This is a genomic window from Thioalkalivibrio sp. ALE19 (assembly GCF_000428605.1).
GTDB lineage: Bacteria > Pseudomonadota > Gammaproteobacteria > Ectothiorhodospirales > Ectothiorhodospiraceae > Thioalkalivibrio.
The window spans coordinates 1-57671 of the sequence record NZ_AUAG01000026.1; the positions used below are offsets into that span (position 1 = coordinate 1).

The window sequence follows — 57671 nt, forward strand, 5'->3', positions numbered from 1 at the left end:
GGCCGACCCACCGCCGACATCGGCCGGAGGGCCGGCCTCCTACCGAACGGGCACCCATCGACACCCCCCTTGTAGGAGGCGAGCCCCCTCGCCGACCAGGCCCAACCGGTGCCCCGACGGCCGGGGCCGGCCTACCGCCGACATCGGCCAGGGGGCTGGCCTCCTACGGGCGGGTTTCGCCGTCGACGTCCCGGACCTCCTCATCCAGGGACTGCAGCCGCCGCGTGGTGGCCAGCGGGGAGGTCGTGCCGCGGGCGATCAGGTAGTAGGTGGCCGGAATGACGAACAGGGTGAACACGGTGGCGAACAGCACGCCGGAGAACACCGCGACCCCGATCACGAAACGGGTCTCCTCGCCCGGGCCGGAGGCCAGGATCAGCGGGATGGAACCGGCCACGGTGGTCAGTGCGGTCATCAGCACCGGGCGCAAGCGCAGGCGTCCGGCCTCGATCACGGCATCGCGGAACTCACGCCCGCGATCGCGCAGCTGGTTGGCGAACTCCACGATCAGGATGCCGTTCTTCGCCGCCAGCCCGATCAGCATCACGATCCCGATCTGGCTGTAGATGTTCAGCGTCTGCCCGGTCAGGCTGAGCCCCAGCAAGGCGCCCACCACCGCCAGGGGCACCGTGAGCATGATCACGAACGGGTGCACGAAGCTCTCGAACTGGGCCGCCAGCACCAGGAACACCACCAGCAGCGCCAGCGCGAACACGAACAGGATCGCCTCCGAGCCCTCGCGCAGGTCCAGCGACTCGCCCTTGTAGTCGATGCGGGCCTCGTCCGGCAGCACCCGTTCCGCCGCCGCGTCGAGGATGTCCAGCGCCTCGCCCAGCGTCAGCTCGCCGCCCACGCCGCCCTGCAGGGTCACTGCCCGGCCGCGGTTGTAGCGCGACAGCGACGCCGGCCCGGCACGCTCCTCGTAGCGCACCACGCTGGACAGCGGCACCAGCTCGCCGGACTCGGCACGCAGATGGATGTTGTCGATGGCCTCGGTGGTGCGCCGCTGATCGGTCAGCCCCTCCAGAATCACGTCGTATTCCTCACCGCGGTCCTGCCAGCGGGTCACCGCCCGGCCACCCAGCAGGATGTCCAGCGTGCGGCCGATGTCGCGCATGGAGATGCCCAGGTCCCCGGCGCGGTCGCGGTCCACCGACACGCTCAGCTGCGGCTGGGTCGGCTCGTAGTCCAGACGCAGGTTGCGCAGGCCGTCCACGTCACGCACCTCGTCCAGCACCGCGTTGCCCCATTCTTCCAGGGTCTCGAAGTCGGGCCCGGAGATCACGAACTGTACGGGTGGCCCGGGCGCACCGGTGCTGAGTCCCTGGCGCATCACCGCGCGCGCCTGCACGCCCGGCATCTCGCCGATGCTGTCCTCGATCCAGTTCATCACCTCGCGCCCGGAAGGTTCGCGGTCCTCCCAGTGCTCGAGGATCGCGATGACGAAGCCGTCGTTGACCGTCTCCACCCCGCCGAACCCGCGCGGGGTACGCACCAGCGCGCGCCGGATCGGCCCGCCTTCCTCGCTCATCAGCGGCTGCAGACGCTCTTCCACCTCGGCCATCTGCCGGCTCATGTAGTCGAAGCTGGCGCCCTCGGGGCCGTCCACCATCACGAAGAACGCGCCGCGATCTTCCTCCGGCGCGAATTCTTCGGGGAGGCTGTCGAACAGGTACCAGGCCCCGGCCAGCACCCCGCCCAGCAGCGGGACCACCAGCCAGGACACGCGCAGCCCGCCGGAGAGCAGCTTCCCGTAGCCGGCCTCGATAGCGCCAAATACCCGGCCCACCATGCGCGCCGCGCCGGTCTCGTCGTCGCCCTTGTGCATCAGGCGCCCGGAGAGCACCGGCGCCAGGGTCAGCGCCACGATGCTGGAGAACACCACGGCGATCGCCATCGCGATCGCGAACTCGGCGAACAGCCGCCCGACCATGCCGTCGAGGAAGGCCAGCGGCACGAACACCGCCACCAGCACCGAGGTGGTGGCGACGATCGCGAAACCGACCTGACGTGCGCCGCGCCAGGCGGCCAGCAGCCCGGGCTCGCCGCGCTCGATGCGCCGATGGATGTTCTCCAGCATGACGATGGCATCGTCCACCACCAGGCCCACCGCCAGCACCAGCGCGAGCAGGGTCAGCAGGTTTACCGAGAAGCCGAACAGGTTGATGCCGATGAAGGCCGCGGTCAGGGCCACCGGCACGGTCACCGCCGGGATCAGCGTGGCGCGCCAGCTGCCGAGGAACAGGTAGATCACCGCGACCACCGCCAGGGTCGCGACGCCCAGGGTCACGTAGACCTCCTGCAACGCCCCCTCGATGAACACCGATTCGTCGTAGGTGGGGACCAGCGAGGTCCCCTCCGGCAGGCTGCCTTCCAGGTCGGCAGCCAGTGCCTTCACCGCACTGGCGACCTCCAGCACGTTGGCGTTGGACTGGCGGATAATCCCCAGCCCGATCATGTCCTCGCCGTTGCCGCGGAACTCGGTGCGCTCGGTGTCGGCGCCGATGTTCACCGCCGCCACGTCGCCCAGGCGTACCAGCTGACCGTCCGCGCCGCGGCGCAGGACCAGGTTCTCGAAGTCTTCCGGCGTGCGATAGCTGCGTTCCACGCGTATGCGGAATTCGCGCTCGTCGGAATCCAGCCGCCCGGCCGGCAGTTCCACGTTCTCGCGCTCCAGCGCGTCCTGGATCTCGAGCACGGTCAGGTCGCGCGCCGCCAGCGCCTCGCGGTCGATCCACACGCGCATGGCGTAGCTGCGTGCACCGCCCAGACGCACCAGTGCCACGCCGTCCACCACCGACAGGCGGTCGACCAGATTGCGCTCGGCATAGTCCGCCAGCTCCAGCGCGTTCATGCGATCGCTGGAGAGGTTGAGCCAGAGTATGGGGGAGGAATCCGAATCCGCCTTGGTGATGCGCGGCGGTTCGACCTCGTCGGGCAGGTTGCGCTGCGCCCGGCTGACCGCCTCGCGCACGTCGTTGGCGGCGGCGTCGATGTCGCGGTCCAGACCGAATTCGATGGTGATGCGCGAGCGCCCGTCGTCGCTGGAGGACTCCATGTAGCGGATACCCTCCACGCCGGCGATGCGGTCCTCCAGGCGCTGGGTCACCTCGCGCTCGATGATCTCCGCGCTGCCGCCGGGATAGTTGGTGTCCACCGTGACCACCGGCGGGTCGACGTCGGGGTATTCGCGCAGCGGCAGCTGATCCCAGGCAATCAGACCGAAGGTCACCAGCAGCAGGTTGAAGACGATCGCCAGGACCGGCCGGCGATTGGCGACATCGGAGATGATCATCCGTCGTCTCCGGAGTCCAGCACGCGCACGGTCATGCCGTCACGCACCCGCGAAACGCCCTCGGAAACCACCGTGTCGCCGGGTTCGACGCCGTCCAGCACCTCCACCCATCCGGGCGCGCGGCGACCGATGCGGATCCGGTCGCGACTGACCGTATCATCCTCCTGCAGGCGGAAGACGAAGTGCTGGTCGGCGGTCTGCACCACCGCGCCCTCGGGCACCGCCGGCGCCTGCTGCGGGTCCAGCGCCAGGCGCACCGTGGCCAACATGCCCGGGCGCAGGCGTTGTTCCGGGTTGTCGGCCACCGCGCGCACGTTCAGGGTGCGCGTGGCCGCGTCGATACGGTTGCTCAGTGCGGTCACGTCGGCCGCGAAATCGCCGACCGCGCTGTGCCCGGTGACCGGCATGCCCAGTTCGATGGCCCCGGCAAAGCGCTCCGGCACCGGGAAGTCCAGGCGCACCGTGCGGATGTCATCCAGTTCCACCAGCGCGGTGTCCGGCGTGACCATGGCCCCGGGGCTCACCTCGCGCAGGCCCAGGGTGCCGGTGAAGGGCGCGCGGATGGTGCGGTCCTCGACCTGCGCCGTGGCCGCGGCCAGCGCGGCCCGGGCCTCGGCCAGCCGCGAGGCCTGCTGGTCGACCTCCTGGCGGGTCACGATGCCGTCCTCCACCCGGTCGCGCACCCGCGCCAGCTCGCGGCTGGCCTCCTCGACCCTCACGCGAGCCTCGTCGCGGCGCGCGCGCTCCTCCTCCGCGCGCAGCTCCACCAGAACATCGCCCGCCTCGACGCGATCACCGTCCTCGAACTCCAGTGATTCCACCCGTGCGGTCACCGGCGCACGCACCGTGACCGACTCGCGCGCGGCGACCGTACCCAGCGCCTCGATCACGGTTTCGAACTCGCGCGGCGCCACTTCGCTGATGCGCACGGGCGTGCGCTCGTCACGCTCGCCGGAGGCCGGCAGGGTCGCGCGCGCGGCCCCGGCATCGTCCTGCTGCTGCAGCCACCACGCCCCGCCCGCCGCCAGGGCGAGGACCAGGATGCCGCCGATGATCCCGCTTGCCTTCACCAATGGACTCCTTTCATCACGCCACCCGCGGGGCAGGGCCGCCCGGCAGGCAGGTGCCTGTACATGACCAACCGACCCGGTTCATTCGCCCGGGTTCCGCAGGTCCCCGGGAAGTGCGCCCAGCGGCCGCCCGTGCGCGGCGTCGAGATCGATGACCGGCCCCTTCGGCACGATCCCCGACGGGTTCAGCATCGGATGCGAACCGTAATAGTGCGCCTTGATGTGGTCCATGCGCACGGTATCGGCCACGCCCGGGCGCTGGTAGAGCATGCGCAGATAGGCCGACAGCGCCGGGAAGTCGCTCAGACGCTGGCGGTTGCACTTGAAGTGGCTGTAGTACACCGGATCGAAACGCACCAGCGTGGTGAACAGTCGCCAGTCGGCCTCGGTGAGACGGTCACCGACCAGGAAGGGTTCACGCGCGAGGCGTTCCTCCAGCCAGTCGAGGGTCTCGAACAGGCGGTCGAAGGCGGCATCATAGGCCTGCTGGGTGGTCGCGAAGCCGCAGCGATAGACCCCGTTGTTCACGTTCTCGTACACCCGGTCGTTGACCGTGTGGATCTCCTCGCGCAGGTCTTCCGGATAGAAATCCAGGGTGTTGCCGGTGATGTGATCGAAGGCACTGTTGAACATGCGCACCAGATCCAGCGACTCGTTGTTCGCGATGCGGTCGCGCTCGGTGTCGAACAGCACCGGCACGGTCACGATGCCGGTGTAGTGCGGATCGGTGCGGGTGTAGAGCTCGTGCATGTAACGAGAGCCGTGCACCCGGTCCCCGGTGCAGCCGTCGCAGTCATCGAACGACCAGCCGGCATCGCCCATGTAGTGGTGCACCACCGACAGCCCGATATGCGGCTCCAGCCCCTTGAGCCGGCGCAGGATCAGCGCGCGATGGGCCCACGGGCAGGCATACGACACGTACAGGTGATAGCGCCCGGATTCGGCCGGGTAGCCGCCCTCGCCCAGCGGGCCGGGGCTGCCGTCGGCGGTCACGTAGTTGCGGTACTGCTGATCCTGGCGCACGAACTCGCCGTTCTCGTCGGATTCCTCCTCCAGCCAGCCTTCGCGCAGCTCGCCGTTGATCAGCAGACTCATGGCCATTCCTCCGGATGATTCGTCCGGATGATGATCCCATCGATGCAATCGAATGAAAATCGCGGATTTTCGCGAAAATCCGACGACAAAAACGAACGGTATCGACCCTCCTCGCCGGAATCACTCGCCACTCCGGCCGGCGGCCTCCAGCAGGGCGCCGGAGAAGTCCGGCATGCCGAGATCGGGCATCCATCCCAGCGCCTCCAGCAGGGTCCACAGGCCGATCAGCAGGAACAGCGCCGCGGCGAACCAGCGCAGCGTGCGCACCGGCATGCGCTCGGCAAAGCGCCGCCCCAGCAGCAGCCCGGGCACGGTGATCAGCAGGATCCCCAGGGTCGCACCCAGCACCACCGGCACCAGGCTGCCGGAGGCCCCGGCCAGGGCGACCACGGCCAGCTGGGTCTTGTCCGCCATCTCGAACAGGAAGAAGGTGGTCGCAGCGGTGAAGAACAGACTGCGGGCGCAGGGGTTCTCCGGCACCCCGTCCTCGTCGTCCTCCGGGATCAGCACCCAGACCGCCATGGCCAGGAACGCGATCGCGACCAGCCACAGGTGCCAGTCGGCGTCGATCACCGAGAACAGCCACACCCCGGCCACGGCCGACACCAGCTGATTGGCGAACAGCCCGGCAGCCATGCCCCAGAACACCGGCCACAGGCGGTTGCAGCGCAGGCCGAACAGCGCGGCGAGGAACATCGACCGGTCGCCGATCTCGGCCACGGCCACGGCGAAGACGGAAAGGAGAAAGAGTTCCATGACGGGCGATCCGGGCCGGGCGGGCGATGACCGGTGGCATCGACCCCCGCCGCCCGGCCACGAGCACGCCCGCCGCCGTTACGGCGGGCCGGAGATCCATGCCACAGGTCTCGTCGGGCCGGGATGCGGCTGACTGCGCCACGGCCCGTGCGGGCCAATGATGTTGACGCAGGCCCCCGTCACGCGAGGACGGGGTGACTACTCCCCTGAGCAGGTGCAGAGTCTATTCACGGCCTCGCGCCCTGTCCAGAAACCGCGCTGCCCGGTTCAACGGTAGAGGCGGACCTCCTGACGCCGGCCTTCCACGCCACGGTTGGCGCAGAACGCCTGCTCCTCGCCGTCAGCGTAGCGCACCTCCATGTTGAAGCCGGCCGCCGGGGGGTGATTGAGCGCCACGTCGCGGCGCTCGCCCGGCCGGATACGACCTTCGCGCATCTCCGTCAGGCTCTGACCGTGGCTGAAACTGAAATGGATCGCCTCGATCATCTCGTCAGTGTCGTTGTGGACCGTGACCAGCAGCATGCCCTCCGGGACCTCCGGCTCGGTGAACAGGTGCATCGCCAGCCCCCCGACGACCAGACCGACCAGGAACAGCAGGGTGGCCGGGGCGCGCAGGAAATCGATCACGCGGTCACTCAGCTCGCGCGGATCCTCCTCCTCCGGGTTCTTGCTCATGCCGGCCTCCCTCTCTAATATCAGCCACCTCTAATATACCGGCGGAGGCGAAAGAAGAGAACCGGCACCCCCCGGCCCGGTGACCGGAGCGGCACATTCCGGTATTTTTCGCCCCTTCATCCAGCAAGTTCGATCCAGCAAGGCGGTCCGCACGTGGGAAGCGACGAACGCAATCTGCAGGCTCTGGTGGTGCGACTGGCGGAACGGCTCCCCGCCGGCAGCCTGCATGGCCGCATCGGCCTGGAGAAGGAAACCCTGCGTGTCGGCGCGGACGGCGCGCCGGCGCGCACGCCGCATCCTCCGGCACTGGGTTCGGCCCTGACCCATCCGTACATCACCACCGACTACTCCGAGGCCCTGCTGGAGTTCGTGACCCCGCCGTTCGACGACGTGCGCGAGACCCTCGGCTTCCTCCACGACCTGCAGGCGTTCGCCGCGGCCAGCGTGGGCGACGAGATCCTGTGGTCCACCTCCATGCCCTGCGTAACCGCCGACGACTCGGCGATCCCCGTGGCCGACTACGGACCCTCCAATGCCGGGCGCATGAAGACCGTCTATCGCCTGGGGCTGGGTCATCGTTACGGGCGCAAGATGCAGGTGATCGCCGGGGTGCATTTCAACTACTCCCCGCGCGAGGAGTTCTGGCCGGCGCTGGCCGAGGTGCTGGGCGAGACCGACACCCGCGAGTTCCGCGACGCGCGCATGATGGGGATGATCCGCAACCTGCTGCGCTTTGGCTGGATGGTACCGTATCTGTTCGGCGCCTCGCCGGCGGTCTGCAACTCGTTTCTCGAGGGACACGGCACCACGCTGGAGGACTTCGACGACGACACCAGCTACCTGCCGCATGCCACCAGCCTGCGCATGGGCGACATCGGCTACACCAACCGCAAGGAGGCGGATACCGGCATCAAGGCGGACTACAACTCGCTGGCCGGGTACGTCGATTCGCTGCGCTGCGCGATCAACACCCCCAGCCCGGAATGGGAGGCGCTGGGGGTCAAGGTCGACGGCGAATACCGCCAGCTGAACGCCAACATCCTGCAGATCGAGAACGAGTACTACTCCACCGTACGCCCGAAGCAGCCGCTGGAGCGCTTCGAAAAGCCCACCGACGCGCTGGAGGCCCGCGGGATCGAGTACGTGGAACTGCGTTCAGTGGACATCAACGCCCAGCACCCGCTCGGCGTGGACGAGACCCAGCTGCGCTTTCTCGAGACCTTCGCCCTCGCCTGCCTGCTGCAGCCCAGCCCCGCGTTCGGCCCGGGCGAGCTGGACGCGATCGACAGCAATCTGCTGCAGGTCGCGCACTATGGCCGGCGCCCCGGACTGGAACTCCAGCGTCCGCAGGGCGATACCGCGCTGACAGACTGGGCGCGCGAACTCCTGGCGCTGATGCGCCCGGTGGCCGCCGTGCTCGACCAGGACCGTCCGGGCGACCCCTATCGCCGCGCCCTCAGCGAGCAGTGGGGCAAGGTCGAGCAGGCCGACCTGACCCCGTCGGCGCGCATGCTGGAGGACATGATGGCGCGCGAGGAGGGGTTCCACGTGCACGCCCGGCGCCTGTCGGCCCAGCACCGCGAGGCGTTCCGCTCCAACGGGCCGCTGCCGCGCGCCGACATGCTGGAGGCCCTCGCGCGCCAGAGCCTGGCCGAACAGGCCGAGATCGAGGCCGCCGACACCCTGGACTTCGATACCTTCCTGCAGCGCTATTTCGACGGCACCCTGCGCCACGCCTGACCGGCGGTTAGAATGCCCCGGCGCGGCCAGGCGTGCCTGAGCCGAACCACACCCCTCGCGACCGGGAGCCTGTCGATGGCCGAATCCGACGACCGCCGCCTGTCCACCCGCTGCGTCCACGCCGGCGAGATCGGCGATGCCCATGGCAGCGCACTGACGCCGATCTACCCGACGACCACCTTCAAGTACCGCTCCACCGCGGCCATTCTGGACGTGGTGGAGGGCCGCACCAGCGGGAGCCTGTACACCCGCTACGGCATGAATCCGACCATCCGCAGCGTGGAATCCAAGCTCGCCAGCCTCGAAGGAGCCGAGGCCGCGCTGGTATTCAGTTCGGGCATGGCGGCGGAGACCGCGCTGTTCCTGGCCCTGGGCCGCGAGGGGGTCGTCTGCATCGGCGATGCCTACGGCGGGACCATGGAACTGCTCTCGGAGCAGCTGCCGCAACTCGGCATCCGCACGCAGTTCCTGCTGGGCGACGAGCTCGACCGTCTGGACGCCTGCCTGGAACAGGGTGCCGGACTGGTGTTCCTGGAGACCCCGACCAATCCGGCGCTGGAGGTGTTTCCGATCGGCAAGATCGCCGAGCGGGCGCACGCCCATGGCGCGCTGCTCGCGGTCGACAACACCTTTGCCTCACCGGTGAACCAGAACCCGCTGGCACTGGGGGCGGACCTGGTCAGCCACAGCGCCACCAAGTACCTTGGCGGGCATTCCGACCTGACCGCCGGGGCCCTGATGGGCTCGGCGGAGCACATCGCGACCGTGGCCGGGTGGCGCAAGAACCTGGGTTCCACACCCGCCCCGGAGACCTGCGCGCAGCTGGCCCGCAGCCTGCACACGCTGGTGGTACGGGTCCGCCATCAGAACGCCGCGGCCCGGGCCATCGCCGAGGCAATGCAGAGCCACCCACGGGTCACCCGCGTGCGCTACCCCGGCCTGCCGGAGGATCCCGGGCATGCGCTCGCGCGCGAACAGATGTACGGCTTCGGCGGCATGCTCACCCTCGAACTGGACGCCGACACCGAGGGCACCAGCGCGGTGGTCGACCGCCTGCGCCTGTTCGCCATCGCCCCCAGTCTGGGCGGCACCGAAAGCTTGGTGACCCAGCCGGTCACCACCACCCATCACGGCGTGTCACCGGAGGAACGCGAACGCCGCGGGATCACCGGTTCGATGGTGCGCCTGTCGGTCGGCCTGGAAGACCCGCAGGACCTGATCGACGACCTCTGCCAGGCCCTGGGGTAACCGCAGGCCGAACCCCGCGCTTTCCCGTGCACTTCCCGGGGGGCGCTTTGCAGCGCGCGCGGGTTCTGGCAGTTTGGTCATTCATCCCTTCGGATCCGCATCCATCGTGAACCTGCCCCTGCCCCGACGCCTGGGAGACTGGCTGCGCAGCCTGGGCCGCCCGCCCCGGGCGGGCGACGGGCGGCGCGTGACCCTGGCGGACACCGAATGGACCGACCTGCGCCGACGGGTCCCGTTTATCCGCACCCTGAACTCGGCGGAGGCCGAACGCCTGCGTGAACGCATCGAGGGCCTGCTGGGCAGCAAGGAGTTCGTCGGGATCGACCACGAACCGGAACCCTGGCAATGCCACGTGATCGCCGCCTACGCCGCCCTGCCGGTGCTGGAACTGGGGCTCGAACCCTACCGCGACTGGCATACCGTGCTGATCTACCCCGACACCTTCGTGCCCGATCACGAATGGGTGGACGAGGACGGCATCGTGCACCGAGGGGCAATGCCCCAGGCCGGCGAGGCCTGGGAGCGGGGACCGGTGATCCTGTCGTGGAATGACGTCCTCGAGCACGGCGCGGTGGTGGTGCACGAGGTGACACATATCCTGGACGGCGGCAACGGCGACGTGAACGGCTTCCCGCCGCTGCCGCGCGACCGCGACCCGGCCGCCTGGACCGCCGCCTTCAGCGAGGCCTGGGAATGGTTCAACGCCCGGGTCGACGCCCCGGGCGTGTCCGAGGACGACCTGCCGCTGGATCCCTATGCCGCCACCGCGCCCGAGGAATTCCTCGCGGTGGCCGCCGAGGCCTTCTTCTTCGAGCCTGACCGCCTGCGGCGGGATCTGCCCGCGGTCTACGAGGAAATGGCGGGTTACTTCCGCCAGCAGCCCCATCGCCGCGCGGCGGCGGTCGCGACATCCATCCCCGAACCGAGACCGACATGATGCCCCGATCCATGAAACACCCCGTCCCCCGCACCGGACTCCCGGCCCTGATGCTGCTCGTATTGCTGGCGCTCGCGACCGGCCCGGCCACCGCGGAAGACGGCGATTCGCGCTACGTAACCCTGGACAGCCTGGTGGTCAACCTCGAGGACCCCGGCGCGGCCCGTTACCTGCAGACGAACATCCAGCTGGAGACCGCCTCACAGGAAGACGCGGACCGGGTGCGCGACCACATGCCCGCGGTCCGCGACCGGCTGATCCACGTCATGGGCGGACGCGGCCCTGCTGAGGTACGCCGCAGTGACGGCCGCGAGGCGCTGCGCGACGAAGCGGTGGAGGAGCTGCGCGAGCTCATGGAAGAGCTTGCCGGCGCCCCGCTGATCGACGCCCTGTACTTCTCCAACTTCATCATCCAGTAGGAGGCCAGCCCCCTGGCCGATTTCGGCGCCGGACCTCATCGGCCGGAGGGCCGGCCTCCTACCGAACGGGCACCCATCCACACCCCCGTAGGAGGCCAGCCCCCTGGCCGATCCGGCACCAGCCCCCAAGACCCCATCGGCCGGAGGGCCGGCCTCCTACGGCCATGATCCGGCCCACCGCGCAGGAGGCCAGCCCCCTGGCCGATCCGACGCCAGACCCCATCGGCCGGAGGGCCGGCCTCCTGCGGCCATGTCCCACCCCGCCATGTAGGAGGCCAGCCCCCTGGCCGATCCGGCGCCGGACAACCCCGGCCTCGTTCAATGCGGGCGATGCAGAAACGGCATGTCGCCGCGGTCGGTCATGTGCCGGATCAGCGACACGCGACCCGGCTCTTCCTTTTCCAGCTCGTCCGCGCATTCCGAGGGCTGGTGCGTGACCTCGGACAGCAGGACCTCGAGTTCGCGCAGATCCACCTTCGGCCGCTGCAGGTCCTCGGGCTTCGGGTTCTCGACCTGATTCGTCTCCCAGAACATCCGCGGATGCCACATGTGGTTCTGCGCGTCCGGGTGATGGAAGAGTTCGACACAACGACGATTCAGTTCCTGTGCGTTCATCGCATGACTCCTCGTTTCGTTGCACTCACCCGTTTATATAGACCCGAAAATTTCCGAGTTCAAGGGTCGGCCTTTTACTTCTCCGCCGGGGAGCCTCCGGCATCGGGGCGTGCCGCTTCCAGGGCCTCCATGGCCTCCATCCATTCCCCTTCGTGGTCCTCCAGCCGGCGACGCAGCTCGCCCTGCTCGCGCGTCAGCGCCGCCAGGCGGTCCGCGGCCTCGGCATCACCGGTGTACAGCTCGCCGTCAGCCAGTTCGGCCTCGATCGCGTCCAGCCGCTCCTGCAGGCGCGCGCACTCCGCCTCGGCGCGGTCGGCCCGCTGCTGCAGGGGCTTGAGGGCCTCGCGGGCCCGCGCCGCCTCGCGCCGGCGATCCTTCTGCGACACCACCGGGCCGGCCCCGGCATCCTCTCCGGAAGCCGCCGCCGCACCCCCCGGCCCGGCCGGTTCCGGTCCCGGTTCGTCCCCGCTCCGACGCTCCTGGAGTTCACGCGCATAGTCGTCGAGATCGCCGTCGAATTCGCTCAGATGACCGTCCTCCACCCGCCAGAAGCGGTCGCAGACCCGGGCCAGGAGCTCGCGGTCATGCGCCACCACCACCAGTCCCCCGGCGTAGGCCTCCAGCGCCTCGCCCAGCGCCTCGCGCATGTCCAGGTCCAGGTGGTTGGTGGGTTCGTCGAGCAGCAGCAGCGATGGCGCCTGCCACATCAGCTGTGCCAGCACCAGGCGTACGCGCTCGCCCCCGGAGCACTCGCCCACCGGACGGTCGGCCCGCTCGCCGGCGAACCCCAGCCCACCGAGGAAATTGCGCAGGTCCTGTTCCGCAGCGCGCGGATCCTGCCGCTGCAGATGCGCCAGCGGCGAGGCCGCCAGGTCCAGCTGCTCGCGCTGATGCTGGGCGAAATAGCCGATGCGCAGGTCCGGTGCCGGCTGCCGTTCGCCGGTATCCGGCTCCAGCTCGCCGGCCAGCAGGGCCAGCAGCGTCGATTTTCCGGCACCGTTGGGACCGAGGATCCCGACCCGGTCCTCCGGGCGCAACCGCAGGCTGGCCGGATGCAGACGCCGCGACTCGCCATGGCCCACGGTCGCGTGGTCCAGGGCCAGCAGGGGGTCGGGCAGCCGCTGCGGCGACGGGATATGCAGGTGCACCGGGCGCGCCGCCCGGATCACCGCGACGTCCTCCAGCGCCTCCAGCCGCTTGAGCCGGCTCTGGGCCTGACGCGCCTTGCTGGCCTTGGCACGGAAACGCCGCACAAACTGCTCCAGATGGGCGCGTTCCGCGGCCACCTTCGCCGCGGCCGCCTCGCTCTGCGCCATGGCCTCGGCGCGCCGGGCCTCGGCCTGGGTGTAACCGCCGCTGTACAGGGTCAGGGCGCCGCGTTCGATATGGGCGATATGCGTGACCACGGCGTCGAGGAAACGCCGGTCGTGGGCGATCACGATCACGGTGCCGGGGTAACGTGCCAGCCAGCCTTCCAGCCAGACGATGGTCTCCACGTCCAGGTGGTTGGTGGGTTCGTCCAGCAGCAGCAGGTCGGAGCGAGTCATCAGGGTCCGTGCCAGCCCCAGGCGCATGCGCCAGCCGCCGGAGAAATCCGACATCGGCCGGTCGCCGTCCGCGTCGGAAAACCCGAGCCCGGCCAGCAGGCGCCGGGCGCGGGCCTCGGCGGTCCAGCCGTCGATCGCATCCAGGCGCGCGTACAGCCGCGCCTGTTCCGCCCCGTCGTGTTCTTCCTCGAGGCGCCGCTGCAACTCGCGCAGTTCGGCGTCACCGTCCAGCACGTACTCCACCGCCGGGCGCGCGCTGCCCGGGACCTCCTGCGGCAGATGCGCGACCACCCAGTCGTCCGGCTGCTCGATGGACCCGGCATCCAGTGACAGTTCTCCCTGCAGCGCGGCCAGCAGACTGGACTTGCCGGAACCGTTCGCGCCGGTCAGGCCGACCCGCCAGCCGGGGTGCACGGTGAGTTCCGCCCCCTGCAGCAGGATCTGGCGTCCGCGTCGCAGTTCGACGTTGTGCATGCGGATCATGGCGGCGCTTCTCCCACGGTGGCCTGTACGGTGCGGCAGCATAGGGAAACGCCGATCGATGTGCACGTGGCGTGCCGCCACCCTGGGTGGCGTCGAAATCCTGCCGCTTTTTGCCGGTCGACCCGGCGGTTTTTTCCGGCCCGACCGACAAAAGTGCCTGCAACCCGACACCCCGCCCTTCTCGACTGGCAAAAAACACAAGGAAACAGAAACTTGCAAACCTGGCACGGTTCTCGCTTCTGCTTCGGCCAGGAATCATCGATCACCGCGAGGCAGCCATGAACAGCGACAACAACGCCACCAATCTGCGCCTGATCTCCAGTAACGGCGGGGGACCGCAGCGCAACGCGCCGCTGGACGCCCTGGGGTTCGTCCAGACGGTAACCGCCACGCTGGAGCTGGGCGCGGTGATCGACCGTATCAACGAGCATCTGGCCGGCCACCTGGAGCACAGCGGCTGGATCTATACCACCGACGACGGCGAGATCCGTGAAGGCGGAGAAGCGGACCGCCATCGGATCGAATACGCCCTCAGCTACAACGGCACCGACCTCGGCTCCCTGGTGCTGATGCGTGGCCGGCGCTTCGACGACCAGGAACAGGCCCTGGTGGAATCCATCCTCGGCCTGGCGGCCCCGGCCCTGCACAACGCCTGGCGCTTTCGCCGCCTGCGGGCCAACCTGGAACGCGACGAGCTGACCGGCCTGGGCAATCGGCGGGCCTTCGAGATCCAGGGCGAGCAGTGGCTGGCCGACTGTCTGCGCCAGGAGCGCCCGATGTCGCTGCTGGCGGTGGATCTGGACCACTTCAAGCAGCTCAACGACCGCTTCGGTCACACCGTCGGCGACGAGGTCCTGCGCGAAGTGGCCCGCGCGCTGCGCGAAGCCACCCGTCAGTCGGACCTGAGCATACGCATGGGCGGCGAGGAGTTCCTGGTGCTGCTGCCGGGGGCGGACCTGCGTGCCGGCATGGACTGCGCCGAACGGATCCGGCAGGCGATCGGAGGCGTGCGGGTCTGCGCGCGTGGCGAGGAGGACGCCGCCGTCGAAAGCGACGGGGTGGCCGCCGTCACCGCCTCCATCGGCGTGGCCGCGCTGGGCCGCCACACGACCCTGCAAGGCCTCTATCAGACGGCTGACGAGGCCCTTTACGCGGCCAAGACCTCGGGACGCGACCGGGTGCTGGCCCGACACTGACGGACCGGCAGCGGGTCAGCCGTCGCCGTCTCCCGGCCGGATGAAGTCCACGCAGGTCAGCGGGGTCTGCAGGATCGCCTGACGCAGGGCCTCCACCGCTTCCGGCCGCGGGAAGCGGCTGCGCCAGGCCAGCGCCACGCGGCGCGACGGCACGGGTTCTTCGAAACGCCGGACCGCCAGCAGCCGCTGAGCGTAGCGATCGGCCCCGGCGGCGGTGCACGGCAGGATGGTCACGCCCATCCCCGAGGCGACCATGTGGCGGATGGTCTCCAGCGAGGAGCCCTCCAGGTTGCTCGGGGTGCTGCCGTCCGCGGTGACGGTTTTTTGACACTCCGGGCAGCGTTCCAGCACCTGATCGCGGAAGCAGTGTCCCGCACCCAGCAGCAGCAGGGTTTCCTGCGCCATCGCCTGCAGTTCGACCGTCTCCCGCTCCGCCAGCGGATGACTCCCCGGCAGAACGCCGACGAACGGCTCGTCGTACAGCGGCAGGGTCACGATCCCCGGCTCCTCGAACGGCAGCGACACGATGATGACGTCCAGGTCGCCCTGCTTGAGTCGTTCGCGCAGCCGGCTGGTGTAGTTCTCCTCGATCACCAGCGGCATCTGCGGGGCCTGCGCGTGCAGCACCGGGATCAGCTCCGGCAGCAGGTAGGGCGCGATGGTGTAGATCGCCCCGAGGCGCAGCGGGCCCACCAGCGGATCCTGGCTCTGCGCCGCCACGTTGCGCAGCTGCTCCACCTCGGAAAGCACCTGGCGCGCCTGAGCGATCACCCGCTCGCCGGCCGGCGTCACGCTGATCTCGCCGTGGCCGCGTTCGAACAGCATCACGCCCAGTTCGTCCTCCAGCTTGCGCACCGCCACCGACAGCGACGGCTGCGACACGTGACAGGCCTCCGCCGCCCGGCCGAAATGCCGCGCATCGGCCACGGCCACCGCGTAGCGCAACTCACTCAGGGTCATGACTGCCGCCTCCGACTTCATCCACCGTTCGCCCGCCTTCGGGCCAGTCCAGGGTGATACGCTCCAGCGCCGCCCCGCGCAGGATCAGCCAGCCCCGCCGCCGTTCCACGCCGTCGCCGGCAAACTCGAACACGTATTCGCGCCGCAGCACGGGATTGCCCCGATGACGCACCGGCCGCAGCCGTCGCCGCACCACGCTGCTATCGAGAAACTGTACGCCGGCGCGGTCGCATGCCTGCCGCGCGATATGCCGCGCGCGCTCGTGCGCCCGCCAGTTGGCGTTCAGGTAGGCCACCAGCGCGGCCAGGGCTAACAGGATCAACACACCGGTCATGGATCGGTATGATACGCATACTGACACCGCAAACGCCCGCCGATCCGCCGGATGTGCCGCCATCCCCGGGTCCCGGCGCCGCACAGACGAGGCCCGGCCCCGTCCAGGAAACCGCATGAACGGCAACAGCATCCCTTTCTCCGCCCTTCTGGAAGGCCTGCGGACCATCGGTCGGGAAGAGCTCCTGCCGCGTTTCGCCAGCGGCACACGGGTGGACTACAAGGCGGACGGATCGGTGATCACCCCGGCCGACCATGCCGCGGATGCCGCGGTGCGCCGTCTGTTGCGGGACTGCGGCATCGACGAACCGGTCCTCAGCGAGGAACAGGACGAACCGGAACAGCAGCGCGTCCTCGACGAGGCCCCGGCATTCTGGCTGCTGGACCCCCTGGACGGCACCAACAATTTCGCCACTGGGCTGCCGTTTTTCGCCATCTCCCTGGCACGCATCGAGGGCCAGCGGGTAACCCACGGGGCCACCCTCGACCCGGTGCGCGGCGAACTGTTTTCCGTCACGGAGGACGGCCCGCTGCTGCTGGACGGCAGCGAGCCGGACACCGCCGCCACCGCTCCACCCGAAATCCGGCGCTGCATCGCCCTGGTCGACTACAAGCGCGTTCCCCGCACCCTGGGACGGGCGCTGCTGGACGCGGCCCCGTTCGCTTCGCAGCGCAACCTCGGCGCCTGCGCCCTGGAATGGGCATGGCTGGCGGCCGGGCGTGCGGATCTGTACCTGCACGGCGGCCAGGCGCTGTGGGACAGCACCGCCGGCACCCTGATGCTGGAACGTGCGGGCGGCGCGATGGCGGACCTGTCCGGCGCACCGGTATTCCGCCGCGATCTGGCCCGCCGCCCGGCGATCGCGGCCCGCACCCCGCAGCTGCAGGCCGTCTGGCATGCCTGGATCACCGAACAACTGGACCCGCCCGGCTCCGGAGCGTCGGCATGATGCGGCTGTTCCGTCGCGGGGGGCCACCGGAACAGCGGCGCCCCGCGGATTTCACGCCCCGCTATCTGCCGATCGCCTGGAAGATCGTCGCGGTGATCGCCGGGCTCACCCTGACCGGGATCGGCGTGCTGGCGTGGGTGATCCTCAGCCAGGTCAGCACGGTGCTGAACAACCAGATCCAGGCCCAGGCCGAACTGACCGTCGCCCCGGTGGCCCGCACCTCGGGTGAACTGATCCTCGCCGAAGATCACCTCACGCTGGAGACCCTTCTCAACTCGCTGGTCGAGGACGGTCGGGTCGAGCACATCGCCGCCTACGCCATCGACCGCGGCCGGGTCGCCGAGGCCGGGTCTCCGCCGGCCGACGACGCCGACGGGGTCTGGCCGCTGACGGCCGGGGCCGAACCCTACCGGCAGGAAGTGCGATTCCAGGACGTCCAGGTCGGCTACATCGAGGCCCGGATCGACTCGGCACCGATGCAGGAACTGATGCGCAACACCATCAATGCGGGCGTCATCACCGCCGCGATCGTGTTCCTGCTGAGCCTGATCCTCGCCATCGACATCTCCAAGCGCCTGGTGCGCCCGCTGGAACGCCTGGCGGAATCCATGCGCGAACGCATGCAGCCCGGACCGGACGACCAGGACGACCCGCGGGTGGTGCTGCGGCGCGACGAGATCACCCAGCTGACCGAGGCGTTCAACACCATGGCCCACGACCTGCTGCGCAAGGATCAGGTCGAGGCCGCGCTGCGGCGCTATGTCTCCACCGGAGTGGCCGAGGACATCCTCGACAACCTGGACCGCGTGGAGCTGGGCGGCCGCGCGGTCGAGGGCTCGGTGCTGTTCGCCGACATCACCGGCTACACCGCGCTGTCCCAGCAGTGCACCCCGGAGGCACTCGGACGCATGCTCAACGAGTTCTTCGGCCCCATGACCGAGTGCATCGCGGAGCACGGCGGCACGGTGGACAAGTACATGGGAGACTGCACAATGGCGGTCTTCGGCGCGGCCCGGCCCGACCCCGACCACCGCATCACCGCCCTGCGTACCGGCCTGGCGCTGCTGGACACCATCGCCGGCATCAATGCGGAGCGCGAAGCACGCGGCGAACGGCGGGTGGAATTCCGCATCGGCCTGTATGCCGGCGAGATGCTGGCAGGCAACATGGGGGCCCGGGAACGCATGCAGTTCACGGTGGTGGGCGAGACGGTCAATCTGGCCGCCCGCCTGGTGACCATCGCGCCCCCCGGGGGCCTCGTCACCACTCGCGATTTCATGGAGCATCCTCACATGAGCCAGCACAACACCGGGAAGCTGGTGCAGGAAGACCTCGGCCAGCATGCCCTCCACGGCCTGAGCGAGCCGGTCGACGTGGTGCGGGTGCACCCCTCGCGGACCACGGCATGATTCGACGCCGGATCCGTTACACCCTGCTCGCGGTGCTGCTGGCGCTCGCCACGCTGCACGGCTGCGCCCTGCTGGAACCGCTCCAGGACCCCGACACGCGCGTCGATCGGCTGGTGGCCGAAGGCGAATATCGCGCGGCACTGGAAACCCTCGACGCGCTGCCCGACGAGGAGCGGGCAGCGCGCAAAGACCGTCGCGAGACCATCGAGGCCCGCGCGGCCGAGGCCGCCGAGAACGCCCTGCGCGAGGCCGGGAACCAGGCGGCCGAAGGTGCCGTGGGGCGGGCCCTGGACATCCTTGAGGAGGCCGATGCCCGACTGCCGGCCAGCGAGGAACGCCAGCGCCGCATCGCCGAGCTGGAACGTGACCGCCGCACCGGTCTCAGCGCCCTGGAGCGCCGCCACCGAGTGATGGAGGCGCAGGCCCTGGCCGAACGCCTGCGACTGCTGGACATCATGCAGCCGCTGGCGCGTGACGACGACACCCTGCCCGAAAACATCGACGATCTGCGCCGCCGTGGCGCCCGCCTCGCCGCCGAGCTCGACCGCGATGCCCGCGACGCCGCCCCCGAGACCGCACTGGAGCGTCTGCGACTGGCGCGCGAACTCGAACCCGACCCGGAACGCGACCGGCGCATCGCCGAGCTGGAAGCCGAGCTCCGGCCGGACCCCGAACCAGTGAATCAGGAAGACAGCACGGCGCTGCTGGATGCACTGGAACGCGCGCTGCACGAGGAAGACCTGATCGCGGCCCGGCAGCATTGCCGCAACATCGCCACCGACCGCCTGGGTGACAGCGCTCGCGACCGCCACGATGCCCTGTGCGAGCGCTGGGAAGAACAACGCGACGCACACACGGCCGAGCTGCTGGAACAGGGCAGCGCGCATTACGCCGCCGGCCGCATTCACGACGCCCTGGACACCTGGGAACGCGCCCTGGAACTCGATCCCGAACACGCCGGGCTGCGCAGCGCCCGTGAACGCGGCCGGCGCGTGCTGGAGCGTCTGGACTCCCTGCGCGGCCCGGCGGACGGGCCGGAGACCCCGGGTGAGCCGTTGCGGCCCGCCCCGTGAACCGGCAGGCGGCGAACGAGCCTGATAGGATTCGATCACCCGAAAACAGCCCACCGGCCCGAACATGACTCCGAACGTCGAGGACCTGATCGCCAGCGAACCCCATCGCGTACTGCAGCTGGGGGACACCGAGGTCGTGCTGCTGGGCACCGCCCATGTCTCGCGGGCCAGCGCGGACCGGGTACGCAGCCTGATCGACACCGAAAGCTTCGACGCGGTCGCCATCGAGCTGTGCGAGAGCCGCCAGCGGGCCATGCTGGACCCGGATGCGCTGGGCCGGATGGACCTGTTCAGCGTGATCCGGCAGGGCCAGGCCCCGATGATCGCCGCCAGTCTCGCCCTGGGGGCCTATCAGCAGCGTCTGGCCGAGCAGTACGGGATTGAGCCGGGGGCGGAGATGCGCGCGGCCATGGACGGCGCCCTGGATCAGGGCGTGCCGCTGGCGCTGATCGACCGCGACCTGGGACTGACCCTCCGACGCACCTACCGGGCCGTGCCGTGGTGGCAGCGCATGGGCCTGGTCGGCGGCCTGCTGGGCAGCGTGCTCAGCCGCGAAAAGATCGACGAGAGCGAGATCGAGCGTCTGAAGGAAGGCGACATGCTGGAAAACACCTTCAGCGAGTTCGCCGAACAGTCGGAGGCCCTGTACGGCACACTGATCCACGAACGCGACCTGTACATGGCCGCGCATCTGCGCCGCATGGCCGCCAGCGGCGAGCACCGGCGCATCCTCGCAGTGGTCGGCGCCGGGCATCTGGCCGGCATCGCCGAACAGATCGGTCAGCAGCAACGGCCGCCCGACGAGATCCTGGACGAACTCGACCAGGCCCCGCCGAAGGCCCGCTGGCCGAAGGTCATCCCGTGGGTCGTGGTCGGGGTGATCCTCACCGGCTTCGTGATCGGATTCCTGCGCAACCCCGACATCGGGATTCAGATGATCATCGACTGGGTGGTCATCAATGGCGGACTGGCCGCGGTGGGAGCGGCGATCGCCCTGGCCCATCCGCTGACCCTGCTGACCGCGGCGCTGGCCGCGCCGCTGACCTCCCTGAACCCCACCATCGGGGTCGGCTTCGTGGCTGCCGCCGCGGAGATCTTCCTGCGCAAGCCCCGGGTCTCGGATTTCGCCCGCCTGCGCCAGGACACCACCCACGCCCGGGGCTGGTGGCACAACCGGGTCTCGCGCGTGCTGCTGGTGTTCCTGCTGACGACCCTGGGCTCGGCCGCCGGCACCTACATCGGCGGGGCGCGGGTCTTCAGCCACCTGTTCGGCGGCTGAAGACCCGGCTCCCCGCTCAGGCCCGCCTCGGTCGGGCCCGCATCAGTCAGGGATGCGCAATACCAGCTTGCCGCGACGCCCGCCGGCCTCGATCCGCCGGTGCGCCTCCGCGGTCTGCGCCAGCGGCAAGACGTCCTCGACGTTGACCTCCAGGGTGCCGGCCTCCAGGCGTGTCAGCCCGTCGGCCACGATCTTCGCCTGACGCGCCAGCCCCGTCCGGCTGCGCTGCAGCATCGGCGTCAGCATCAGCTCCAGATGGATGGCCGCGTTCTGCAGCCGCGCCGGGTTCCAGTCCATGCCGTCGGGCGGTGCCAGCAGGGTCACCAGGCGCCCGGCAAAGCGGATTTGCCCCAGTCCCTCGACGAAGGTGTCGCCACCGACGGTATCCAGCACCAGGTCGAAATAACGCCCGTCGGTGAAGGCGGCGATATCCGTCGCGGCTCGGTCACTGCGGATGTCCACGTGATCCGCCCCCAGGGCGCGCATCACCTCCACACCGGCATCACTGCGCACCAGCCCGAGCACCCGGGCATTGGCCGCCCGCGCCAGCTGGACCGCCATCTGCCCGACTCCTCCGCTGGCCGCATGCACGAGGACATAGTCGCCCTTCTGCAGGCCGCCGCGGTCGATCAGCGCCTCCCGGGCCGTGATCCACGCCAACGGCAGCGCCGCCGCCTCGGCGTCGGAGACCGCATCGGGCACCGGCACCAGGGCGGCCTCGGGCACCACCGCCTGTTCGGCACAGGTCCCCGGATCGGCGCCGGTGCCACCGAAACAGAACGCCACGCGCTGCCCCGGGCGAACGTGCTGCACCGCGTCGCCGCAGGCCTCGACAATCCCTACGCCGTCACAGCCGGGGGTATTGTGCGGCGCGCCCTCGACCAGCATGCCGCCCGCCCGGACCTTGGTGTCGACCGGATTCACGCCGGCCGCCAGCAGGCGCACACGCACCTCGTCGGGCTCGCGGATCACCGGGTCGGGGCATTCGCCCAGGTATAAAACGTCGGCGGAGCCGGGCTCGTTGAACTGGATGGCTTGCATGTCACTCCCTGATTGAAACGGTTGAACGGGTCACAGTCCGATCCCGATACCGATGCCGAAGTTCACCCGTCCGGGCGCGGCGGGAGTGCCCGCCGGCCACAGATGCAGCTGCCGGGCTTCCAGTACCGGGAAGCGGTATTCCGCCTCGCCGATCCGGCCAGTCTCGACCGCGGTGACCGGTCCGGTGGCCGTCACGCGGCGCCCGGGGCGATAATCCACCGGATCGAGGAAGCCGTCCACCACGACCCGGAAACGCCCCTGACTGGCCGCCCCGGTGCGTGGCTCCTGCCCCCGTAATGGATAGGCCAGAACCTCCAGCACGGTGGTTTCGGGGCCGTGGTCGACCTCGGCGATGACGCCGCCCCACATCTGGTCGGTCTGCGGCAGCCGCTCGGCGGTAACCGCGCGCGGCTCCAGCGGCGTGGCCGCGCAACCCGCGAGGGCCAGCGCCAGCAGGGCCGCCAGCAGAGCCCGCGCAACGCCCGACACGCGACGGGACAAACAACGGTTACCGGATCTGTCTTCGTGCATCGGATTCACCGGAAGTGCCCGTCGTGATACGGATCGTGATGCAGCAGACGGGGGTGACGCCAGCCGGGCCCGTAGTAACCGCGGGGCATGCCCGAGTGGTACCACGGGTCATACCACGGGTCGTACCGTCGATCCTGCGGCGGCGGGCGTCGTTCCCAGAGATGCACGGCCTCGGCCTCCAGCTGCACGAACTCGTAGACATGCTCGCCAATGCGGCCTTCTTCGCTGCCCGCAATCCGTCCGCGCACGGTCACCTCGCGCCCCGGGGCATGGTCCCGCGGTTCGAGGAAGTCATCCACCCACACGCGAAACCGCCCGGGAGAGACATCGGTTTCCCGCGGCCGCGCATCGCGTCCCAGAGGGCGCGCGACGATCTCCAGACGGGTCCCGTCGTCGGTATTCTCGACCCCCGCAACCACCCCGCCCCAGACCACGAGCGCACCTGCGGCGGCAGCCACATCGGCACGCACCGTAGCCAGATCCAGGCGCTGGTCGGGAAGTGGCCCCAGCCGCTCGGGCACCGAGGCGCAACCGACCACGCCGAGGCCGACGATCAGCAGCAGTGCCAACCGGAGCACACGGCCGGAACACGGTATTCCGGGAACAGAGCGAGCGCGGGAGCAACGGGTCATGGCAAGTTCCTCACAGTCATTCCGATGAACTACTCCCGCCAAGCCATTCAGGCTATGGCGTGAGTTTCGCGCTTCACGGGGCGTGCCGGATCATCCGGGGATGATCCGGTCTTACCGCCCTCCACGCGTCGGCCCGGTTCCCGACCGAATCACTTGCTGCTCGGCCCAGGCCATCAGGACCCGGGCGGCGTTTTCGTCCCGTGAACAGGACGCGCCACAGGCACACGCATGGTGCCGCTGGCCGAGCGGCTTCTTCTCCTGACGCCCGCAGGCGTGGCAGGTCTGCGAGGGCTTGAGCTGCCGCGTCGGGGCCTCCATCGCCCAGGCACCAGCCTCCTCCGCTTTGTACCCGAGCCGTTGATGAAAAGCCCCGCCGGCGGCATCGAGGATGCTGCGGTTCAGGCCCTTTTTGTACGGACCGCCCGAGGCGGTCATGTTGCGGATGTTCAGCGCCTCCAGCCCCAGGACGGCGAATTGTCCAACAAGCCGCGCCGTCGTCTGGTGCAGAAAATCATCGCGCTGATTCGCCACCTTGCGATGAAGGCGGCGCAGGCGCTCGTATTGCCGCTGGAGCCGGTTGGAGACCGGGAAGCGGCGCGTCCTGCCGGACGCCTTCTTCGCCGCCTCCTCCTTGCGGGAGATATCCCGCTGGACCCGGCGGATCTCGCCCAGGGTCCGAACCAGATGGCGCGGGTTGTCGATGGTTTCGGTCCCCTCGGGGGTTGCCATGGTGGCAAAGGTCTCAACGCCCCAGTCCAGTCCGCCGAGTTGATCGCCACGCTCCCGCTCCGGCTCGCAGTCCAGCGTCACACACGCGTACCAACGCCCGCCGAGCCGGATGATCTCGCAGGTCTTCGGGGTGCCCGGTGTGCGGGGTTTACCCCGGATGGCCACCTTGCCGATGCCGGACAGGCGCAGGGTGCCGTGCTTCATCCGCTCGTTGGTGATCAGGCTCCAGCCGTCACCGTGGTTTTTGTACCCCCAGCCCTTGAAGCGATGCAGCGGCTTGAAGCGGGGAAACCCGGGCGTCTCGCCGTTTTGCACCCGGCGAAAGAAATGCTTGAACGCCAGGTCCAGGCGTTTGAGCGTGACCTGTTCGGACTGGGCATTGAGACCGCGAAGCAATTTCGACTGATGGCGCCACTTCGTCAGAATCTTGCACTGATCCGAGAACTTCAGTGATTCCCGACGCTCGCCCCAGGCCCACCGCCGTTCGGCCAGCGCCTCGTTCCACAACAGGCAATGGACCCAACGCTGGTGCTCCAGGGCTCTACGCTGCTCTGGCGTGGGGTAAAGCCGATAGGTGACTTTGCGCTGAACCATCGTGGCTCCAATATACGCCGAGCATCCATTGATGCAATTTTTCTGGCGGGACCGCCATGCGCCGCTTCACCACCCCCTAAGCCGCTGAGCGGCTATAGGCGGAGCACTGCGGCGCGGATTGGTAGACCGCCGCCGCCCCGCCCGGGTTCTCGCATGGCCATCAGCCGGCCGGCGTACCCACCTCCGGATCGGACAGGGCCTGCACCGCCAGGACCTCGTGCTGGGCGTCTTCCACCGCCTGCAGCAGCATTTCCGGCGAGACCCCGGCGATCGACCAGGCCTGCTCCTCCAGCGGCGGCGCGTCGGCCCAGTCGCGCGAATCGATCTCGGCGAGATGGGCGCCGGTGTTGGCCAGATGCACCAGGGCCACCGAGGGTCGATGGCGATCGCTGGCGGAAAGCGGATCGTGGTGCCAGGCAATGCCCTCCACCAGGGCCTCGGGCAGCCCCCAGTGCTCGGCCAGTGCCCCGCCCAGACGGGCGTGGTCGAAGCCCATCTGTTCGCGCTCGGCGGCCTGCGGCGACGGGCCCTGCGCGGTATCCAGGCTCGCCAGGAAGGCGCGGTGCGCCGCTTCGGGCGACTGCGAGAACAGCAGCAGCTTGCCCAGGTCGTGCAGCAAGCCCGCCAGAAAGACCACGCCGGCCGCACGCGGGGCCACCGCCTGCGCCAGCTGCCGGGCGATGACGGCGCAGTAGGCCGAATGACGCCAGAAGGTCTCCAGCGGCAGACGCTCCTGCTCGGGGAGGGTGTTCATGGAGCGCGTCACGGCACTCGCCACCACCAGACGCTGCAGGACGTCGCGCCCCAGCATCGCCACCGCCCGCTCGATCGAATCCACCGCGCGCGACGGCGCGTAGGCCGGGCTGTTGGCCAGACGCAGCACATGAGCCACCAGACCGGGATCACGCCCGAGGGCCGCAGCGATCTGCGGCTGGGTACTTTCGTCGTCGTCCAGCAGCCGCGAGACCTCGAACACCACCTGCGGCATGGCCAGCAGCCGGTCGGCCGCCTCCACCCGGGCCTCGAGGCTCGCAAAGCCCGTCTCGTCGCTCATCGGATCTCCTCCCGTGCGGCATTACCCTTCCGCGCCGCATTTCCAGCTTAGCCCCTGCGCGGCCCCGACGCATCCCGGAACGGGCGCTCTTGTTCGCATTCCGGAGCGGGACCATACTCGAATGGCCGATTCGGCGATTCGACAAGGAGACACCCATGCAACCACTGCGAACCCTGAGTGCCGCCGTGGCGCTGGCCGCACTGTTCCCTGGCCTGGCGCTGGCCGACCTGCACACCGAATCCGTGACCTACGAGCACGACGGGCAGACCTTCGAGGGCTTCATCGCCTGGGACCCGTCGGTCGAAGGTCCGCGTCCGGGCGTGCTGGTGGTCCACGAATGGTGGGGGCACAACGACTACGCCCGCAGCCGCGCCGAGCAGCTGGCCGCGGAAGGCTATACCGCCTTCTCGCTGGACATGTACGGCGACGGCCGCACCGCGGACCATCCGTCCGAGGCCGGCGAGTTCGCCGGGCAGGTGCGCGAAAACCGGGACATGATGCTGGAGCGCTTCGGCGCCGCGCACGACTACCTGCGCGGCCACGATCAGACCGCGGACCAACCGGTGGCGGCCGTGGGCTACTGCTTTGGCGGCACGGTGGCGCTGGAAGCGGCACGCGCCGGAGCCGATCTGGCCCTGGTGGCAAGCTTCCACGGCGCACTGGCCACCGAGCACCCGGCGTCGGCCGACACCCTGAAGCCCGAGGTCCTGGTCTTCAATGGTGCGGCCGACCCGATGGTGCCGAAAGAACAGGTGGATGCCTTCCGCGAGGAGATGGACAACGCCGACGCGGACTGGACCCTGGTGGATTTCGGTGGCGTGCTGCACAGCTTCACCAACCCCGACGCCGACAGCATCGCCGAGCGCTTCGACATGCCGGTGGGCTATGACGAACGCGCCGACCGGGATTCCTGGCAGTACCTGCTGGGGGCCCTGGAGCGTCGTCTGAAATAGGCCCGACGCGGGCGCTGCACGAACCTCCGGGGGCTCAGAACCCCCGGAGGTAGATCAGCACGCCCAGGAAGATCACGGCCAGCACCGCGGCCACCAGCACCCCGCGGAACCATGGCCGCGACCACAGGCGATCGCTGGGGGGATCAAAGCTGGCTTTCCCGGAGCCGGTCGCGGCCGGGGCCTCCCCACCCTGCTCCGAGGCAGGCCCCTCGGCCTCCGGCGCGGCCTTCGGCCCCCCGTTGAGCTCCAGCTCCAGATCACGGATGCGCGCGCGCAGGGACTTGTTCTTGTGCATCGCCTCCGACAGCTCGCGTTCACGCTGTTCAAGGCTGTCGCGCAGCTGGGCCAGCGTACTCTCCTGATCGGAGCACTGCGTCTCCAGCTCGTGCTGCGCGGCCTCCGCCGCCGACGCGCGTTCGGTCTGCTGATTGCGTTCCCCGCGCAGGCGCTCGGCGGTCTTGTTCGCCGCATCGCGTTCCTCACGGGCCTTGTCGCGCTCGCGCTCCAGCTCGACCAGCTCGTGCTCCAGCCGGATCACCTCGCCTTCCAGCTCGGTCACCCGCTGCTGGCGGTCGTCGTCGGACGTGGCCCCGGCCTCCTCCGCCGATTGTTCCTGCGCCTGCTCCAGGGTCTCGCTGGCCTCGCTCAGGCGCTGGCGCGCCTCTTCCAGCTCCTGCTCGAGCGAACGGCTCTTTTCCTCGTATTCGTCGGCGCGCTGATAGGCAGCGGTGGCATCGTCGCGGGACTCGGCGAGGGCCTGGCGCAGCCGGTCCAGTTCGTTGTGCAGCTCGCGATCCCCGGAGGAACTCTGGCGCAGCATCAGTTCGCGCCGCAGCCGCTCGACCTCGTCACGCAGGTGGCGCAGCTCGGCCTCGGTCTCCTCGTCGGCCACGGGATGCTCGGGCAGGAGCTCGGCCACCACCTCGCGGACCCGTCCCGGCACGAACGGTTTCTTGAGCACGGCGTTCGCGCCCATGGAACGCCAGTCTTCCTCGGACTGTTCGTCGTTCTCCTGCCCCGTAACGATCCCCACGGGGAGATCCGCGGGAACGCCATCGGCGCCGTCCCGGATGCGCATCAGGAGGTCCTGCCCGTCGAGCCTGGGCATGGAGAGATCGGTCAGCACCAGACCGATGTCGTTCTGTTCCTGCAGGCGGGCCCATGCCTCTTCGCCGTCCGCGGCCTCGTACACGGTATGGGTATCCCGGAGGATGCGCTGCAGGGCCACGCGGATGACCTTGGAATCGTCCACGACCAGAACGGCCGTACGCGGCCCGCCGGCAGACGCCCCGGGCGTTTCGCTCGTCACTGCTTCCGCCATGGTTACCCCCTGAAAACCTCGATGCCTTTCCGTGGCCTCCTGCGCCCACGGCAGCGGACGACACGTCCGTAGTTCAGATTACGGCTGATGATCGAACAATACCACCCCGCCCCGGCGGGGATCCGCGGAAGATCTTCACGTTTTGGCTCCGGACGTCTCTATACGGGGCTGGATTTCCAGTCGATCGCGTAGAGATCCCGCCGACGGTCCCGCAGATTGCGCACCGAGCCGTGGTTGCGCAGTTCCTTCAGGTTGTCGAGGTCGAGATCCACGATCAGGGTCATCTCGGTGTTCGGGGTCGCCTCGGCGGCCACCGCGTCGTGCGGGAACGCAAAGTCGGAAGGGGTGAACACCGCGGCCTGCGAGTACTGCATGTCCATGTTCTCCACCCGCGGGAGGTTACCCACCGAGCCGGACATGACCACGTAGCACTCGTTCTCGATCGCCCGGGCCTGGGCGCAGCGGCGTACCCGCAGATAGGCGTTCTTGGTGTCCGTCCAGTACGGCACGAACAGGATCTGCAGACCGTGATCGGCCATCACCCGCGGCAGCTCGGGGAACTCGACGTCGTAGCAGATCAGGATGCCGATCTTGCCGAAGTCGGTATCGAAGACATGCACCTCGTCGCCGCCCTGCAGCCCCCAGTAGCCGATCTCGTCGGGGGTCACGTGCAGCTTGTACTGGCGATCCCAGGTCCCGTCGCGGCGGCACAGGTAGGACACGTTGCGCAGCACGTCGTCGTGGTATTCGGGCATCGAACCGGCGACGATGTTGATGTTGTAGGACAGCGCGAGACGCACCATCTCCTCGCGGATGTCCTCGGTGTATTCCGCCAGGCGGCGCACGGCCTCGGCCGGATAGTCCTGGTTGAACGCGCCCATCAGCGGTCCGTTGAAGAACTCCGGGAACAACACGCAGTCGGCGCGGTAACCCGACACCGCGTCCACGAAGTACTCCACCTGCTGGAACAGGGCATCGAGGTCCGGGGTCGGCCGCATCTGCCACTGGACCACGCCAATGCGCACGTCCGAACGGCTGCCGCCGATCAGCTTTTCCTTTTCCTCGTAATAGATGTTGAGCCACTCGATCAGCGTGGCATACGCCCCGGACTTTTCGTCGTCCGGGAGGTAGTCCGTGATGATCTTGCGCACGTGGAAATCGTTCGCCAGCTGGAAGGTCAGGATCGGATCGGTGACCTCGTGGTTCTTGACCTTCTCCACGTACTGCTGCGGCGTCATCTCGTCGCGATGGACCTCGTATCCGGGGATGCGGCCGCCGGCCACGATCGCCCGCAGGTTCAGCTTTTCGCACAGCTCCTTGCGCGCGTCGTACAGGCGCCGCCCCAGGCGCAGGCCGCGGTAATCGGGGTGCACGAAGATGTCCACGCCGTAGAGCGTGTCCCCGTCCGGGTCGTGAGTGGTGAGAAAGCCGTTGCCGGTGATCTGCCAGTAGTTGTGGTGATCGCCGAAGCGCTTGTACTCGACGATCAGGCTGATGGCGGCGGCCACCACCTTCCCGTTGTCCTCGATGCAGATCTGGCCTTCGGGGAAACGCGTCACCTGGGAGCGGAACTGCGCTTCGCTCCACGCCCCGTCCAGGTCCTGGTAGACCCGCTCCATGATCTCGCGGATGTCGTCATAGTCCTCCAGCCGGGTCTGGCGCAGGGTGAGGACGTGCTGGGTGGAATCGCTTTCCTGACCTGAGGTCATGCGGGGCTCCGTTGGGATGGGGCGACGAGCGCGGGCGCCCGCCGGGACATGCCTGCAGGATACAAACATCCGGCGATGCGCGGAAACCGGGGCAGGTCTTCCGCGGGATTGCGCCCACGAAAAAGGCCCCGCACGGGGCGGGGCCTGATTCGGGTCGCAGGGCGGACCCTGCGGTTACGCGCTGCGCGCCTCGCGCTCGGCCGCGGCTTCCGCCTTGGCCTCGTCGCTGTCGTCGTAGCCGATGTTCGGCGCGAGCCAGCGCTCGGCCTCCTCGAACGACATGCCCTTGCGCTTCGCGTAGTCCTCGACCTGGTCGCGGTTGACCTTGCCGAGGCCGAAGTAGCGCGACTCGGGATGCGCGAAGTACCAGCCGGACACGGCCGACACCGGCAGCATGGCGTAGCTCTCGGTGAGCGTCATGTCGGCGTTTTCCTCCGCCTGCAGCAGCTCCCACAGCGTGGCCTTCTCGGTGTGCTCGGGGCAGGCCGGGTAACCGGGTGCCGGACGGATGCCCTGATACTTCTCTTCGATCAGGTCCTCGTTGGCCAGCTGCTCGTCTGCGACGTAGCCCCAGTAGTACTTGCGCACGTATTCGTGCATGCACTCGGCGAAGGCCTCGGCCAGGCGGTCGGCCAGGCTCTTCACGAGGATGGCGTGGTAGTCGTCGTTGGCCTTCTCGTATTCCTCGGCCTTCGCATCCACGTCACCGCCGGCACTGACGGCGAACGCACCGATGTAGTCCGGGCCACCGGCCTCCTTCGGCATCACGAAGTCCGCCAGCGAGTGGCTGGGCTGACCGCGACGCTTCTCGGTCTGCTGGCGCAGGTGGTGCAGCTTCTTCAGCACCTGGCTGCGGTTCTCGTCGGCATAGACCTCGATGTCGTCGTCATCGACGCTGTTCGCCGGGAAGAAGCCGACCACGCCGCGGCAGGTCACCCACTTCTCGTCGATCATGCGCTGCAGCATCTCCTGGCCATCCTTGAACAGCTTGCGTGCCTCTTCCCCGACCTTCTCGTCTTCGAGAATGCGCGGGTAGGCCGCATGCAGCTGCCAGGAATGGAAGAACGGCGTCCAGTCGATGTACTCCTTGACCTTGTTCAGGTCGAAGTCATCGAAGCGCAGCAGCACCGAGCCATCGCCGTGCGGATGCAGCACGGTCGGCTCGCCCGGCAGGTCGTCGGTCTCCAGCGCCTTCGGCCTGGTCGGGGCGTAGGCGGACCAGTCGATCTCCGGCTTGTTGGAGCGGGCCTTCTCCAGCGACAGCCACTGGACCTTCTTCTTGCGCCCGGCGTTCTGCACGCGCAGCTTCTCGTATTCCTCGCGGATCTCGGCGGCGTAGTTCTCGCGCAGTTCGGGGCTGATCAGGCTCTGGGCCACACCCACCGCACGCGAGGCGTCCTTCACCCAGACCACGGGACCGGAGTAGTTCGGCTCGATCTTGACTGCGGTGTGGGCGCGCGAGGTGGTCGCGCCCCCGATCATCAGCGGCGTGGTCATGCCTTCGCGCTCGAGATCGGCGGCGAAGTTGGCCATCTCCTCCAGCGAGGGGGTAATCAGGCCGGACAGGCCGATGACATCGACGTCATGCTCCTTGGCCGCCTTCAGGATGTCGGCCCCCGGCTGCATCACGCCGATGTCGATCACCTCGAAGTTGTTGCACTGCAGCACCACGCCGACGATGTTCTTGCCGATGTCGTGGACGTCGCCCTTCACCGTGGCCATCAGGATCTTGCCGTTGTTCTCGGTGCCGGTCTTCTCGGCCTCGATGTACGGAATCAGGTGGGCCACGGCCTTCTTCATCACGCGCGCGGACTTGACCACCTGCGGCAGGAACATCTTGCCCTCGCCGAACAGGTCGCCGACCACGTTCATGCCGTCCATCAGCGGGCCTTCGATCACCTGGATCGGGCGGTCGTAGGCCTGACGGGCCTCTTCGGTGTCGTCCACCACGTAGGTGTCGATACCCTTGACCAGGGAGTGCTCGAGGCGCTTGCTGACTTCCCACTCGCGCCACTCGAGGTTCTCTTCCTTCTTGCCACCGCCCTGGCCCTTGTACTCCTCGGCCAGCTCGAGCAGGCGATCGGTCGCGTCATCGCGGCGGTTCAGGACCACGTCCTCGACCGCTTCCTTAAGCTTCGCGTCGATATCGTCGTAGACCGCCAGCTGGCCGGCGTTGACGATGCCCATGTCCATGCCCGCCTTGATGGCGTGGTACAGGAACACCGCGTGGATCGCCTCGCGCACCGGCTCGTTGCCGCGGAACGAGAACGACACGTTGGACACGCCGCCGGAGACCAGGGCGTGCGGCAGGTCCTTCTTGATGCGGCGCACCGCTTCGATGAAGTCGACGCCGTAGTTGTTGTGCTCTTCGATGCCGGTCGCGATCGCGAAGATGTTCGGGTCGAAGATGATGTCCTCGGCCGGGAAGCCAACCTTCTCGGTCAGCAGCTTGTAGGCGCGGGTACAGATCTCGACGCGGCGGTCCTCGTTGTCGGCCTGGCCATCCTCGTCGAAGGCCATGACCACGATCGCGGCGCCGTAGCGGCGGCACAGTTCGGCCTGCCGGATGAAGTTCTCCTCGCCCTCCTTCATGGAGATCGAGTTGACCACCGGCTTGCCCTGCACGCATTTCAGGCCGGCCTCGACGATCTCGAACTTGGAGGAGTCAATCATCACCGGCACGCGGGCGATGTCGGGCTCGCCGGCCAGCAGATTGAGGAAGCGGACCATCGCATCCTGCGACTCCAGCATGCCCTCGTCCATGTTGATGTCGATGATCTGGGCGCCGCCCTCGACCTGGTTCAGCGCGACTTCCAGCGCGACGTCGTATTCCTCGTTCTGGATCAGGCGCAGGAACTTGCGCGAGCCGGTCACGTTGGTGCGCTCGCCGACGTTCACGAACAGCGAGTTATCGTCGATGTTGCACGGCTCCAGACCGGACAGGCGGCAGGCCGGAGAGACCTCCGGCACCTTGCGCGGCGGGAACTTCTCGACCGCCTCGCGGATCGCGCGGATATGCTCCGGCAGGGTGCCGCAGCAGCCGCCGATGATATTCAGCAGGCCTTCTTCGGCCCACGGGCCGACGTCCGCGGCCATCTGCTCCGGGGTCTCGTCGTAGTCACCGAACTCGTTGGGCAGACCGGCGTTGGGGTGCGCGGACACGTGGGTGTCGGCAATGCGCGACATCTCGGCCACGTACTGGCGCATCTCCTTGGCCCCCAGCGCGCAGTTCAGACCGATGGAGATCGGGTTCGCATGGCGCACGGAATTCCAGAAGGCCTCGGTGGTCTGGCCCGAAAGGGTACGACCGGAGGCGTCGGTGATGGTGCCGGAGATCATCACCGGGAGGTCCTTCCCGAGCTCGTCTTCCAGGGTCTTGACCGCGAAGATCGCGGCCTTGGCGTTCAGGGTGTCGAACACCGTCTCGATCAGCAGCAGGTCCACCCCGCCCTCGACCAGCGCCTCGGCGGCCTCCTTGTAGGCCTCGACCAGGGTGTCGAAATCGACGTTACGCGCGCCCGGATCGTTCACGTCCGGCGAGATGGAAGCGGTGCGGTTGGTCGGGCCGAGGATGCCGGCCACGTAGCGCGGACGATCCGGGGTCTTCTCGGTCCAGGCATCGGCGGCCTTGCGCGCGAGCTTCGCGGATTCGCGGTTCAGCTCGGGGACAAGATCCTCCATGTGGTAGTCCGCCATCGCGATGCGGGTACCGTTGAAGGTGTTCGCCTCGATGATGTCGGCGCCGGCCTCGAGGTAATCGTTGTGGATCTGCTCGATGATGTCCGGGCGGGTCAGGGAGAGCAGGTCGTTGTTGCCCTTGAGGTCGCCTTCCCAGTCCTTGAAGCGCTCGCCGCGATAGTCCGCCTCCTGCAGATCGTACAGCTGGATGGTCGTGCCCATGCCGCCATCCAGAATCAGGATGCGTTCCTTCAGGGCGTTCTCGAGATCTTGTCGCGTTGCCGTCATGTGCCGTACACCATTGGTTTCAAATGTCATTACTTTAGCATGCCGGGCATCGAACCCCGGTCATGTCCCGCCGGTGGCGGGGGCACGGCCCGGTATGCGTTGGCGCCCCGGGCCGGAGCTGTCAGGATAGCGGAATGCAGGAATCCCCGATCCGCTGGTATCTGACTGCCCCGCAGCCCTGTCCGTACATCACGGACGGGCGCGAGATGCAGTCCCTGCTGGTCGACCCCGAGGCCCGGCTGGATGCCGCCGGCTTCGGGGCCCTGCTGGCCGAGGGCTTTCGCCGCAGCGGCCGTTTTGTCTATCGCCACCACTGCCCCGCCTGCGATGCCTGCGTGCCGGTGCGCATACCGGTGGCCGCCTTCCGCCCGAACCGCAGCCAGCGCCGCTGCCTGCGCGCCAACGCCGACCTCGATATCGAATATCGCGCCCCGCCGGGGGCGGGCGACGGTCGCACCGAGGCCGACCTGGACGAACACATGCCGCTGTTCCTGCGCTATCTGCGCAACCGCCACGCGGGTGGCGGCATGGAGCAGATGAATCGCGAGGAATACGCCGGCATGCTGACGGAACGCAGCGCCCCGGTGGAGCTACTGGAGTTCCGCCGCGCCGGACAACTGCTCGGCGTCGCCATCACCGATCGTACGCCGCAGGGGCTGTCGGCCATGTATACCTTCTACGAGCCGGACCTTCCGGCCCGTGCGCTGGGCACGTTCGGCATCCTGTGCCAGATCGAGCATGCGCGGAACCTGGGGTTGCCGCATGTCTATCTCGGGTACTGGATCCCGAACGCACCCCGCATGGACTACAAGATACGATTCCGCCCCGCCGAGGGTCGACGGGGCGGAACCTGGCGGGCCCCGGACGACGCACGCCCGCAGGACCCGCGATAACGGGCCTTCTTATTCCGGCTTGCGGAAGCGGAAGATGCCCCAGGTCAGGTACCCGGAGTTGCCCCCGTCGACCCAGTGCTGCAGGCCCTGCTTCATGCGGTCGATGTAGTCCTGCGAGATGAAGCGCTTGAGCTCCTCCTCGCGCGACTCCAGTTCCTGCTTCACCCGACCGTAGTGCGTCGAGATCTGCCCGGAATGCTCCTCGAAACCGATCTCGCGCAGCCCGGCCTTCTGCGCCGCATCGCGGTACAGGGACGGCGAGGCCAGCGAATCGAGGTGGATGCGTGCAAGGATCGGGTCCAGTACGCCGTCCGGGCAGTTGTCGGTCTGCATCGGGTCGGTGAAGATCAGCCAGCCACCCGGCTTGAGCAGCCGCGCCGCCTCCTGGATGACCTGGTACTTGTCCTCGTTCGGGCTGTGCAGGAACGAATCCTCGGACCACACCACGTCGTAGGACTCGTCCGGCTCGTCGACCTTCTCGAAGGAGCCGTCGACCACGGTGATCTTGTGGTCCAGCTGACGCGCCCGGTTGATCTCGCGATCGCGCTCGTTTTCCTTCTCGGAGAGGTTGAGCGCGGTCACGTCACAGCGGTAGTTCTCCACCAGGTAGCGGGCCACGCCACCGTAACCCGCGCCCATGTCGAGCACGCGCCAGTGCGGCTCCGGCTCGCCCAGCATGTCGGCCATGTGAGCCACGGTGCGCCGGCTGGCGTCACCGATCGGCTCGTCCTGATACTCGTACAGGCCGATGTGCAGGTCTTCGCCGCCCCACACCATCTTGTAGAAGGTGTCGGCGTCCGCGCTGTTGTAATAGTCGCGTGCCGTTTCAACGACGTCGGAATAGTCCTGGCTCATCGATTCTCGTCCTCGAGATAGGTCTTGTCGGCGACGTGAATGAAGAAGTCCGGATCGGCTTCGCGGTAGGTCTCCTGGAAGTCCCCGTAGGTGTCGATCTTCTGGAAACCGACCTCGCGCATCAGGCGGCGGACATAGGCCTTGCGCAGCGGGAACATGTTCAGGAAGTACTCGGACCCGTCGGGGAAGCGGTACTGGAAGCGGGCCAGGCCTTCGTCGACGTGGGCCGGCTCCACCTGCACGTCGTCGCCACAGTAGTAGTACGTGTGCTTGGACGAGTAGCCGTGATCCAGGATGGTGTCGTAGTTGCGCTGGTCCAGGATCAGCACGCCGTCATGGTTCAGGGCGGAGTAGAACTCGGCCAGGGCCTTGCGGCGGTCGTGCTCGTTGAACAGATGGGTGAAGGAGTTGCCCAGGCAGACCACGGCGTCGTAGCGGCCGTAGATGTCGCGGTTGAGCATGCGCCAGTCGGCCTGCACCGTGCGCAGGATGTGGCCGCGCGAACGGCCGTTCTCGAAGGCCTTCACGAGCATCTCGTGGGCGCCGTCGGCGGTCACCACGTCGAAGCCGGCCTCAAGCAGCTGCACGGAATGGAAACCGGTGCCGGCGGCGACGTCGAGCACGCGCTTGGCGCCACGCTTCTTCAGTTCCTCGATGAAGAACGTGCCCTCGCTCTTGGCGCGGCTGTCCCAGTCGATCAGGTCGTCCCACTTGTCGACAAAACCGGTGGTGTATTCCTGGTGGTAGTTGTCGGTATCGCGGCGTTCAATCGGCTCCTCGCCGAAATCCTGATCGTTCTTCACGTTCGCTGACATGCTGATTCCTCTTGGCTTTGCTGCAATGAAGTGCGTCCGGCCCTCGTGGCCACGGATGCACCGGGTTACAACGCCTGCATGACCGAAGACGATCCCGTACCCCGGGTCGCTGGCATGAAACTTCTCCTGCGAGGACCGGGTACGGGCGGCCCGTCATCGCGGGCTCCCGATACGGATGCGTTGTTTCCAGCATCCGGCGCCGGCCTGGCCGGCGGTTCCTGACACCCGGAAGGATTCGGTGGTTGCCCGGGTGCCGAGCCGTGGTCTGGCGGCTTTCGCGCGCCTGGCTCGGGGATCGCAAACGGTGCCATGCGTTGCGTCGGAACGCAGGCGTTGTGTCCGAAAGTGTTTTTATACGCTAAAGGTTTTGCGCCCAAATTACAAACCGGCCACCGGCCGCACCGTCCGGCACTGCACCCGCCCGCACGGCCGCGACATCCCCGGCACCTTCGCTATAATGGCCGTTTTGACGCGATTTCGAGGTCCCATGACTACCCAGGCTCCCGTGCGCCGCGCGCTGCTGTCCGTCTCCGAAAAAACCGGCGTGGTGGAACTCGCCCGCCATCTCCACGAACGCGGCACCGAATTGCTGTCCACCGGCGGCACCGCGCGCCTGCTGGGCGAGCACGGGATCCCGGTGACCGAGGTCTCGGAGCACACCGGCTTCCCCGAGATCATGGACGGCCGGGTGAAGACCCTGCACCCGCGGATCCACGGCGGGCTGCTGGGCCGGCGCGATACCGACGCCGGGGCGATGGAGACCCACGACATCCCGCCGATCGACCTGCTGGTGGTCAACCTGTATCCGTTCGAGAACACCGTGGCCCGCCCCGACGCCACGCTGGACGATGCGATCGAGAACATCGACATCGGCGGCCCGGCCATGCTGCGCGCCGCCGCCAAGAACTACCGTGACGTGACCGTCGCCACCGATCCCGGCCAGTACCGCGCGATCGTCGAGGCCCTGGACGAACACGGCGGCATCCCGGCCGCGCTGCGTTTCCGCTTCGCGGTGGCGGCATTCGACCACGTGGCCCGCTACGACGCGGCCATCAGCAACTACCTGTCGGCGCTGGATGACGACGGCCACCGGGAAGGCTTCCCCGGCCAGCTCAACGCGACCTTCCAGCGCGTGGAGACCCTGCGCTACGGCGAGAACCCGCACCAGAACGCGGCGTTCTACCGCGACCCGCAGCCGGCCCCCGGCTCGCTCGCCAGCTTCCGCCAGCACCAGGGCAAGTCGCTGTCGTACAACAACCTCGCGGACGCCGACGCCGCCTGGGAGTGCGTGCGCCAGTTCGAGGAGGCGGCCTGCGTGATCGTCAAGCATGCCAACCCCTGCGGGGTCGCGGTCGCCCCGTCGCAGCTGATGAGCTACGAGCGCGCGTTCCAGACCGACCCCACCTCGGCCTTCGGCGGCATCATCGCGTTCAACCGCCCGCTGGAGGGGGACACCGCACAGGCCATCGTCAGCCGGCAGTTCGTCGAGGTGGTGATGGCGCCGGAGATCACCCCCGGCGCCCTGCGCGCGCTGTCCGCCAAGAAGAACGTGCGCGTGCTGGAGATCCCCGACGCCCCCGCGGCCCCGGGACTGGACTACAAGCGCATCGGCGGCGGACTGCTGGTGCAGGATACCGACCGCGGCTCGCTGGCCGACGTGGAGCTGAAGATCGTCACCGCCCGCACCCCCACCGAGCAGGAGAACCGCGACCTGGCCTTCGCCTGGCAGGTGGGCAAGTACGTGAAATCCAATGCCATCGTGTATGCCCGTGACCAGCAGACCGTGGGCGTGGGCGCCGGTCAGATGAGCCGGGTGTACTCCGCGCGCATCGCCGGGATCAAGGCCGCCGACGAGGGCCTGCAGGTGGCCGGTTCGGTGATGGCCTCGGATGCCTTTTTCCCGTTCCGCGACGGCATCGATGCCGCCGCCAGCGCCGGTATCACCGCGGTGATCCAGCCGGGCGGCTCGATGCGCGACGAGGAGGTCATCGCCGCGGCCGACGAGCACGACATCGCGATGGTCTTCACCGGCATGCGCCACTTCCGCCACTGATCGCGGCCGCAGGAGAACGCTCATGAACGAAACGGCCATCAACGTCCTGGTCATCGGCGGCGGCGGGCGCGAACACGCCCTCGCCTGGAAACTGGCACAGTCCGAGCGGGTCGCGCGCGTGCTGGTCGCGCCGGGCAATGCCGGCACCGCCGGCGAACCCGGCTGCGAGAACGTCGACTGCGCCGCCACCGACATCGACGGCCTGCTAGCCGTGGCCCGGGACGAGGATGTCGCCTTCACCGTGGTCGGGCCCGAGGCACCGCTGGTTGCGGGCGTGGTGGACGCCTTCCGCGCCGCCGGTCAGCCGATCTTCGGTCCCACCGCCGACGCCGCGCGCCTGGAGGGATCGAAATCCTTCGCCAAGGATTTCATGCAGCGCCACGGCATCCCCACGGCGGCGTACGGCAGCTTCGAGGACGAGGACGCCGCGCTGGCGTTCATTGACACCCACGGCGCGCCCATCGTGGTGAAGGCCGACGGCCTGGCCGCCGGCAAGGGCGTGATCCTCGCGCAGACCACCGACGAGGCGCGCGCCGCGGTACGCGACATGCTGGCCGGCAATGCCTTCGGCGAGGCCGGGCACCGGGTGGTTGTCGAGGAATTCCTGCAGGGCGAGGAGGCCAGCTTCATCTGCATGGTGGACGGCGAGCACGTGCTGCCGCTGGCCTCCTCGCAGGACCACAAGGCGCGCGATGACGGCGACCGTGGCCCCAACACCGGGGGCATGGGTGCCTATTCGCCGGCCCCGGTGGTCACCGACACCCTGCACGACCGCATCCTGCACGAGGTCATCGAACCCGTGGTGCGCGGCATGGCCGCCGACGGCGAGGCCTATACCGGGTTCCTGTATGCCGGGATCATGGTCGATGCCGACGGCAACCCGAAGGTGCTGGAATTCAACTGCCGTTTCGGCGACCCGGAGACCCAGCCGATCCTGATGCGGCTGGACAGCGACCTGGCGGAGCTGGTCGAGGCCGCGCTGGACGGCCGGCTCGACCAGGTGGAGGCCCGCTGGGACCCGCGCGTGGCGCTGGGCGTGGTCGCCGCCGCCGAGGGCTACCCGGACGCATACCGCAAGGGCGATGTGATCGAGGGCCTGGAGGCGGTGGAGCCGCTTCCCGACGCCCGCGTGTTCCATGCCGGCACCACCATCGACGACCATGGGCAGGTCATCACCGCCGGAGGCCGCGTGCTGTGCGTGGTTGGTCTGGGGACCGATTATGCCGACGCGCAGAAAAAGACCTACACCGCCCTCGGGGAAATCCGCTTCGAGGGTATATACTTCCGTACCGATATTGGACACCGCGCCATCGACCGCCCCGCCTGAACGGCGCCGGGGTCGATGGCGGGCGTGTCCGGCCGCAACCCCCCGGAGAAAAAAGATGTCCACCAGCGCCGACACGACGGCCCCCCCCGCTCAGCCCGCTCCCGCACGATACCGAGGGCCTGAAACAGTCCATCCGTGATGCCATGGTCCGCTTCGTCGGAAAGGATCCGAAACAGGCCACCCAGCGCGACTGGCTCGATGCCACCTCGTTCGCGGTGCGCGAACGCATGATCGAACGCCGGCTGCTGACCCGCCGCCAGTTCGACGCGGAAGACGTCAAGCGGGTCTATTACCTGTCGATGGAATACCTGATCGGGCGCATGCTGGAGGCCAACCTGCGCAACACCGGCATCCTCGACGAGACCCGCGAGGCCCTCGCTCAGCTGGGACAGGACTACGACGAGATCGTTGCCTGGGAGGATGACGCCGCGCTGGGCAACGGCGGCCTCGGGCGCCTGGCCGCCTGCATCCTCGAGTCGCTGGCGACCCAGGGCTATCCGGGCTTCGGCTACGGTATCCGCTACGAGTACGGCATGTTCCGCCAGCAGTTCGAGCCCTACCGTCAGGTCGAGCACCCGGACAACTGGCTGCGCTACGGCAACCCCTGGGAGTTCCCGCGCGCGGAACGCAAATACCCGATCCGCTTCTACGGCGAGGTGGTGGAACACCACCGGAGTGACGGATCGGTACATTACTCCTGGGAAGACGGCGAACAGATCCTGGCGATGGCCTATGACTACCCCACCGCGGGTTATGGCCGGCGCAACGTCAACAACCTGCGCCTGTGGGGGGCCAAGGCGACCCGCGACTTCGACCTGCGCTATTTCAACGAGGGCGACTACATCCGCGCGGTGGCCGACAAGAGCCAGTCGGAGAGCATCTCCATGGTGCTCTACCCCAACGACGCCACCGCCATCGGCAAGGAACTGCGGCTGAAGCAGGAATACTTCTTTGTCGCCGCCTCGCTGCACGACATCCTCGATCGCCACCTGGAGCTGGGCTATACCCTGGACGACCTGCCCCACCAGGTCGCGATCCAGCTGAACGACACCCACCCGGCGATCGCGGTGGCGGAGATGATGCGCCTGCTGATGGACCGCCACGAGCTGCACTGGGCCCGTGCCTGGGAGCTGTGCCGCAAGGTATTCGCCTACACCAACCACACCCTGATGCCCGAGGCCCTGGAAACCTGGTCGGTGGACCTCATGACCCGCGTGCTGCCGCGGCACATGCAGATCATCTACCGCATCAACCACGAATTCCTCGAGATGGTGCGCCGGCGTTTCCCCGGCGACGTGGAACGCCTCAAGCGGCTGTCGCTGATCGACGAGGAAGGCGGGCGCAACGTCCGCATGGCCCATCTGGCGGTGGTCGGTTCGCATCAGATCAACGGTGTCGCCGCGCTGCATACCGAATTGCTGAAACAGACCCTGTTCGCCGATTTCTACCAGCTGTGGCCGGAACGCTTCGTCAATGTCACCAACGGCGTCACCCCCCGGCTGTGGATGATCCAGGCCAATCCGGAGCTGACCGAGTTCCTCGGCGAAAAGATCGGCCACGACTGGCAGTACGACCTTGAACGCCTGCGCGCGCTGGAGCCCTGGGTCGCGGATCCGGAGCTTCAACAGAAGTTTCAGCAGGTCAAGCGCAAGAACAAGGAGCGCCTGGCCGCGCTGGTGCGCGAACGCACCGGCATCCGCATCCGCACCGACGTCCTGTTCGACGTACAGATCAAGCGCATCCACGAATACAAGCGCCAGCTGCTCAAGCTGCTGCACGTGATCGAGCTGTACAACCGCATCCGCGACGGCGAGGACGTGCCCCCGAGGGTGGTGATCTTCGGCGGCAAGGCGGCCCCCGGCTACCAGCGCGCCAAGGACATCATCCAGGTCATCAACGAGGTCGCCGACATCATCAACCACGACCCGCAGGTGGGGGACCGCCTGAAGTGCGTGTTCATCCCCAACTACGAGGTCAGCGCCGCGACCGTGATCATCCCCGCGGCGGACCTCTCGGAGCAGATCTCCACCGCGGGCTTCGAGGCGTCGGGCACCGGCAACATGAAGCTGGCCCTGAACGGTGCGCTGACCATCGGTACGCTGGACGGTGCCAACATCGAGATCCGCGACGCGGTCGGCGAGGAGAACATCTTCATCTTCGGCATGACCGAGTCCGAGGTGGTCGCCCACCGCGCCCGCGGCGAGCCCCCCGAGGCGATGCTCGCCGGGCGCCCGGCCCTGACGCGTACGGTGGAGATGCTCGAGCAGGGCTATTTCACCTGCGACGACAACGCCACCCATGCGGAACTGGGGCACTATCTGCGCCATCAGGATCCGTTCTTCGTGCTCGCCGATTACCCCGCCTACCGCGAGGCCTGCGAGCGGGCCGACGCGCTGTATGCACAGCCGGAATGCTGGAACGCCGCGGCGCTCACCAACATCGCGCGCATGGGCTTCTTCTCCATCGACCGCACGGTGCGTGACTACGCGGAGAAGATCTGGGACGCCACGCCGGAACCGGTGGCCCCGAAACGCAACGGCGGCTGAGCACGGCCGCCGAGCGAGGCCGCCCCGGTCACTCGTCCGGGTCGGCGACCTCGGCGATCAGGTCGTGCTCGCGGGTGTCCGTGACCCGCACCTCGATGAAGTCCCCCGCCTCCACCGAGTCGGGATCGGCATCCGGCACGCGGATCACCCCGTCGATCTCCGGCGCCTCCGCGGCCGAACGCGCGACCACGACGCCGTGTTCGTCGGTGCCGTCGACCAGCACCACCGGCTGCGTGCCCACCCGACGGCGCAGGCGCTCGGCACTGATCTCCGCCTGCACCTCCATGAACCGCGCCAGGCGTTCCTGGCGCACGGGCTCGGGCACCGGGTCCGGCAGGGCATTGGCCTCGGCCCCGTCCACCGGCGAATAGGCAAAGGCCCCGACGCGGTCGAGCTGCGCCTCGCGCAGGAAGTCCAGCAGGGTCTCGAACTCGGCCTCGGTCTCGCCGGGGAAGCCCACGATGAACGTCGAGCGCAGGGTCAGGTCCGGCACCTGCGCGCGCCAGTCGGCGATCCGCTCCAGCACCTTCTCCGCCGCAGCCGGACGGCGCATCGCCTTGAGCACCCGCGGGTGGCCGTGCTGCAGCGGCATGTCGAGATAGGGCAGCAGCCCGCCCTCCTCGCCGGACCCCATCAGCGGGATCAGGCGATCCACATGCGGATAGGGATAGACGTAGTGCAGCCGCACCCAGATCCCCAGCCGCCCCAGGGCCTCGGCGAGATGCGCGATGTCGGAACGGATCGGGCGCCCGCCATGGAAGCCGGTACGGTATTTCACGTCCACGCCGTAGGCGGAAGTGTCCTGCGAGATCACCAGGATCTCGCGCACCCCGGCCTCGGCCAGGCGCTCGGCCTCCGCCAGCACCTCGCCAATCGAGCGGCTGACCAGGTCGCCGCGCAGGCCGGGGATGATGCAGAAGCTGCAGCGGTGATTGCAGCCCTCGGAGATCTTCAGATAGGCGTAGTGGCGCGGGGTCAGACGAATGCCCTCCGGCGGCACCAGGGTCTCGAAGGTGCCCGCCGGCGGCGGCAGGTGCTCGTGCACCGCCGTCACCACGTCCTCGTAGGCGTGCGGCCCGGTCACCGCCAGCACGTCCGGGTGGCGCTCGTGGATGGTCTCGGCATCCTTGCCCAGGCAGCCGGTCACGATCACCTGCCCGTTCTCCGCCAGGGCCTCGCCGATCGCCCCCAGCGATTCTTCCACCGCTTCGTCGATGAACCCGCAGGTGTTGACCACCACCAGGTCCGCCCCGGTGTAGTCCCCGACGATCCCGTAGCCCTCGGCACGCAGCCGGGTCAGGATGCGCTCGGAATCCACCAGCGCCTTGGGACAGCCCAGGCTGACAAAGCCGACCTGCGGCACTGCGCTTGACAATGCGGACATGTTATTCACAACGCGACTCCCGTCCTTTCACGCCGGTCCCGACCCCGGGCAGCACCGGGCCCGGGCCCATTGACATACAAGGAACACTTTATTTTCAGTAATATAAAAACTCTGGGCAAAAACTGACCAATCCAGAGTCCTGCGCCGCAGCAAGCCGCTGGCGCCATCCAGTGACAGTTCGTCCACAAAGTTTTCCACAGGTTTCGGGGAAAACTCGCGCGCCCCGGCACAACGCCCCGCAAGACAACGACTTGCCCGTACCGCCCGGAGAGCAGCCCGCCGGCCCTGTTCGCCTGCGGGCAGGCTCCCGCCATCGCGAGTCGCAGCCCCCTCGCCCCGTCATTGCGAGGAGCCGAAGGCGACGTGGCAATCGGCCGAAGCGGGCTGCATGCAGGAACAGGTGGCTTCGGATGGAGATCGCCACATCGCTTCGCGACTCGCGATGACGGGAACGTGCTCGGACGCGAACCGACCGGTTTCGGGCAAAACGCACGCCCCGCCGGAACGCCCCGCAAGACAACGAGTTGTTCGCACCGCCCGACAGCACGTCCGGATCCCGGCCGCCCCCCGCGAAGACCGCCGTCGACTTGCGCCCGGCCACAGGAGGCGGCTATGCTAGCGCACTTTTCGCCCGAACACGCGTGAGTCGACCATGAAAGCCGAGATCCATCCCCAATACCGCGAAGTCAACGTGATCTGCACCTGTGGCACGAAGTTCACGACCCGTTCCACCCTGGGTCAGGACGAGATGCACCTGGACGTCTGCTCGCAGTGCCATCCGTTCTACACCGGCAAGCAGAAGATCGTCGACACCGCCGGCCAGGTGGACAAGTTCAAGCGCCGCTTCGCGTTCTGAAGTCCCGCGCGAGGTCGCATCACGCGGCCCCGCAGGCAGGCGGCGGCCCATCGGCCCCGCCGGCGTGGCCGATCCGGCGAGGGCATCCTTCGGGGTGCCCTCGTTTGCGTGCGGGCTCCGCAGGGCGGTCCGCAGGGTGTATGCTGAAGAGGTGTCATCATCCCGCATCCCCGCGGGACCTGCAGGCAGAAACCGCATGAACTGGTCACGCATGAACTCGCTGTTCCGTCCGTTGCGCCGGCGCCTGCCGGTGCTGGCCCTGATCGCCGTACTGGGCATGGCCCTGGGCCTGCCCGCCTGCACCACCAACCCGGTGACGGGACGTTCCCAGCTGATGCTGGTCTCGGAGAACCAGGCGATCGACGCCTCGCGCGAGGCCTACGTGGAGATGCTCTCCGGCGCACGCGACGAAGGCCGGATCAACGCCGACCCCGAGATGACCGAACGGGTCCACGGGATCACCGAACGCCTGGTCGCGCAGGCCATCGAGTACCGCCCGGAGACCGCCGACTGGGACTGGGAGATCGCGGTCATCGAGGCGCCGGACACCCTCAACGCGTTCGCGATGGCCGGCGGCAAGATGGCGATCTACTCCGGCATCATCGAGCAGCTGGAGCTGACCGACGACGAACTGGCGCAGATCATCGGCCACGAGATCGGCCATGCCCTGTCCGCCCACAGCGCCGAGAAGATGTCGGTGGCGATGGCCTCCAATCTGGCGGTCACCGGCTTCGCCATCACCGGCGACCGCTCCGAGCTGGCGCTGACCGGCGCCGCGCTGGGCGCGGTGCTGGCGGTGCAGCTGCCGCACAGCCGGCGCATGGAAACCGAAGCCGACGAGATCGGCATCGAACTGGCGGCCCGCGCCGGCTACGACCCCGACGCCGCCCCGGCGCTGTGGCGCAAGATGGCGGAACAGTCCAATGGCAGCCGCCACCCGGTGTTCCTCAGCACCCATCCGGCGCCGGAAGGGCGCCAGCGCGAGCTCGCCCGGCTGGCCGACGAGGTACGTCCGCTGTACGAGGCGGCCCGCGACCGCAATGATCTGCCGACCCACCCGGTCAACTGAACCCACCGCCCGCACAAGGCCCGTTCGCAATCATGTCCGACGATTTCAACCAGCGCGCCCTCGACTACCACGCCCGCGAACCGGCCGGGAAACTGGCCATCCACGTCACCAAGCCGACTGCCACGCAGGACGACCTGTCGCTGGCGTATTCACCCGGCGTGGCGGCCCCGGTGCGCGCCATCGCCGACAACCCCGACGAGGTCTACCGCTACACCGGCAAGGGCAACCTGGTCGCGGTGATCACCGACGGCACCGCGGTGCTGGGACTGGGCAACACCGGTGCGCTGGCCTCCAAGCCCGTGATGGAGGGCAAGGGCGTGCTGTTCAAGACCTTTGCCGGGATCGACGTGTTCGACATCGAGGTCGACGCCGCCCAGCCCGAGGACTTCATCAATACCGTGGCGCGGATCGCCGGCGGCTTCGGCGGCATCAACCTCGAGGACATCGCGGCGCCCCACTGCTTCGAGATCGAACGCCGCCTGAGTGATCGCCTGGACATCCCGGTGTTCCACGACGACCAGCACGGCACGGCCATCATCACCGCGGCCGGGCTGCTCAACGCCCTGGCCATCCAGGGCAAGGACCTGGCCGACGCCCGGATCGTCTGCGTGGGCGCGGGCGCCGCCGGCATCGCCTCCATGCAGCTGCTGGTACGCCTGGGCGCGAGCAAGCATCTCATCCACATGGTCGACCGCAATGGCGTGATCCACAGTCACCGTGAAGACCTCAATGAATACAAGCAGATCTTCGCGGTGGACACCGAGGACCGCACGCTGGAGGACGCCTGCCGCGACGCCGACGTATTCATCGGACTGTCCGGCCCGGACATCCTGACCCCCGAGATGCTGCAAAGCATGGCGCCGAATCCGGTGATCTTCGCGCTGTCCAATCCAGACCCGGAGATCCGGCCGGACCTGGCCCGCGAGACCCGGGACGACCTGATCATGGCGACCGGCCGCTCCGACTACCCCAACCAGGTCAACAACGTGCTCGGGTTCCCGTTCATCTTCCGCGGGGCGCTGGACGTGCGCGCCCGGCGCATCAACGACGCCATGCTGGTCGCGGCCACCCACGCGATCGCCGACCTGGCGCGCGAACCGGTGCCGCAGAGTGTGCTGGACGCCTACGGCCGCGACCACCTGGAGTTCGGACCGGACTACATCCTGCCCACGCCGTTCGATCCGCGCCTGATCGAGACCATCCCGCAGGCGGTGGCCCGGGCAGCCCGCGACAGCGGCGTGGCCCGAACCTGAACACACAGTCCGAGGAGCGCTGGCCATGCAGAAGATCGCCATTGTCGGAGCCGGGCGGGTGGGGGAATCCACCGCGCAGTTCCTCGCCCGCCGCGACCTCGCCCGCGAGATCGCGCTGCTGGACGTCCACGAGGGAACCGCCGCCGGGGCCGCGCTGGACATCCAGGAAACCGCGCCGCTGCTGGGCTTCGACACCCGCCTGACCGGTTCGCACGAGGCCGACGTCATCGCCGGCGCGGAGCTGGTGATCATCACCGCCGGGCTGCCGCGCAAGCCGGGCATGTCGCGCTCCGATGTCCTCGACAAGAACGTCGCCATCCTCGACGCGATCCTCGATCAGGTGCAGCAACACGCTCCGGACAGCCGCCTGCTGGTGGTCTCCAACCCGGTGGACGTGCTGACCTGGCGTGCGGCGCAGAAGACCGGCTGGAGCCGCGACCGGGTCATGGGCCAGGCCGGCGTGCTCGACACCTCGCGCATGGCGGCCTTCATCGCGCTGGAGACCGGCCTGTCGGTGCACGACATCCAGGCCCTGGTGCTGGGCGGGCATGGCGACGCGATGGTCCCGCTGCTGCGCTACTCCCACGTCAACGGCATCCCGCTGGACCGGTTCCTCGATCGCGAGACCCTCGACTCCATCGTCGAGCGCACGCGCCACGGCGGCGCCGAGATCCTCGCCCTCAAGCAGACCTCCAGCGCCTACGCGGCCCCGGCCGCGGCGATCGCCGAGATGGTCGAGGCGATCGCACTCGACCGGCGTCGGGTGCTGCCCACGGTCGCGCTGCTGGACGGCGAATACGGCCAGCGCGATGTCGCCACCGGCGTCCCCTGCATCCTCGGCCAGGGGGGCATGGAACGGATCGTCGAACTGGACCTGAAACCCGAAGAACAGGCGGATCTCGAACGCTCCATCGGCGGCATCCGGAAGGATCTTGAACGCCTGCAGTGAACCCGCCCCGTGCCCGACCTGCACGGTCGTGGACACCAGCATCTTCGTGTTCCGCGCGTGGTTCGCGCGCGGCCTCGACCCCGACCCGCAGGGGCGCCCGGGTGGTGCACTGCACGGCTTCGTCCACTCCCTGTGCCAGTGGCTGCCGCAGCGCGCCCCGGGGCCGCTGGGCTTCTGTTTCGACACCTCGCTGCGGCGCGGTTTCCGCCATCGTCTCGACCCCGGGTACAAGGCCCATCGCCCGCCGGCACCACCCGAGCTGCGGGCACAGTTCGCCCGCATCCGCGAGCTGCTGGAGGCCCTCGGGCTCGCGCAGTTCGCCCACCCCGAATACGAGGCCGACGATCTGATCGCCACCCTGGCCCGCAACGCGCGCTCGGCGGGACTGCCGGTCGCGGTGATGAGCGCCGACAAGGATCTGGCACAGACCATCCTCGGCGACCGGGACCACCTGCACGACCCGGAACGCGGCCGCCCCATGGATCGCCGGGCCCTGGAGAAGCGCCTGCGCGTGCGCCCCGACCAGGTGGCCGACCTGCTGGCGCTGGCCGGTGACCGCAGCGACAACATCCCGGGGATCCACGGCCTGGGCCCACGCGGAGCGGCCCGCATCCTGCGCCGCCTGGGTGACCTGGAAAGCGTGCTTGCCGACCCCGACGCGGTTCGCCGCTGCAACCTGCGCCGCGCCACCGCCCTCGCGCAGGCAATCGCCGCCGAACCCGAACGCCTGCGTCTGTCGCGCCGGCTGACCGGTCTGGTGGACGACATCCCGGGACTCCCCCGGGGTTCCGATCTGCCCGCCGAACTGCAGCCGCGCGGACCGGTCAGGGACATATACGTCCGGCTGCATGACCTTGGCGTGCACCCCGACTACCACGAGCGGCTGCTGCATGCCGCCGCCCCGACCCCGGAGGCCGTCCCCGCATGAACCGTTCCTGCATCCGCCGATCCGCGTGGCTGACCGCCATGGTCCTGGCCATCATGGCATTGCTCGCCACCGTACCGGCCACGGCCCATCCGCACGCCTGGATCGACCTCGAGATCGACTTCGAGCGCGACGACTCCGGCCAGCTGGTGCGCATGCATCACCTGTGGCAATTCGACCCGATGTACTCCGAATACCTCCACGAGGACGCCCTGGCCCACCAGGAGGGGGACAGCGATGCCGAGCGCCTGAACGCGCTGGCGCGCGAGATCCTCGACAACCTGGAGGAATACGACTGGTACACGCACTTCGAGGCCGAAGGCCACGCGATCGAAGTGCGGCCGGAGGGCGAGGCGCGGATGGAAAAGGACGGAGACACCCTGGAATACCGGTTCACCCTGGCGCTCGAGGGTGCGCCCGACCCGGCGCGGACGCCGGTGGATTACCGCGTCTTTGATCCCACCTATTTCATCGAGATCCTGCACCCCGATGAACGCCCTCCGCGGGTGCGCGGGGCACCGGGCTGCGAGGCCGAGGTCGACCGGCCACGGCCCGATCCGGTGATGGTCGCGCGCGCCATGGCGCTCGACTACGGCGCCGAACCCGAAGAAAACCTCGGCCGCCACTTTGCCGACCGCGTGACCCTGCGCTGCGACTGACATGAGCCGGATCCTGCTGTTCCACAAGCCGTGGGGCGTGCTCAGCCAGTTCACCGACCGCGAGGGCCGTCCCACCCTGGCTGATTACATCGACCTGCCCGGCGTGCACCCGGCCGGACGTCTGGACCGCGATTCCGAGGGCCTTCTGGTGCTCACCGACGATGGCGCCCTGAACGCCCGCATCACCCGCCCCGGCCCCGACTCCGCGGGCAAGACCTACTGGGTGCAGGTGGAAGGCGATCCCGACGAGGCCGCGCTGGAGGCCCTGCGCACCGGGGTCGAACTACGCGACGGACTCACCCTGCCGGCGAAGGTCGACCGTATGGACCCGCCGGACCTGCCGGAACGCGACCCGCCGGTGCGCTTTCGCCGCCACATCCCCACCCGCTGGCTCGCGATCACCCTGCACGAAGGGCGCAACCGCCAGGTCCGGCGGATGACCGCCGCGGTCGGCCATCCGACCCTGCGCCTGGTGCGCTACCGAGTCGCCTCCTGGACCCTCGACGGGCTGGCCCGCGGCGAGAGCCTGCTGCTTTCCGGCTGATCGGGCGGCATTGCGCGTCATGCCGCGCAAAACACGGGCACGGGGATTGCCAGCCCGCCGGACCTGACGGATGATGGTGGAATACGCGGAGGCTCAGGAGACACAGGCATGCGCATTCGTCAGCGGCTGATCGCCGGCACCCCCGGCATGGTCCTCGCCATGACCCTGACCCTGCTGGTCGGCGGCCCTTCTGCCGCGGACTCCGGTTCCGGCGCGGAAGAAACTCGCTACGCCTTCGAGCGCGGCCTGTTCGTCACCGCCGAACGGGCGCTCAACCGGGGCCACACCGAGGCGTTCGAGCGCGCGCGCGAGACCCTGGCCGATTACCCCCTCGCACCGTATCTCGACTACCGCCGCCTCGCCCGTGACCTCGGGCGTGCGGAGCCCGAAGCGGTGCGCGAATTCCTCGAGCATCACGGCGACACCCCGCTGGCCGACCGCCTGTACGCCAACTACCTGCGCCATCTCGGCGAGGAATCCGAATGGGATACCCTGCTCGCGATGGTCGACGACCAGCGTTCCCCGGGGGTGACCCAGGACTGCTATCGCCGCCAGGCCCTGCTGGAGCGGGACGAGAACGACGCCGCCCTGGAAGACATCGAATCGATCTGGCTGCACGGCCATTCGCGGCCCTCGGCCTGCGACCCGGCCCTGGATGCCTGGCGCGCGGCCGACGGCCTGACCAGTGAACTGGCGATGCAGCGCTTCGCCCTCGCCATGGACGCCGGCCAGACCGGGCTGGCCCGCTACCTGCGCCGCTACCTCGACCGTGACGACGAAGCCTGGGCCGAACGCTGGCTGGAGCTCCGGGAACGGCCACGGCGGGTGGCGCAGGCGGACTTCGACGCCGACGACCACCCGCAGGCCGGCCCCATGGCCGAAGACGCCTGGAAGCGCTGGATCCGCTCCGATCTGGACGCCGCCCTGGACGCCTGGCAGGAGCGGCCCACGAACGGCCCGGCGACCCTGGATAGCGAGGGCCGCAACGCGGTGGCCCACGCCCTGGGCCTGCGCCTGGCGGTGCGCTACCGCGACGAGGCCCCCGAGTTCCTCGCCGGACTGGACGAAGAGGTCTTCGACGCCCAGCTGCGCCAGTGGCAGGTACGCGTGGCCCTGCGGGCGGGGGACTGGGAAACCGTGCGCGACGCAGTCCGCGCGATGCCGCGCGAGACCCGCGAAGAGGCCCAGTGGCGCTACTGGTTCGCGCGCGCCGAAGAGGCCCTGGGCAATGCGGACAGCGCCCGCGATCATTACGAGCGGGCCGCCACCGAACGCAATTTCCACGGGTTTCTCGCCGCCGACCGGATCGGGCAGCCTTACCGTATCGGACATCGGCGCGCGGATCTGGACAACGGCCTGCGGGTGCGTGTGCGCAACCAGCCCGCGATGCTGCGGATGCGCGAACTGCTGCGGCTGGATCGCCACGCCGAGGCGCGGCGCGAATGGCAGCACGCGGTCGCGCGCATGGACAACGACGAGCGGGTGGCCGCGGCACACGAGTTCGCCGAATGGGGCTGGCACGACCGGGCGATCTTCACCGTGGCCCGCGCGCGCCAGTGGGACGATGTCGAACTGCGCTTTCCGCTGGCCTTCGACGATCTGATCGTTGCCGGCGCCCGCGATCAGGGCATTGATCCGGCCTGGGCCATGGCGGTCGCGCGCCAGGAGAGCGCTTTCCTGCATGACGTGCGTTCACACGCGGGCGCGCTGGGCATCATGCAGATCATGCCGGCCACCGGGCGCAACATCGCCTCGGCCGCCGGCGTGCAGGTGAATTCCGACTGGGACATCCTCGAGCCCGCGAACAATGCCCGCCTGGGCACCTACTATCTCGGGCGCAATCAGGAGCGCTTCGGCGGCCACGGGCTGCTGTCCACCGCCGCCTACAACGCCGGGGCCCACCGGGTCCGGCAATGGCTGCCGGAAGACGGCGAGACCCTGGATGCGGACATCTGGGCGGAGCTGATCCCGTTCTCCGAGACCCGCAAGTACATCCGCCGGGTATACGCCTACCGTATCCTGTACGCCGTGCGTCTCGGCCAGGAACCACCGTCGATGGCCAGCCTGCTGTATCCGGTCACCGCGGAATCGCGCCTGGCCGAGGCCCGTCAGGCCCATCTGCGCGAGGTGCACGGCGGGGACGACATCGCCCTGAATCGCGGCTACTGCGGCTTTCCCGGCGGCGGCGCAGACCCCTGCTGACGCCGCCTCAGCCGGTCAGGATGTCCTGACGCATGCGGCTGGCGATACCCTCGGCCAGCTGCTGCCATTCCTTCGCGTGCGCCGGATCCAGCATCTCGTCGGTGGTCGCGCGGAAGTGCTCCATCCAGGCCTGAAGATCGTCTTCGGTCAGCTTCAGCGGCGCGTGCTTGCCCACCATGTCGATGGTCGGAGGCTGTTCCAGACGCCCGCCCAGGTTCTGGTACCAGAAATCGCTGATCCGGCGCACGTGATCCTCGAAATCCTCGATGCGCTCGAAGTGATGTCCGATCCGGGGATCGGCCGACACCCGGCGGTAAAACTCGTCGATCACGGCGCGGATCTGCTCCGCCCCGATCTTGTCGCATAGTGGTTCCAGTTTGCGGAAGGCCATCTCGGGACTCCTGACGTTCGGGGTGTGTAGTGGTTAACCTAGGCGCCCAATCCGCCCCCAATCCGCCACGGGAGACAGACGCATGACGCGAAGCAGCGCACGGGACGACGACCTGACCGCCGCCCTGGCCCGGTGCATCACGGACCATACCGGAGTGCCGTTCGAGGCGACAGGCCGCAGCGCGCGCTCCGGCGGCTCCATCAACCAGGCCCTGCGTCTGGAGGGCACCGACGGCCGCCGTTTCTTCGTCAAGCTCAACCGTGGCGACCACGCCGGCATGTTCGCCGCCGAGGCCCGCGGGCTGACCGAGCTGCAGCGCTGCGAGGTGCTCAAGATCCCGGAGGTCATCGGCACCGGCGAGGCCGGCGGGGCCCGCTTCCTGATCATCGAGGACCTGGACCTGGGCGGCCCGCGCGACGCGGTGGCGCTGGCGCACGGCATCGCCGACATGCATGCGCACACCGCCAGCCGCTTCGGCCTCGACGAGGACAATTTCATCGGATCCACGCCACAGTCCAATCGGCCGCATGCGGACTGGGTGGATTTCTATCGCGAGGAGCGCCTGGGGTTCCAGCGCCGCCTGGCCCGCGACCGCGGGGCCCCGCGCGGGCGTCTGGACACCCTGGCCGAACTGGAGGAGCGCCTGGACGGCTTCTTCACGGACTACCGCCCGCAGCCATCCCTGCTGCACGGCGACCTGTGGAGCGGCAACTGGGACTTCCTCGGCGACGGCCGGCCGACGCTGTTCGACCCGGCCACCTATTACGGCGACCCCGAGGCCGACCTGGCGATGATGGAACTGTTCGGACACCCCGGGCGGGACTTCTTCGCGGCCTACGGCGAACAGCGGCCGCTGGATCCGGGCTATGCCACCCGCCGGACGCTGTACAACCTGTACCACATCCTCAACCACGACCACCTGTTCGGCGGCGGCTACGGCTCGCAGGCCGAGCGCATGGCACAGCAGCTGCTCGCCGAAGTGCGCTGACACGGGTCAGTCGCGGTTGCCGGCCTCCGGCACGATGGACGAATAGATGGCCGAGTAGTCGGCATCGCCCAGTCCCCGATCGGCGGCCTGCTCGAGCAGATCCGCCAGCAATGGCAACCAGGGGTCGGACAGTCCCGCGTCGGCGGCTGCCTGATGGGTCAGGCGCACGTCCTTGAGCAGATGCTTGACCGGGAAGTTGGCGGTGCCGAAGTCCCCCGAGCACATCTTGTCCAGCTTCTTGTCGAAGGTGGGTGCGTAGAGGGCGCTCTCGCGCAGGATCTCCATGAAGGTGTCGACCTCCACACCCTCGCGCCGCACCAGTCCCAGGCTCAGGGAGAATGCCGCCGTAAGGCTGGCGATCAGCTGATTGAAGGCCAGCTTCAGCGCCGCCCCCTGGCCGGTCGCACCCACGTGCCGGACGGTACTGCCCAGCGCTTCCAGCACCGGGGCGGCCCGCTCCACGTCCACCTCATGCTCGGCACCGGCCATGATCAGCAGCCGCCCGTCGCGCGCCTCGGGGATGGACCCCAGCACCGGGGCCTCGACATAGCACCCTCCGGCCGTCCGCACGCGCTCGCCCAGGGCCCGGCTCTCGGCCGGCAGGATGGTGCCCATCTGGATGAAACAGCGCCCGTCGAGCGTTCCCGGGGACAGATCGGCGAGCACGGACTCGATGGCAAGGGCATCGCTGAGCATCAGAATCACCCAGTCCGCGCCCTGTGCCGCGGCGTCCGGGGTGGAATACACGGTTGCCCCGGCGCGGGCCAGATCCTCGGCCCGCGCCGGGGTGCGGTTGTATGCCTGCAGCGGGAACCCCGCGTCCAGCAGCCGCAGGCCCATGGGGGTCCCCATCAGCCCGCAGCCCAGCAGTGCCACCTGTGACATCGATGCCTCCTAGCGGATCTTCTCGTCGAGGTCTTCGGTGTAGCCGAACAGCGTATGCGGCGGCGGTGCCTCGCGCTGATAACGGCTGGGCGTGACGGCCTCGGTCTGCTGCAGCGAGCGGTACAGCCCCACCATCATGATCAGCATCACGATGGAGAACGGCAGGCCGACACTGATGGCCGCCGCCTGCAGCGCGCCCAGCCCCCCGGCCACCAGCAGCACCGAAGCCACGATCCCTTCAGCCACGGCCCAGTACACGCGCTGGGTCACGGTGGGATTGCGCACGTCACCCGAGGCCAGGGTGTCGATCACCAGCGAACCGGAGTCCGAGGAGGTGACGAAGAAGGTGACGATCAGCAGGGTTGCCGCGCTCATCACCGCGATCGCCATCCAGTCCAGCATCGGCAGGGCCTCGATGGTCAGGAACAGCGCGGTCTCCATCTGTTCGGACACCTGCCCGGCCACGTCGGCCACGCCGTCCAGCTGGAAGCCCATAGCCGTGCCGCCGAACACCGACAGCCAGACGAACCCGGCCGCGGTGGGCGCCAGCAGCACGCCGGTCACGAATTCGCGGATGGTGCGCCCGCGCGAGACCCGCGCGATGAACATGCCGACGTACGGCGCCCAGGAGATCCACCAGCCCCAGTAGAAGATGGTCCAGGTCGTGGCCCAGCCGGAATCCTCGATGGTATCGGCCCACAGGCTCATCGCGGGCAGGTTCTGGACATAGACCCCGGTGGATTCGACCAGGGTCCGCAGGATGAACAGTGTGGGCCCGAGCACCAGCAGCAGCGCGATCAGCACCACGCTCAGGCCGATGTTGAAGTTGGACAGCCGCTTGATCCCGCGGTCCACGCCCAGGGCCACGGAGCCCACCGCGATCAGGGTGATGATCGCGACCAGCACGACCTGGTTCAGGGTGGTTTCTTCGATGCCGAAGACGAAGTTGAGGCCCGAGTTGATCTGCATGACGCCCAGGCCCAGCGAGGTCGCGACCCCGAACATGGTCCCGAACAGTGCAAGGATGTCGACCAGGTGCCCCCACGGGCCGTAGATGCGGTCGCCGATGAACGGGTACAGCGAGGAGCGGATCAGCAGCGGCAGGTTGTGTCGGTAGGCGTAGTAGGCCAGCGACAGACCCACGATGATGTAGATCGCCCAGGCGTGCAGTCCCCAGTGGAAGAAGGTGTAGCGCATCGCCTCCATCGCCGCCGCGCTGGATTCACCCTCGGCATGCGGCGGCGACATGTAGTGGTACATCGGCTCGGCGATGGAGAAGAACAGCAGCCCGATGCCCATGCCGGCGGAGAACAGCATCGCGAACCAGGACGCATAGCTGAAACGCGGGGGTTCGAACTGATCGCCCAGACGCACCCCGCCGTAACGGCTGAACATCAGGTACAGGGCAAAGATCAGGAAGATCGTCACCACCAGCATGTAGTACCAGCCGAGGTAACGGGAGATGCCGTCGCGCGTCTGCACGAACAGGCCTTCGGCCGTCTCGGAAAACGCCGCTCCGAAAACCACGAAGGCCACAATGATGATGCTGGCGATGATGAAGACCGGACTGCAGATGACCCCGAAGCCGCGGACGCGGGTCTGGGACAGACCGGGGGTGGATGACTCATCCATGGATGGCTCCCCTTGTGCATGGGTAGCGTGGCGGCCGGGTCGTGGGACGCTGACGCCGGCCCCGCACGCGGATGGAAATGCCTTGAACGGATGATCCTACGGTAGCGAATGCCCCGGGGTACTGCAAAAAAGCGGCTCCGCCGGCTCCAGCAGCAGCCCCCGGGCCTGCCCTGCGGTGCGCTCGCGCAGGATGTGCCACTGCGCCCCCGTCACCTCCGCCGGGTCGCGATGGGCTTCCAGCTCGACATACACGCGCCCCCCGGGCGCCAGCCAGCCCTCACCCGCCAGGGTGCGCAGAGCCGGGGCGAGCAGGTCGCGCTCGAACGGCGGGTCGAGGAACACCACGTGGAACGGGGCGGCGACGTCCGGGCCCGCCTCCAGCAGGCGCGCCGCATCGGCGCAGCGCACCTCCACGCCGCTGGCGCCCAGCTCTTCGACGGCCTGCTGCAGCCGCGCGACGGCACGCCGGTCGCGCTCCACCATCAGCACCGACTGCGCCCCGCGCGAGGCCGCCTCGAACCCCAGGGCCCCGGTACCGGCGTACAGGTCCAGCACCCGCGCACCGGGCAGATGCGGCTGCAGCCAGTTGAACAGGGTCTCGCGCAGGGCGTCGGCGGTAGGACGCAGGCCCTGTACGTCGGCCACCGGCAGCCAGCGCCGACGCCACGCGCCGCCGATGATGCGGACCCGGGACTCGCGGCCGCGCCGCCCCGCGGAACCCGCCCCGCGCCTACGGTTCTTCGCCACCGACGATCACCGTGACCAGGGCCTGCGGATCGACCCGTTCCCGTATGGCCCGCTGCACGTCGTCCGGCGTCACCGCTTCCATCCGTGCGGGGTAGTGCGTCAGATAATCCGCGCCGAGATCGTAGAAACCGATCAGGGCCAGATGCGACACGATCCCCGAGCTGGACGCCAGGCGCAGCGGGAAGCCGTTGACCACGTTGGCGCGCGAGGCCTCCAGCTCGGCCGGCTCCACGCCCTCGGCATGCCAGCGCCGGATCTGCTCGTGCAGGGCTTCCACCGCCTCGCCGGTCTGCTCGGTGCCGGTCTGCATCGAGACGCTGAACGGCCCCTCCGCGGCGCGCGACCCGAACCCGCTGCTGACGGAATAGGCCAGTCCGCGCTCGCTGCGCAGCTCGCGGAACAGACGCGAGGTGAAGCCACCTCCGCCCAGCACGTGGTTGCCCAGGGTCAGCGGGTAATAGGCATCGTCCCCACGCCGCAGGGCCGGTGCGCCGATGCGGATGTGCGCCTGCTTCGAGGGGAACGGGACATGCTCGGTCACCGCACCCTCCAGCGGCGGCACCGGCGGCAGCGGTTCGGCCGGTTCACCGGGACGCAGGGCCTGCGAGACCCGCGCCGCCAGAGCTTCGGCCTGCCGGTGATCCACGCCGCCGGTGATCGCCAGCACGCCGTTGCGCGCCGTGTAATACCGCTCGAAGAAGCCGTGCGCGTCTTCGGGACTCATCGCCTCCAGGCTCTCGCGATCCCCCGCCGGCCAGTTGGCGTACGGATGATCGGCGTAAACCAGCTCGTGGAAACGCCGCGCGGCCACGCTGCCCGGCTCCTGACGCTCCCGTTGCAGTCCCAGCAGGGCCTGGCGCCGCGCCCGGTCGAAGTCGTCCTCGGGGAAGGCGGGTTCCGCGAGCACCGTGGTCAGGGTTTCCATCGCGGTGTCGAGCCAGTCCCTCTCGGTGAGACTGCGCAGCGAGACCACGGCCATGTCCCGCTGGGAGCTGGTACTGAAGCGGGCACCGACGGACTCGAAACGCTCGGCCAGCGCATCGGCATCCATCTCCGTCGTGCCGTGACGCAGGCTCCGGCTGGTCATG

48 protein-coding genes (1 of these 48 running past the window's edge) are annotated in these 57671 nt (G+C 68.6%); 23 read left to right on the forward strand and 25 right to left on the reverse strand.

The window, feature by feature from the left end:
- Positions 1-163 precede the first annotated feature (163 nt).
- The 5 genes from F787_RS0110840 to F787_RS0110860 form a co-directional block, all read right to left on the reverse strand.
- Positions 164-3295 carry an efflux RND transporter permease subunit gene (locus F787_RS0110840; protein ID WP_028492177.1) on the reverse strand — a complete coding sequence of 1044 codons (3132 nt, stop codon included), beginning with the start codon at positions 3293-3295 and terminating at the stop codon, positions 164-166.
- Positions 3292-4365 carry an efflux RND transporter periplasmic adaptor subunit gene (locus tag F787_RS0110845; RefSeq protein ID WP_028492178.1) on the reverse strand — a complete coding sequence of 358 codons (1074 nt, stop codon included), beginning with the start codon at positions 4363-4365 and terminating at the stop codon, positions 3292-3294. Before F787_RS0110845 ends, F787_RS0110840 begins: the two co-directional genes overlap by 4 nt.
- Positions 4366-4446: 81 nt before the next feature.
- Entirely contained in the window at positions 4447-5460 is a 1014-nt protein-coding gene (locus F787_RS0110850) for a glutathione S-transferase family protein (protein WP_028492179.1), read from the reverse strand.
- 120 nt (positions 5461-5580) lie between these two features.
- Positions 5581-6216: a TMEM165/GDT1 family protein gene (locus F787_RS0110855; RefSeq protein ID WP_018869137.1), complete on the reverse strand. Its 636-nt coding sequence runs from the start codon at positions 6214-6216 to the stop codon at positions 5581-5583.
- A 267-nt stretch (positions 6217-6483) separates the two neighbouring features.
- Complete coding sequence (locus tag F787_RS0110860; protein WP_019021630.1) at positions 6484-6891, reverse strand: hypothetical protein; 408 nt, start codon at positions 6889-6891, stop codon at positions 6484-6486.
- Between the two features lie 153 nt (positions 6892-7044).
- Here F787_RS0110860 and gshA point away from each other — a divergent pair, with 153 nt between their 5' ends.
- The 4 genes from gshA (at position 7045) to fliL (ending at position 11235) form a co-directional block, all read left to right on the forward strand.
- Positions 7045-8631, forward strand: a complete 1587-nt coding sequence (gene gshA, locus F787_RS0110865; protein ID WP_028492180.1) for a glutamate--cysteine ligase — start codon at positions 7045-7047, stop codon at positions 8629-8631.
- A gap of 75 nt (positions 8632-8706) precedes the next feature.
- The gene (locus F787_RS0110870; protein ID WP_028492181.1) at positions 8707-9879 is read left to right on the forward strand and encodes a PLP-dependent aspartate aminotransferase family protein; all 1173 of its coding nucleotides are present in this window, start codon (positions 8707-8709) and stop codon (positions 9877-9879) included.
- A gap of 106 nt (positions 9880-9985) precedes the next feature.
- Positions 9986-10816, forward strand: a complete 831-nt coding sequence (locus F787_RS0110875; protein ID WP_019570179.1) for a zinc-dependent peptidase — start codon at positions 9986-9988, stop codon at positions 10814-10816.
- Positions 10813-11235: a flagellar basal body-associated protein FliL gene (fliL, locus tag F787_RS0110880; protein WP_042805898.1), complete on the forward strand. Its 423-nt coding sequence runs from the start codon at positions 10813-10815 to the stop codon at positions 11233-11235. The genes F787_RS0110875 and fliL overlap by 4 nt, the downstream gene beginning before the upstream one ends.
- Positions 11236-11553: 318 nt before the next feature.
- Here the strand turns inward: fliL and F787_RS0110885 are convergent, their stop codons facing one another.
- Together F787_RS0110885 and F787_RS0110890 are read right to left on the reverse strand one after the other, a co-directional pair.
- Positions 11554-11850: a hypothetical protein gene (locus tag F787_RS0110885; protein ID WP_018869131.1), complete on the reverse strand. Its 297-nt coding sequence runs from the start codon at positions 11848-11850 to the stop codon at positions 11554-11556.
- A gap of 74 nt (positions 11851-11924) precedes the next feature.
- Complete coding sequence (locus F787_RS0110890) at positions 11925-13880, reverse strand: ABC-F family ATP-binding cassette domain-containing protein (RefSeq protein ID WP_028492183.1); 1956 nt, start codon at positions 13878-13880, stop codon at positions 11925-11927.
- Between the two features lie 278 nt (positions 13881-14158).
- Here F787_RS0110890 and F787_RS0110895 point away from each other — a divergent pair, with 278 nt between their 5' ends.
- A complete protein-coding gene (locus F787_RS0110895; RefSeq protein WP_028492184.1) occupies positions 14159-15076 on the forward strand; it encodes a GGDEF domain-containing protein in 918 nt (305 codons plus the stop codon).
- Between the two features lie 15 nt (positions 15077-15091).
- On the opposite strand, the gene F787_RS0110900 is transcribed toward F787_RS0110895, so the two are convergent.
- Positions 15092-16036, reverse strand: coding sequence for a hydrogen peroxide-inducible genes activator (locus tag F787_RS0110900; RefSeq protein ID WP_019021624.1), 945 nt, complete (start codon positions 16034-16036; stop codon positions 15092-15094).
- On the reverse strand, positions 16023-16370 hold the full coding sequence (locus F787_RS0110905) for a DUF3301 domain-containing protein (RefSeq protein WP_018869127.1): 348 nt from the start codon (positions 16368-16370) through the stop codon (positions 16023-16025). Before F787_RS0110905 ends, F787_RS0110900 begins: the two co-directional genes overlap by 14 nt.
- A gap of 115 nt (positions 16371-16485) precedes the next feature.
- Between F787_RS0110905 and F787_RS0110910 the strand changes: the two genes are divergently transcribed.
- The 4 genes from F787_RS0110910 to F787_RS0110925 all read left to right on the forward strand — a co-directional run bounded on the left by F787_RS0110910 (position 16486) and on the right by F787_RS0110925 (position 21080).
- The gene (locus F787_RS0110910; protein WP_028492185.1) at positions 16486-17319 is read left to right on the forward strand and encodes an inositol monophosphatase family protein; all 834 of its coding nucleotides are present in this window, start codon (positions 16486-16488) and stop codon (positions 17317-17319) included.
- On the forward strand, positions 17316-18728 hold the full coding sequence (locus F787_RS0110915; protein ID WP_019021622.1) for an adenylate/guanylate cyclase domain-containing protein: 1413 nt from the start codon (positions 17316-17318) through the stop codon (positions 18726-18728). The genes F787_RS0110910 and F787_RS0110915 overlap by 4 nt, the downstream gene beginning before the upstream one ends.
- Positions 18725-19801: a tetratricopeptide repeat protein gene (locus F787_RS0110920; RefSeq protein ID WP_028492186.1), complete on the forward strand. Its 1077-nt coding sequence runs from the start codon at positions 18725-18727 to the stop codon at positions 19799-19801. Before F787_RS0110915 ends, F787_RS0110920 begins: the two co-directional genes overlap by 4 nt.
- Before the next feature lie 64 nt (positions 19802-19865).
- A complete protein-coding gene (locus tag F787_RS0110925) occupies positions 19866-21080 on the forward strand; it encodes a TraB/GumN family protein (RefSeq protein ID WP_028492187.1) in 1215 nt (404 codons plus the stop codon).
- A 42-nt stretch (positions 21081-21122) separates the two neighbouring features.
- Here the strand turns inward: F787_RS0110925 and F787_RS0110930 are convergent, their stop codons facing one another.
- The 5 genes from F787_RS0110930 to F787_RS0110950 all read right to left on the reverse strand — a co-directional run bounded on the left by F787_RS0110930 (position 21123) and on the right by F787_RS0110950 (position 25661).
- A complete protein-coding gene (locus F787_RS0110930; protein WP_028492188.1) occupies positions 21123-22121 on the reverse strand; it encodes a zinc-binding dehydrogenase in 999 nt (332 codons plus the stop codon).
- A gap of 30 nt (positions 22122-22151) precedes the next feature.
- Complete coding sequence (locus tag F787_RS0110935; protein WP_028492189.1) at positions 22152-22610, reverse strand: Slp family lipoprotein; 459 nt, start codon at positions 22608-22610, stop codon at positions 22152-22154.
- Between the two features lie 47 nt (positions 22611-22657).
- The gene (locus tag F787_RS0110940; RefSeq protein ID WP_369774277.1) at positions 22658-23284 is read right to left on the reverse strand and encodes a Slp family lipoprotein; all 627 of its coding nucleotides are present in this window, start codon (positions 23282-23284) and stop codon (positions 22658-22660) included.
- A 111-nt stretch (positions 23285-23395) separates the two neighbouring features.
- Positions 23396-24607: an RNA-guided endonuclease TnpB family protein gene (locus tag F787_RS0110945; protein WP_028492191.1), complete on the reverse strand. Its 1212-nt coding sequence runs from the start codon at positions 24605-24607 to the stop codon at positions 23396-23398.
- A gap of 160 nt (positions 24608-24767) precedes the next feature.
- Positions 24768-25661, reverse strand: a complete 894-nt coding sequence (locus F787_RS0110950) for an HDOD domain-containing protein (RefSeq protein ID WP_028492192.1) — start codon at positions 25659-25661, stop codon at positions 24768-24770.
- A gap of 155 nt (positions 25662-25816) precedes the next feature.
- Here F787_RS0110950 and F787_RS0110955 point away from each other — a divergent pair, with 155 nt between their 5' ends.
- Positions 25817-26614 carry a dienelactone hydrolase family protein gene (locus F787_RS0110955; RefSeq protein WP_042805901.1) on the forward strand — a complete coding sequence of 266 codons (798 nt, stop codon included), beginning with the start codon at positions 25817-25819 and terminating at the stop codon, positions 26612-26614.
- Between the two features lie 34 nt (positions 26615-26648).
- On the opposite strand, the gene F787_RS0110960 is transcribed toward F787_RS0110955, so the two are convergent.
- The 3 genes from F787_RS0110960 to metH form a co-directional block, all read right to left on the reverse strand.
- Positions 26649-27935, reverse strand: a complete 1287-nt coding sequence (locus F787_RS0110960; RefSeq protein ID WP_028492194.1) for a response regulator — start codon at positions 27933-27935, stop codon at positions 26649-26651.
- A 158-nt stretch (positions 27936-28093) separates the two neighbouring features.
- Positions 28094-29644 carry a bifunctional GNAT family N-acetyltransferase/carbon-nitrogen hydrolase family protein gene (locus F787_RS0110965; RefSeq protein WP_018869116.1) on the reverse strand — a complete coding sequence of 517 codons (1551 nt, stop codon included), beginning with the start codon at positions 29642-29644 and terminating at the stop codon, positions 28094-28096.
- Positions 29645-29818: 174 nt separating this feature from the next.
- Positions 29819-33610, reverse strand: coding sequence for a methionine synthase (metH, locus tag F787_RS0110970; RefSeq protein ID WP_028492195.1), 3792 nt, complete (start codon positions 33608-33610; stop codon positions 29819-29821).
- Between the two features lie 134 nt (positions 33611-33744).
- On the opposite strand from metH, the gene F787_RS0110975 reads away from it, so the two are divergent.
- Positions 33745-34503, forward strand: coding sequence for an arginyltransferase (locus F787_RS0110975; RefSeq protein ID WP_028492196.1), 759 nt, complete (start codon positions 33745-33747; stop codon positions 34501-34503).
- 9 nt (positions 34504-34512) lie between these two features.
- On the opposite strand, the gene F787_RS0110980 is transcribed toward F787_RS0110975, so the two are convergent.
- Positions 34513-35358 (reverse strand): methyltransferase domain-containing protein, encoded by an 846-nt coding sequence (locus tag F787_RS0110980; RefSeq protein ID WP_028492197.1) that lies wholly within the window; start codon positions 35356-35358, stop codon positions 34513-34515.
- On the reverse strand, positions 35355-36173 hold the full coding sequence (locus F787_RS0110985) for a class I SAM-dependent methyltransferase (RefSeq protein WP_028492198.1): 819 nt from the start codon (positions 36171-36173) through the stop codon (positions 35355-35357). Before F787_RS0110985 ends, F787_RS0110980 begins: the two co-directional genes overlap by 4 nt.
- 487 nt (positions 36174-36660) lie before the next feature.
- Between F787_RS0110985 and purH the strand changes: the two genes are divergently transcribed.
- The 3 genes from purH to F787_RS15670 all read left to right on the forward strand — a co-directional run bounded on the left by purH (position 36661) and on the right by F787_RS15670 (position 42099).
- Complete coding sequence (gene purH / locus F787_RS0110990) at positions 36661-38226, forward strand: bifunctional phosphoribosylaminoimidazolecarboxamide formyltransferase/IMP cyclohydrolase (RefSeq protein ID WP_028492199.1); 1566 nt, start codon at positions 36661-36663, stop codon at positions 38224-38226.
- A 37-nt stretch (positions 38227-38263) separates the two neighbouring features.
- Complete coding sequence (gene purD, locus F787_RS0110995; protein ID WP_028492200.1) at positions 38264-39553, forward strand: phosphoribosylamine--glycine ligase; 1290 nt, start codon at positions 38264-38266, stop codon at positions 39551-39553.
- 119 nt (positions 39554-39672) lie between these two features.
- Complete coding sequence (locus tag F787_RS15670) at positions 39673-42099, forward strand: glycogen/starch/alpha-glucan phosphorylase (RefSeq protein WP_051246124.1); 2427 nt, start codon at positions 39673-39675, stop codon at positions 42097-42099.
- Between the two features lie 28 nt (positions 42100-42127).
- Here the strand turns inward: F787_RS15670 and rimO are convergent, their stop codons facing one another.
- Positions 42128-43483 (reverse strand): 30S ribosomal protein S12 methylthiotransferase RimO, encoded by a 1356-nt coding sequence (gene rimO / locus F787_RS0111005; RefSeq protein ID WP_028492201.1) that lies wholly within the window; start codon positions 43481-43483, stop codon positions 42128-42130.
- A gap of 652 nt (positions 43484-44135) precedes the next feature.
- Here rimO and rpmE point away from each other — a divergent pair.
- The 8 genes from rpmE (at position 44136) to F787_RS0111050 (ending at position 51940) form a co-directional block, all read left to right on the forward strand.
- Entirely contained in the window at positions 44136-44339 is a 204-nt protein-coding gene (rpmE, locus tag F787_RS0111010; RefSeq protein WP_018869107.1) for a 50S ribosomal protein L31, read from the forward strand.
- A 211-nt stretch (positions 44340-44550) separates the two neighbouring features.
- On the forward strand, positions 44551-45408 hold the full coding sequence (locus F787_RS0111015; protein ID WP_019591596.1) for a M48 family metallopeptidase: 858 nt from the start codon (positions 44551-44553) through the stop codon (positions 45406-45408).
- Between the two features lie 32 nt (positions 45409-45440).
- A complete protein-coding gene (locus F787_RS0111020) occupies positions 45441-46661 on the forward strand; it encodes a malic enzyme-like NAD(P)-binding protein (RefSeq protein ID WP_028492202.1) in 1221 nt (406 codons plus the stop codon).
- A gap of 25 nt (positions 46662-46686) precedes the next feature.
- Positions 46687-47610: a malate dehydrogenase gene (gene mdh, locus F787_RS0111030; RefSeq protein ID WP_028492212.1), complete on the forward strand. Its 924-nt coding sequence runs from the start codon at positions 46687-46689 to the stop codon at positions 47608-47610.
- Positions 47594-48538, forward strand: coding sequence for a 5'-3' exonuclease H3TH domain-containing protein (locus F787_RS0111035; RefSeq protein WP_028492203.1), 945 nt, complete (start codon positions 47594-47596; stop codon positions 48536-48538). Before mdh ends, F787_RS0111035 begins: the two co-directional genes overlap by 17 nt.
- Before the next feature lie 38 nt (positions 48539-48576).
- Positions 48577-49194, forward strand: a complete 618-nt coding sequence (locus F787_RS0111040) for a DUF1007 family protein (RefSeq protein WP_042805906.1) — start codon at positions 48577-48579, stop codon at positions 49192-49194.
- A gap of 1 nt (position 49195) precedes the next feature.
- Positions 49196-49738, forward strand: coding sequence for a pseudouridine synthase (locus F787_RS0111045; RefSeq protein WP_028492205.1), 543 nt, complete (start codon positions 49196-49198; stop codon positions 49736-49738).
- A gap of 108 nt (positions 49739-49846) precedes the next feature.
- Positions 49847-51940, forward strand: a complete 2094-nt coding sequence (locus tag F787_RS0111050; RefSeq protein ID WP_028492206.1) for a transglycosylase SLT domain-containing protein — start codon at positions 49847-49849, stop codon at positions 51938-51940.
- 7 nt (positions 51941-51947) lie between these two features.
- Here the strand turns inward: F787_RS0111050 and F787_RS0111055 are convergent, their stop codons facing one another.
- A complete protein-coding gene (locus F787_RS0111055; RefSeq protein ID WP_018869099.1) occupies positions 51948-52331 on the reverse strand; it encodes a group III truncated hemoglobin in 384 nt (127 codons plus the stop codon).
- 82 nt (positions 52332-52413) lie between these two features.
- Here F787_RS0111055 and F787_RS0111060 point away from each other — a divergent pair, with 82 nt between their 5' ends.
- A complete protein-coding gene (locus F787_RS0111060) occupies positions 52414-53319 on the forward strand; it encodes a fructosamine kinase family protein (RefSeq protein ID WP_028492207.1) in 906 nt (301 codons plus the stop codon).
- 6 nt (positions 53320-53325) lie between these two features.
- On the opposite strand, the gene F787_RS0111065 is transcribed toward F787_RS0111060, so the two are convergent.
- The 4 genes from F787_RS0111065 to F787_RS0111080 form a co-directional block, all read right to left on the reverse strand.
- A complete protein-coding gene (locus tag F787_RS0111065; protein WP_028492208.1) occupies positions 53326-54204 on the reverse strand; it encodes an NAD(P)-dependent oxidoreductase in 879 nt (292 codons plus the stop codon).
- 9 nt (positions 54205-54213) lie between these two features.
- Positions 54214-55836, reverse strand: coding sequence for a BCCT family transporter (locus F787_RS0111070; RefSeq protein WP_028492209.1), 1623 nt, complete (start codon positions 55834-55836; stop codon positions 54214-54216).
- 96 nt (positions 55837-55932) lie between these two features.
- Entirely contained in the window at positions 55933-56583 is a 651-nt protein-coding gene (gene rsmD, locus F787_RS0111075; protein ID WP_019589907.1) for a 16S rRNA (guanine(966)-N(2))-methyltransferase RsmD, read from the reverse strand.
- Positions 56567-57671, reverse strand: the 3' portion of a protein-coding gene (locus tag F787_RS0111080; RefSeq protein ID WP_028492210.1) for a pitrilysin family protein. Its footprint extends 191 nt past the window's final position; the window shows 1105 of its 1296 coding nt (coding positions 192-1296); its start codon lies off the right edge, out of view; its stop codon occupies positions 56567-56569. Before F787_RS0111080 ends, rsmD begins: the two co-directional genes overlap by 17 nt.

Bases quoted from the DNA above. Each gene is read 5' to 3' on its own strand.
- F787_RS0110840 (WP_028492177.1), bottom strand. From the start codon at position 3,295: ATGATCATCTCCGATGTCGCCAATCGCCGGCCGGTCCTGGCGATCGTC.
- F787_RS0110850 (WP_028492179.1), bottom strand. From the start codon at position 5,460: ATGAGTCTGCTGATCAACGGCGAGCTGCGCGAAGGCTGGCTGGAGGAG.
- F787_RS0110855 (WP_018869137.1), bottom strand. From the start codon at position 6,216: ATGGAACTCTTTCTCCTTTCCGTCTTCGCCGTGGCCGTGGCCGAGATC.
- F787_RS0110860 (WP_019021630.1), bottom strand. From the start codon at position 6,891: ATGAGCAAGAACCCGGAGGAGGAGGATCCGCGCGAGCTGAGTGACCGC.
- F787_RS0110870 (WP_028492181.1), top strand. From the start codon at position 8,707: ATGGCCGAATCCGACGACCGCCGCCTGTCCACCCGCTGCGTCCACGCC.
- fliL (WP_042805898.1), top strand. From the start codon at position 10,813: ATGATGCCCCGATCCATGAAACACCCCGTCCCCCGCACCGGACTCCCG.
- F787_RS0110885 (WP_018869131.1), bottom strand. From the start codon at position 11,850: ATGAACGCACAGGAACTGAATCGTCGTTGTGTCGAACTCTTCCATCAC.
- F787_RS0110890 (WP_028492183.1), bottom strand. From the start codon at position 13,880: ATGATCCGCATGCACAACGTCGAACTGCGACGCGGACGCCAGATCCTG.
- F787_RS0110895 (WP_028492184.1), top strand. From the start codon at position 14,159: ATGAACAGCGACAACAACGCCACCAATCTGCGCCTGATCTCCAGTAAC.
- F787_RS0110900 (WP_019021624.1), bottom strand. From the start codon at position 16,036: ATGACCCTGAGTGAGTTGCGCTACGCGGTGGCCGTGGCCGATGCGCGG.
- F787_RS0110905 (WP_018869127.1), bottom strand. From the start codon at position 16,370: ATGACCGGTGTGTTGATCCTGTTAGCCCTGGCCGCGCTGGTGGCCTAC.
- F787_RS0110910 (WP_028492185.1), top strand. From the start codon at position 16,486: ATGAACGGCAACAGCATCCCTTTCTCCGCCCTTCTGGAAGGCCTGCGG.
- F787_RS0110915 (WP_019021622.1), top strand. From the start codon at position 17,316: ATGATGCGGCTGTTCCGTCGCGGGGGGCCACCGGAACAGCGGCGCCCC.
- F787_RS0110920 (WP_028492186.1), top strand. From the start codon at position 18,725: ATGATTCGACGCCGGATCCGTTACACCCTGCTCGCGGTGCTGCTGGCG.
- F787_RS0110925 (WP_028492187.1), top strand. From the start codon at position 19,866: ATGACTCCGAACGTCGAGGACCTGATCGCCAGCGAACCCCATCGCGTA.
- F787_RS0110930 (WP_028492188.1), bottom strand. From the start codon at position 22,121: ATGCAAGCCATCCAGTTCAACGAGCCCGGCTCCGCCGACGTTTTATAC.
- F787_RS0110940 (WP_369774277.1), bottom strand. From the start codon at position 23,284: ATGACCCGTTGCTCCCGCGCTCGCTCTGTTCCCGGAATACCGTGTTCC.
- F787_RS0110945 (WP_028492191.1), bottom strand. From the start codon at position 24,607: ATGGTTCAGCGCAAAGTCACCTATCGGCTTTACCCCACGCCAGAGCAG.
- F787_RS0110950 (WP_028492192.1), bottom strand. From the start codon at position 25,661: ATGAGCGACGAGACGGGCTTTGCGAGCCTCGAGGCCCGGGTGGAGGCG.
- F787_RS0110955 (WP_042805901.1), top strand. From the start codon at position 25,817: ATGCAACCACTGCGAACCCTGAGTGCCGCCGTGGCGCTGGCCGCACTG.
- F787_RS0110960 (WP_028492194.1), bottom strand. From the start codon at position 27,935: ATGGCGGAAGCAGTGACGAGCGAAACGCCCGGGGCGTCTGCCGGCGGG.
- F787_RS0110965 (WP_018869116.1), bottom strand. From the start codon at position 29,644: ATGACCTCAGGTCAGGAAAGCGATTCCACCCAGCACGTCCTCACCCTG.
- metH (WP_028492195.1), bottom strand. From the start codon at position 33,610: ATGACGGCAACGCGACAAGATCTCGAGAACGCCCTGAAGGAACGCATC.
- F787_RS0110975 (WP_028492196.1), top strand. From the start codon at position 33,745: ATGCAGGAATCCCCGATCCGCTGGTATCTGACTGCCCCGCAGCCCTGT.
- F787_RS0110980 (WP_028492197.1), bottom strand. From the start codon at position 35,358: ATGAGCCAGGACTATTCCGACGTCGTTGAAACGGCACGCGACTATTAC.
- F787_RS0110985 (WP_028492198.1), bottom strand. From the start codon at position 36,173: ATGTCAGCGAACGTGAAGAACGATCAGGATTTCGGCGAGGAGCCGATT.
- purH (WP_028492199.1), top strand. From the start codon at position 36,661: ATGACTACCCAGGCTCCCGTGCGCCGCGCGCTGCTGTCCGTCTCCGAA.
- rimO (WP_028492201.1), bottom strand. From the start codon at position 43,483: ATGTCCGCATTGTCAAGCGCAGTGCCGCAGGTCGGCTTTGTCAGCCTG.
- rpmE (WP_018869107.1), top strand. From the start codon at position 44,136: ATGAAAGCCGAGATCCATCCCCAATACCGCGAAGTCAACGTGATCTGC.
- F787_RS0111015 (WP_019591596.1), top strand. From the start codon at position 44,551: ATGAACTCGCTGTTCCGTCCGTTGCGCCGGCGCCTGCCGGTGCTGGCC.
- F787_RS0111020 (WP_028492202.1), top strand. From the start codon at position 45,441: ATGTCCGACGATTTCAACCAGCGCGCCCTCGACTACCACGCCCGCGAA.
- mdh (WP_028492212.1), top strand. From the start codon at position 46,687: ATGCAGAAGATCGCCATTGTCGGAGCCGGGCGGGTGGGGGAATCCACC.
- F787_RS0111040 (WP_042805906.1), top strand. From the start codon at position 48,577: ATGGTCCTGGCCATCATGGCATTGCTCGCCACCGTACCGGCCACGGCC.
- F787_RS0111045 (WP_028492205.1), top strand. From the start codon at position 49,196: ATGAGCCGGATCCTGCTGTTCCACAAGCCGTGGGGCGTGCTCAGCCAG.
- F787_RS0111050 (WP_028492206.1), top strand. From the start codon at position 49,847: ATGCGCATTCGTCAGCGGCTGATCGCCGGCACCCCCGGCATGGTCCTC.
- F787_RS0111055 (WP_018869099.1), bottom strand. From the start codon at position 52,331: ATGGCCTTCCGCAAACTGGAACCACTATGCGACAAGATCGGGGCGGAG.
- F787_RS0111060 (WP_028492207.1), top strand. From the start codon at position 52,414: ATGACGCGAAGCAGCGCACGGGACGACGACCTGACCGCCGCCCTGGCC.
- F787_RS0111065 (WP_028492208.1), bottom strand. From the start codon at position 54,204: ATGTCACAGGTGGCACTGCTGGGCTGCGGGCTGATGGGGACCCCCATG.
- F787_RS0111070 (WP_028492209.1), bottom strand. From the start codon at position 55,836: ATGGATGAGTCATCCACCCCCGGTCTGTCCCAGACCCGCGTCCGCGGC.